The organism is Kitasatospora sp. NPDC085879 (assembly GCF_040686255.1).
Classification (GTDB): domain Bacteria; phylum Actinomycetota; class Actinomycetes; order Streptomycetales; family Streptomycetaceae; genus Kitasatospora.
Genome location: NZ_JBFBJZ010000017.1, coordinates 1 through 56,370 on the forward strand (window position 1 = coordinate 1; position 56,370 = coordinate 56,370).

Here is a 56,370-nt window from a genome sequence, read left to right on the forward strand (position 1 = left end):
TCCGGGGTGATCATGTTGAATTCCCGGTCGAGAATGGTGGAGTACGTCGAGTCCCCGAGCCTGCCCGCGGCCACCGCCGTACCGAAGTAGCGGCCGCTGCCGGCCGCTGCCGCGCCGAGGACGGTCGGCGTGCCGGCATTCGACGTGAATGCGGCCTGGGCGACCAGCGGTATGGCAGCACCCACGGCGGCGAGCACCACGGCGGCGGCGATCAGGCGGCGGGTCGCCGGACGGCGGCGATGAGAGCGGTTCTGATCTGGCAACGGCTTGTCCCTCTGGCGTAGTGGGCCTTGGTCTTGGCCACGGTTACCTGCCAGTTGCCGCCACGCACACAGAGGTTGCCGTGATCGGGAGAACTTTTTTTGTCGAGTCGGAGATCGGCGCGGCCCTCGTCCCGTCGGGGCGAAGCCGCCCCCGGACCGCGAGGGCGCCCGCGGCGTTCCCGGCCTCGGCGCGATGGGTGTCGTCCTTGGTTTTCCGTCAGACGCGGCGGGACCGCAGGCCGTTTGGCCTGCGGCCCCGCTCAGGGGGTCGGGATCAGGATGGGTCGCCGTACTGGAGGCCGCGTCCGTTGGTGCCGATGTAGACGCGGCCGAAGGTGTCGGGGTCGCCGGTGATGATGCCGAGGCTGCCGATGGCGCCCCACTGGTGGGCGTCGTCGTTGACGCGGAGCCAGGTGGCGCCCTTGTCGGTAGAGCGGAAGACTCCGGTGACGTCCTTGACGGTGCCGATCAGGTACAGGGCCTGGTAGTTGGCGCCGGGTGCGGCCTTGCCGAAGCCGAGGGCCGAGGCGGACTGCACCGAGCCGAGCGGGGTGAAGGTGCGGCCGCCGTCGGTGGAGTGCAGCAGCCCCTTGCCGCCGCCGGAGATCCACAGGTCCCCGGCGGTGCCGGGGACGGCCGTGAGCCGGCCGGAGGGCAGGTTGCCGGTCCGGGCGGTGAAGGTCGCGCCGCCGTCGGTGCTGGCGTAGAGGGTGCCGCCGGACAGGGAGTAGAAGGTGTTGCCGGAGGAGCGGTCGGCGACGACCTCGGCGTCGGTGCCCAGGCCGCTGACCTTCGACCAGCTCGAGCCCTTGTCGGTCGAGCGGTACGGGACCTGACCGTCCTCGGTCCAGACGATGGTGGAGCCGTCCGCCGCAAGCGCGACATGGCCCATCTGGGAGCTGCTGACCGGCTCTGACTTGAAGCCGTTCCAGCTGCTGCCGCCGTCGGTGGAGTAGGCGCCGTCCTGCGCGCCGCCACGGCCGACGCGGACCATCATCGAGGGGTTGGACTGAGCGAAATCGATGTCGGTGCTGCTGCTCATCAGCGGGTTCTTCAGCCGTCCGGCGGGCACCTCGGTCAGGGAGTCGTGGCGGAAGCCGCCCTGGTCGCCCATGGAGGTGATGACGGTGGCGCCGCCGGGAGGGGCGATCGCGTCCGCCAGCGAGGTCTCCTCCAGCCCGCGGGCCCCGGAGGCCCAGTGGCTGGTGCCGCCGCTGTCGGAGGCGTTGGCGTCCTTGCTGCGCCAGATGCCGTTGCCGGTGCCGTACAGCGCGTGCCCGGAGTCGAAGGGATCGATGGCCAGCGCGGTCATCCAGTGCCCGATGACGGTACCGACGTAAGGAGCGCCGGAGGCGTCGCGCTGCGACTTGTCGGCCAGTGCCTTCCAGGTCGTGCCGCCGTCGGTGGTCCGGTAGACCTCGTCCTCGGGCCACCAGCGGTCGAGGGTGGTGACCATCACCGTGGACGGTCTCTGCGGGTCGACGGCCAGACCGGAGAACCCGTAACCGCCCTGGGAGGGGGAGATGTTCTTCCACGCGCCGCCGGACGGCGTGTACTTCCACACCGAGCCCGCCGTCGCGTCCATGGGGCCGATGCTGTTGCTGTAGGACAGGTACAGCGAGCCGTCACCGGAGACCACGCCGTGCTGCGGCATCTGGCCGGTGGGCTGCCCGGAGACGGCCTGCCAGGTGTTGCCGCCGTCGGTGGAGCGGTACAGGGAGGTGGACCTGTCGTTGACGCCGACGTAGATCGTGTTGCTGCTGGCCCGGCCGTACGTCACGAAGGAGATGCCCGCGCCGCTGCTCGCCCCGTCCTTGACGGGGAACGAGGAGACCTGACTCCATGTCGCGCCGTAGTCGGTGCTGCGCCACAGGCCGTTCTTGCGGGTGCCCAGCAGTAGGGTGCCGTGGTTCGCGGGGTCGATCACGAGCCGTTCGCCCGCCCCGCGGCCGGGTTCGTTGCCGCCCAGCTTGAACGGCAGATCGGTGCGCTGGAAGGTGCGGCCCCGGTCGGTGGAGCGCAGGATCGCGCCGTTGCCGGCCCACTCGTTGGTGTAGGTGCCCGTCGCGAGGTAGAGCCGGTTGGGGTCGACGGGGTCGGTGGCCAGCGCATCTATGCCCAGCAGGTTCCAGTCCTTCTCGCCGATCCAGTCGGTCAGCGGTATCCACTGCTCGGCCCCGGTGTCCCAGCGGTACGCGCCGCCCATGTCGGTGCGCGCGTACAACAGGCCCTTCTCCTTCTGGTTGAAGACCAGGCCGGTCACGTAACCGCCGCCCGCCACCGGGGCGTTCTTCCACACGTACGATCCGGACCCGGTCTGCGCGCCGCCGCCGCTCTCCGCCACCTTCACCAGCTTCCACTGCTGGTTGGCGCCGCCCCAGCCGGGCCACTGGATGACCTGCGCGCCCCGGTCCGTGGAGCTTCCGGAGACGTCCAGGACCTGACCGCTCTTGCGGGAGGTGAAGGTGACGGCGTCGGAACCGCGCACATCGTCGATCCGCCACTGCTGGGACGCTGAGGACCTGTCCGTCTGCTGCTCGGCGGCAGCCGCCTGGCTGGTCGAGTCGCCCGCTATGCCCAGCACCTTGCCGCTGTTGCGGTTCACCAGCTCGTAGTAGCCGTCCCCGGTGGACTTCAGTTTCCACTGCTGGTTGGCGGTGTTCTGGTCGGTCCACTGCTGGATCCGGGTGCCGTCGGCGGTAGAGAAGGCGTTGACGTCCACCACCTGGCCGCTGCGTACCGAGACCAGCCTGTAGTAGGCACCGTTGTCGACCGTCGCGGCCTGGGAGTCCTCGGGTGTGAACATGAAGTACGAGACGCCGGCGAGGGGCACACCGAGCGCCAGAGCGGTGGCGCTGAAACGACGGCGGTGACGCCCGCGGCGCCCGCGGGTGGGGTTGCTCATGGGTAGACGCTCTCCTTGCGAACTGTGCACGAGGGGAAGGCGGATCGGGACACCGGAACTGGCCGGATCTACTTCCTTGTGGTCACAGGCTCCGCAAAGGGTTGCCGCGAGCCGGAAACTTCTTCCGGTCACCTCGTGGTGAGGTGGACGTTGATCAGCGTCCAGGGTGACGTCGGCGCCCTCGGCGTCGACGTTCCACACGCGCGTGGCCCAGAAGGGTCGGCGTCCTCACAAGCGGCCCAAGAACACGGCTGAGCAGGCATATCGGATGCGGTGGCGCTGAAGAGCACGGCCGCACACGTCGGCTGAACGGCTCCTGCCGACGCGCCACCGGCGCGGACCAGGCCGTCCAGCCATGCCCGGCGGCGGGTGAGCACGGACGGTTGGCGGTTCACTCGTCGTCCGCTTCTCCGCGCAGATACGCCTGATGTCACGCGCGACCGGCGCCGCACCACCCGAGTGCAGCGCGCCCTTGCCCCGAGACCCGGGCCGGGCGGAGCTCGAAGAGATTCGCCGGCTCTTCGACGGCCAGCTCGTCCACTGTGATGCCCTCGGCTGTGGCCTGCTCACGCAGACAGACCTCAACGCCGTCCGGCACCTGAATGGACATGCGGACACCGCGCGCCTGCGCAGGAGGGCCGGAGCTCGGCGGAGACAATCCGGCCGCCCGGTAGGCCTGTACAGCGAAGCGCCGTCCCGGAAAGCGAAAGTCGCTCGGGACGGCGCTCGTCTGTAGGTCAGTCAGCCAGCGGCAGGTAGACCCGGTTACCCTGGGCCGCGAACTCCTCCGACTTGGCCTTCATGCCCTCGACGGCCTCCGCGTCGTACTCGGGCTCGGGCGCACCGTCGCCGTACTTCTCTGTGATGGTTCGACTGATCTTCATCGAGCAGAACTTCGGGCCGCACATGGAGCAGAAGTGCGCGGTCTTGGCCGGTTCGGCGGGCAGCGTCTCGTCGTGGAAGTCGCGGGCGGTCTCCGGGTCGAGGGCCAGGTTGAACTGGTCCTCCCAGCGGAACTCGAAGCGCGCGTCGGAGAGTGCGTCGTCCCAGGCCTGGGCGCCGGGGTGGCCCTTGGCGAGGTCGGCGGCGTGGGCGGCGATCTTGTAGGTGATGACGCCGGTCTTGACGTCGTCCCGGTTGGGCAGGCCCAGGTGCTCCTTGGGCGTGACGTAGCAGAGCATGGCGGTGCCCCACCAGGCGATCATGGCGGCGCCGATGCCCGAGGTGATGTGGTCGTAGCCGGGTGCGACGTCGGTGGTGAGCGGGCCCAGGGTGTAGAACGGCGCCTCGTCGCAGATCTCCTTCTGGAGATCCATGTTCTCCTTGATCTTGTGCATCGGGACGTGGCCCGGGCCCTCGATCATCACCTGGACGTTGCGCTCGCGGGCGATCCGGCCGAGCTCGCCGAGCGTCTGCAGTTCGGCGAACTGGGCCTCGTCGTTGGCGTCGGCGATGGAGCCGGGCCGCAGGCCGTCGCCGAGCGAGAAGGTGACGTCGTACGTCGCCAGGATGTCGCAGAGCTCTTCGAAGTTGGTGTAGAGGAAGTTCTCCTTGTGGTGCGCCAGGCACCAGGCGGCCATGATCGAGCCGCCACGGGAGACGATGCCGGTCTTGCGGCGGGCGGTCAGCGGCACGTAGCGCAGCAGTACGCCGGCGTGCACGGTCATGTAGTCGACGCCCTGCTCGCACTGCTCGACGATGGTGTCGCGGTAGACGTCCCAGCTGAGGTCCTCGGCCCTGCCGTCGACCTTCTCCAGGGCCTGGTAGAGCGGCACGGTGCCGATCGGCACGGGGGAGTTGCGCAGGATCCACTCGCGGGTGGTGTGGATGTTGCGGCCGGTCGAGAGGTCCATGACGGTGTCGGCGCCCCAGCGGGTCGCCCAGGTCATCTTCTCGACCTCCTCCTCGATCGAGGAGGTGACGGCGGAGTTGCCGATGTTGGCGTTGATCTTCACCAGGAAGTTGGTGCCGATGATCGCCGGCTCGACCTCCGGGTGGTTCACGTTGACCGGGATGACGGCCCGGCCGCGGGCGACCTCGTCACGGACGAACTCCGGCGCCAGGCCCTCGCGGAGGGCGACGAACTCCATCTCGGGGGTGATCACGCCCTGCTTGGCGTAGGCGAGCTGGGTGACGGCGGCGCCGTCGCGGCCGCGCAGCGGGCGGCGCGGGCGGCCGGGGAAGACGGCGTCGAGGTTGCGCAGGTTCCCGCCGCGCGGCGAGGTGTGCTTGATGCCGTCGTCCTCGGGGCGGGCCTCGCGGCCGTCGTACTCCTCGACGTCGCCGCGCTGGCGGATCCAGGCGTCGCGCAGGGCGGGCAGGCCGCGCCGCACGTCCGGTTCGTAGGAGGAGTCGGTGTACGGGCCGGAGGTGTCGTACAGCGGGACGGTGCGGCCGTTGGTGAGGAGGACCTCGCGGTACGGGACGCGGAGGTCGGGGCGGCTGCCCTCGCGGTGGGCCTTGCGCCAGGCCGGGGTGGGGTAGCCGGTGGACGCGCTGCTGACGCCCCGGCCGGAGGCAGACTGCGGCTGTGCTTCAAAGGTGGTCATCAGACCCTCTACTCCCTACGCCGGCATTACCCGGTCAGGTTCCTGCGGTCGGCGCAGCGGTCGGTCCGTGTACCGCGGACCTTTCAGCGCCCTCTCAGCCCGGTGCTCCGAGCTCCCGTTGGTCGCAGGCGGATGCCTGCAACAAGACGTCAACACCGTAGCGGCCACATCGGGGCAGGTCCAGACGGGTTCCGGCCAGTGGACGGGCGCGGCAGACTGGCGGGCATGGTGGGCAACACAGGGCGGGTGACCGGCCGGACGGGGCCGGGGCTGGTGGGCGAGGTGATGGTGTTCGTCCCCGAACGGCGGGGGACGGAGGCCTTCCTGGCGTACCCGGCGGTGCCGGGCGAGGAGCTGGCGGTGGGCACTCCGGTGGTGGTCGTGGAGTACCAGCCGCCGCGCACGGTGTACGTGGCGGCGGTCCTTTGACGCAATCTTGACGCGTTCCTGGGCGAATTGTGGGCGCCGGGCCCTTCCGTGGCGATCTCGGCAGGCGCAGAATCTCCTGCTGCCGCCGGCTTCCGCGCCTTCCTGCACATCAGAGCGCAGCCACGGGACGCCGGCGTGCGCCGAAGGGGGAATCAGCCGATGCTCATCGGCATCGCGGGGGCCGTCGTGGCCTCCATCGTCGTCCTTGTCGTGCTCTTCAGGCTCATGTGGCGGGTCGCCGAGCCGAACGAGGCACTGATCATCTCCGGTTCCCGGCACCGCTCGGAGGGTGTCGCGGACGGACTCGGATTCCGGATCGTCACCGGGCGCGGCACGTTGGTGCTGCCCGGTGTGCAGGTGGTGCGCCGGCTCTCGCTGGACCTCAACGAGGCCGAGCTGGACGTCGAGTGTGTGACGTCGCAGGGCATCCCGGTGCACGTCAAGGGTGTGGTGATCTTCAAGGTGGGCGACGATCCGGTGTCGATCGCCAATGCCGCGCGCCGCTTCCTCGACCAGCAGAAGATGATGGGCCACCGGGTCCACAACGTCTTCGCCGGCCATCTGCGGTCCATCGTCGGCGGGTTGACGGTCGAGGACATGATCCGCGACCGCGAGCGGATGACCGGGGAGACCCGGGCGGCGTCCGGCAGCGAGATGGAGAAGCTGGGCCTGATCATCGACTCGCTGCAGATCCAGGAGATCCTCGACCCGACCGGCTACATCAAGAACCTCGCCGCCCCGCACGCCGCCGCTGTGCAGCGGGACGCCCGGATCGCCGCCGCCGAGGCGGACCGCCGGGCCACCGAGGCCGAGCAGGAGGCGTTCGCCCGCAAGTCCGAGGCCACTCGCAACTCCGGTATCCAGCAGGCCGGTTACCAGGCCGAGCTGGAGACGGCGCAGGCCCGGGCGCTGCAGGCAGGTCCGCTGGCGCAGGCCGCGGCCCGGCAGGAGGTCGTCGTCCAGGAGACCAAGGTCGCCGAGTTGGAGGCGCACCGCAAGGAGCAGCAGCTGCAGGCGGACGTCCGCAAGCCGGCCGACGCCCGGGCGTACGAGACCCGGACGAAGGCGCAGGCCGACCGTGACGCCCGGATCTCGGCGGCGGAGGCGCTGGCCCGGGAGACCGAGCTGAAGGCCGCGGCCGAGGCGAACCGGGTGAAGATCGCCGCCACCGCGGAGGCGGAGGCCACCAAGGCCCGCGGTCTGGCTTCGGCCGAGGCCACCCGGGCGACCGGCCAGGCCGAGGCGGCGGCCGCGGAGGCGAAGGGCCTGGCGACGGCCGAGGCGGCCCGGGCCCTCGGTCTGGCCGAGGCGGAGGCGATCAAGGCGCGGGCGGCGGCCCTGGCGGAGAACCAGGAGGCGGTCGTCGCCCAGCAGTTGGCGGAGAACTGGCCGGAGATCGTCCGGGCCGGTGCGGAGGCCTTCGGCAATGTGGAGCACATGGTGCTGCTGAACGGCGCCGAGGGCATGGGCGAGATGATGGCCAAGGCGCTGACCATGGGCGGGACGGGGCTGGGCCTGGCCCGGCAGTTGCTCTCCGCGATGGGCCAGCAGCAGCGTCCGGCCGAGCCGGTGGCCGCCGCCGAGCGTGCGGTGAGCCGGGCGATCCCCGTCCAGGAGGGCGCGGAGTCCTGAGCACGGCGGCAGCCCGCCCGGCCGCGGTGTGCGGCGGGGCGGGCTGCTGCGCGGGCGGAGCCGGTCAGGGCCGGTCAGGTCGGTAGGCCTCGGCGAGGGCGGTGAAGACGGCCTTCGGCCGGCGGGTGCCGTTCTCCAGGGCCACCACCCCGTAGGAGCCGAGGTCGAGGTCGTGGGCCGGGTCCTCGGGGCGGTGCGGGGCGCGGTAGCCGGCCCAGGTGAACCAGAAGGCGGCGTCCACGCCCTCCTCCTCGAACACCGGCAGCAGCTCCCGCAGGTGGCGGGCCTGTTCCTGCTTGTCGCGGACGAGCCCGGGGCGCACCGCGGGCGGTTCCACGGAGCGGTCGATGACGTCCCAGCCGAGGCCGCCGCGGTCGGCGGCGCCGGCGTAGGTGCAGCAGCCGAACTCGGTGACGGCGACGGGCTTGCCGTGGGCGAAGTGGGCGCGCAGCTCGTCCCGGTAGCGGGCGGCGTTGTGGGCGTCCCGGTAGGCGTCGACGGCGACCAGGTCGAAGGGTGTCCAGTCGATCCGCTCCCAGACGCCGGAGGCGTAGGTGATCCGGCCGCCGAACTCGGCGCGGCAGGCGGCGGCGGTGTCGGCGAGGAAGGCGTTGAGCCGGGCGAGCACGGCGGGCATGGTCTGCCAGGTCTCGGGGCGGAAGAGGGCGGCCATCCGGTCGCCGAGGCCGGCGCCGGGCAGCAGGCCGTCGGCGAAGAGGGTGAGTTCGCAGCCGAGCACCAGGACGACCTCGGCGCCGGCCGCCCGGAGCTGCTCGGCGCGGCGGGCGCTGTCCAGCAGGACGGGCCGCATGGCCTGCTCGTCCAGGCCGCAGGGAAAGGGCGCGAACCAGATCTCCAGGCCGTGCTCGGCGGCGTACTCGGCGGCGAGGGCGATCCGCTGCGGGTCGTCGCCGGTGATCCGGACGGCCGTGCAGTGCAGTTCCTCGGCGATGGTGCGCAGTTCGGCGCGGGCCTCGGCCGGGTCGAAGTGCGGCCGGGAGGACCCTCCCGCGGGGGTGAAGCCGGTGTCGTAGTTGATGCCCTTGGCGCGCATGGCGGTCGTTCCCCCGGGTGTGCGGTGCGGCGGTCGGTGGTCGGTGCGGCCGGGGTCACTCGGCGTCGGCGACGACCTGGTGGGCGATCCGCTCGGCGAAGACGTTGCCGGCGAGGATGCCGACGCCGATCGCGGCGACCAGGAAGACGGTGCCGAGCCAGGCCATGGTCTCGACCGGCACGGTGTAGGCGCCGACGACCCGGGCGATGCACTCGGCGACCAGGGCGGTGCCCCAGACGAGCGAGAAGTTGCGCTCCTGGCGGCGGAAGGCGGCCGAGCCGTCGGCCAGCCGGTCCCAGGCGGCGGCCCGGGCGGCGATGCCCTTGACGATGAAGGGCTTGAGGCCGGCGGTCATCAGCGGGCGGCGGCCGAAGGCCGAGACGATGATCGAGATGCCGATGACGCTGCTGATCGCGCCGTCCTTGGCGAGCATCAGCCGCGGGTCGCCGCTGAGGGCGGAGAGCGCGATGCCGGCGGTGTTGACCACCAGCATGAGCAGGGCGAGCGCGTTGAGGGTGCGCTCGCGGAGCAGTCCGACGGCGGTCCGGACGGCCGGGACGGCGCTGGAGAGGGCCAGCGAGGCGACCAGGCCGAGGCCGAGCGCGCTGTGGGCGGCGAAGTAGACGCCGAGCGGGACGGCGACGTCGACCGCGAGCGGCTTCAGCGCGTCGAGCTTCGTCGCGGCGGCCTCGCTCCGGCCGTTCCGGCCGGTCTGCCCGCTCTGCCCGGTCTGCTCGTCGATCGCCGCGGTGGTGGTGATGGTGGCCATGGTGTCCGCTCCCCTGTCGGTGGTGCCCGGTCTTCCCGATGCATCGAGAATCCCGCGGACGGGGGTTCGCCCGGCAGTGTCGGCCGCACCGGGATCCGCATGACGGATGTCACGGCCGGATCCCAGCAGGGAGGTTGGGGGTGATCGCCGGTCAGGCCTGAGTACGGGTACTCAGGCCGCGGGTGCCCGGGCACCGGGAGCATGGCGGGCATGGACCTTCGATTTCCGAGCGTGGGCATCACCGCGGTGGGCGCCGGCCTGCCGGCCCGGGTGCTGACGTCGCAACAGCTCCAGGACGAGGTGGTGGCCGGCAGCGGACTCCGGCTCCCCGACCGGATGTTCGAGAAGGCCACCGGCATCGTCACCCGGCGGTTCGCCGCCGACGACGAGTACGCCTCCACCCTGGCCCTGGCCGCCGCCCGGAACGCCCTCGACCGTGCCGGCCACCACCCGCTCGACATCGACCTGTTGGTGTACGCCTCCGCCACCCGGGACGTCTGCGAGCCCGCCACCGCCCACCTGGTGCAGGCCGAACTCGGATCCCGCGCACACGCCTTCGACGTCTCCAACGCCTGCAACAGCTTCCTCAACGGCATCGACGTGGCCCGCGCGATGATCCTCGCCGGGCGGGCCCGCCGCGCCCTGGTGGTCACCGGCGAGACGCCGAGCCGGGCGATGCGCCGCGACCCGTCCGGCCTCGCCGACTTCCGGGACGGCTTCGCCGGCTACACGTTCGGCGACGCCGGCGCGGCCGTGGTCGTCGAACCGGTCGAGCGCGGCGGCATCCTGGACGTGGAGACGGAGACCGCCTCCGAGCACTGGGCGGTCGGCGGCATACCCGGCGGCGGCTCGCGACACCCGCGCGGTGACGAGTACAGCTACTTCCGCGGCGGGGGCAAGGAGTTGCGCGGGGTCTTCGAGAAGATCGGCGGCGACATCCTGACCCGGGTGGCGGCCCGAACCGGCCTCGGCTGGGACGCCTACGCCCGGGTACTGGTCCACCAGGTGACCGTGCCCTACCTGGAGCGCTTCGTGGAACTGACCGGGGTGCCGGCCGAGAAGCTGGTGCTGACCGTGCCCGAGCTCGGCAATGTCGCCAGCGCCACCCTCGGCGTCCAACTCGACCGGATCCACGGCGGACTGGCCTCCGGCGACAAGGTGCTGATGGTCGGGCTCGGCGGCGGCGTCAGCCTGATGACGATGGTCTGGGAGGTGCCGTGACCGCGCTCTGGGTGGTCGTCCCCTCTTACCGCGAGGAGGCCAGGATCGGCGGCACCCTGCGCGCCCTGGCCGCGCAGCGGGACACCGACTTCACGCTGCTGGTGGTGGACAACGCCTCCGACGACCGGACGGTCGCGGTGGTCGAGGAGTTCGCCGCCGGGGCGCCGTTCCCGGTGCACGTCCTGGTGGAGCCGGAGAAGGGCGTCGGCTGCGCCGTCGACACCGGGTTCCGGCACGCCATCGCGCAGGGTGCCGAGCTGCTCGCCCGCACCGACGCCGACTGCCTGCCCGAACCCGGCTGGACGGCCGCCGCCCGCGCCGGGATGCTCGCCTCCCGCGGACTGGTCTGCGGCCACATCACCGCCCGCCGCGACGAGCACGGCCCGGTCGGCCGCCGGGTCTTCCGCGCCCTGGTGGTGACCGGCGCCTTCTTCGGCCGGATCCGCCCCGCACACCACCGCCGGCACGGCTACCTGGTGCCGTACCGGATGCACGCCGGCAACAACATGGCGGTCACCGCGGCGCTGTACGAGGCGGTCGGCGGCATGCCGCGCCGGCCCTCGCCCACCGACCGCACCTTCATCAACCGGGTCCGCCGGCACACCGGCGCGATCGTGCAGCGCCGCGACATGGTGGTGCAGAACTCCACCCGCCGGATCCGCGCCTACGGCGTCCTCGGCACCGCCCGCTGGTACCTGGAGCGGGGCAGCGGCGGCCGTTCCGTCGACCCTCGATGAAGGAGCCGGACGTGCTCGACCACCTCACCCGGGTACTGCGCGAGGGCGCCGACCGCCCGGCCGTCCTCGGCTGCACCCGCAGCGGCGCCGTCCGGGTGCGGGCCCGCTGCGGCGAGATCGCCGACCTCGCCGACCGGTACACCGCCGCGCTGCACCACGGCCACGGGCTGGCCGCCGGGGACACCCTCGGCGTCGCCGTCCGCCCGGGCCCGCGCGCCCTCGCGCTGATGCTCGCCGCCCACCGGCTCGGCCTGCGCGCCGCCGTCCTCGACCCCACCGCCGGCCCGGACGTACTGCTCGCCCGCCTCGAACTGGCCCGCCCGGCCCTGGTCGTCGCCGACGCCGCCGCGCAGGCCGTGGCCGGCTGGGCCCGCGGCCTCGCCCGCCGCGCCTCGCTGGAACTGCCCAGGCTCGACGCCCTCGGACCGGTCGCGACCGTCGGCCCGCGGCGCCCCGGCTGCGCGCCCGCCCTGCGCACCCCCGGCGGCCGCCCGCCCGCGCCGTACGACGGGGACGGCGACGCGGTGATCGTCTTCACCTCCGGCACCACCTCGGCCCCGCGCGCCGTGGTGCACACCCGGGCCTCGGTCGCCGCCGGGATGCGCGCCGTCACCTCACTCGTCCGCCCGCAGGCCGGGCAGGCCGTGCTCGGCGGCACCTTCTTCGTCCTGGTGCCCTCGCTGGCGGCCGGTGCCACCGTCGCCCTGCCCGCCCGCTCGCCCAAGGTGCTCGGCCGGCAGGTCCGCCGCCTCGCGCCCGCCGAGACCTATCTGACACCGCCCCAGCTGCGCGGCCTCGACCACCTCACCGGCCGGGTCTGGACGGGCTCCGCGCCCGCCTCCGCCGAGCTGCTGCGCCGCGCCAAGCAGGCCGGCGCGACCGAGGCCTGGGGCGTGTACGCGCTCACCGAGCTCTTCCCGGCCGCGGCCGTGGAGGAGACCGAGAAGTCCGCCTTCGACGGCGACGGCGACCTGCTCGGCCACCCGCTGCCCGGTGTCCGCACCCGGCTGGCCGACGGCGGCGAACTGCTCCTCGCGGGGGACGCCGCCCGCGACCGCTACCTCGGCGAACGCCCGGACGCGTGGGTGCGCACCGGCGACCGGGCCGGGCTCGACGCCGACGGCCGGATCGTCCTCGCCGGCCGCTGCAAGGACATGGTGCTGCGCCGCGCCGAGAACATCTACCCGGGCCTGTACGAGCCCGCGCTGCACCTGCCCGGCGTCGAACTCGCCCTGCTGGTGGGCGTCCCCGCCGGGGACGGCGACGAGCGGCTGGTCGCCCTCGTCCAGCCGCGCCGCGGCGCCGACCCGCGGCGGCTGCGCGCCGACCTGGAGCGGCCGCTCGCCCGGATGGGCAGCGCCCGCCCGGACGCCGTCCTGCTCGGCGAGGTGCCGCTGGCCGGCCGCTCCCGCAAGCCCGACCGGGCCGCCGCGGCCCGGTTCTGCGCCCGCGAGCTGGCCCGATGAGCCCTGCGGCACCGGTCCTGGCGCGCACCCACCGCACCGCCCGGCGACTGGACCGGCAGGTCTACCTGGCCTCGCACCCGGTGCTGTTCGCGCTGCTCGCCGCCACCCGCCGCCGCCCGGTGCTCCGCCTCGGCCGCACCGTGCTGGTGCACGGCCCGGAGGCGTACCGCGAGGTGCTCACCCGGGTACCGCTGGACCGCACCGCGGAGGGCACCACCGGCGGCGCGGCCGCCCGGCGCACCGACGGCGGGCTGCTCTTCGACCAGGACGGCGGCGAGCACCGCGCCGCCCGCCGCGACCTCACCGAGCTGCTCGGCACCCGGGGCACCGAGCGGCTCCGCCCGGTCTGGCAGGCGGTACTCGACCGCCGGCTCGCCGAACTCCACGGCACCGTCGACCTGGTGGACGTCGTCCGGGAGCTCGCCGGGGCGACCGCGGCCGCCGTCACCGGCTCCGCCGCCGAGCCGCTGCGGCTCGCCCTGGCCTGCGCCGAGGCGGCGGCCGAGGCCGCCCGGGAGCACCTGCCGGGCCTGCCCCGGCGCACCTCCACCACCGCCGCCGAGCACCTCAACTCCCTGCTGCCGCACGGCCGGGACGCCATGCTCGCGGTCGCCGCGGTCAACACCACGATCGCCGCGCTGCCCAGGGCCGCCGCCTGGTGCGCCCGGGCCGGCCTCTGGGACGAGGTCTCGCCCGAACTCGCCGTCGAACTGCTCCGGTTGACCGCCCCGTCGCCGCTCCTGCCCCGGGTCGCCGCGGCCGACGGGACGGCGGCCGGCTGCCCGATCGGCCGCGGCGACCGGCTGGTGCTGGTCGCCCGGCACGCCGCCGGCGCCCACCGCACCGGGCCGGCCGACGCGCAGGCCGCCCAGGCGGTGTTCGGCGCCGGCCCGCACGCCTGCCCCGGTGCCCGGCTGGCGAGGGCCCAACTCACCGACTTCCTGGCCGCCCTGGCCCCGCACCGGCCGGTCGTCGTCCGGGCCGCGGTCGACCGCCGAGCGGCCCTGCCCGGCTACTCCTCCCTGCTCGTACGGAAGGGCTGACCCGTGCTCCGTGTCGCGATCACCGGTGCGAGCGGCTTCTGCGGCTCGCACCTCGCCCGGACCGCCGCCGCGGCCGGGGCCGAGGTGCGCTGCCTGGGCCGCCGCCCGGGCCCGGTCGGCCGCCATGTCCGCTGGGACGCCGCCGCCGAGACCCCTGACCTGCGCGGCGCCGACCTGGTGGTGCACTGCGCCGCCGCGGTCGGCGACCACCCGCCGGGCTCGCCCGCGGAGGCCGAGCAGCACGCCGTCAACGTGGACGGCACCGCCCGGCTGCTGGAGGCCGCGGCCGGCCGGCCCGTGGTGTTCGTCTCCAGTGCCAGCGTCTACGACCCGCGTACCGACCGCAGCCTGGTCCGCGAGGACCACCCCACCGCCGGCGGCCACCGCAACGCCTACGGCCGCACCAAGGCCGCGGCCGACCGGCTCGCCCTGGCCTCCGGCGCCGTCGCGCTGCGGCCGCGCGCCGTGTACGGGCCCGGCGACCCGCATCTGATGCCCCGCCTGCTGGAGCGGGTCCGCCGCGGCCTCCTGCTGCTGCCCGGCCGGGACGTGCCGCTCAGCCTGACGGCCGTACAGAACCTGGCCGACGCCTGCCTGGCCGCCGCCACGTGGCAGCCGGGCGCGTACAACATCGCCGATGCGGCGCCGTACCGGCGCGACGCGGCGGTCCGGACGGTGCTCGCGGTGCACGGGGTCCGCGTTCGGATCGGCCATGTGCCGGTGGCCGCCACCGAGTTCGCGGCCCGCCGCGGCCTGCTGCCCGGCCTCACCCCGTACGCCGTCGACCAGTTGGCCCGGCCGGTCGTCCTGGACACCGCGAAGGCATTCGGTCAGGGCTACCGGCCACGCTGGGAGTTGGCCTCCGCACTGTCCGCCACAGATGATCACGGTCTCGCAACATCTGCGGAGATCACGTGACACTTCGCATGCCACCCGCCAGAATCCCCCTGCCCGTGCGTGAGCGGACCACCGCCCGCGGGCCGAAAACTCTTCTGGGGGACGAGAAACCAGCATGCGCATCCACCGTACGACCGCCCTGACCGTCGCCTGCATCACCGGCGTCCTCGGTCTGGCCGCCCCGGCCCACGCCGAGACGGCCGCCACGCTCTACGTCGACAACAGCACCGGCGTGCCCTGCTCGGACTCCGGCGAGGGCACCCAGGCACAGCCGTTCTGCTCGATCACCGCCGCGGCGGCGGCAGCCGTCGCCGGCCAGACGGTGGAGATCGCCCCCGGCCTGGGCTACACCGGACAGGTCGCGCTCACTCACTCCGGCGAACCCGGCAAGCCGATCGTCCTCCAGGGCAGCTCGACGAGCTCTGCCGTCCGGATCGACGCCGGGGCGTCCCCGGCGTTCGTGGTCGACGGGCTGCACGACGTCGAACTGCGCGGCCTCCAGGCCTACGGCGGTGTGTCGGTCACGAACTCGGACCGGATCACCCTCGACCGGCTGACGGCCGTCGCCCAGGGCACGACCTCCGGGGTCCGGATCGCCGGCGGCGGCCACGACATCACGCTCAGCCGGTCCGACGTCCGGGCCGCGCGCGGCACCGTCGCGGTCGTGATCGAGGGCGCGACCGGCACCCTCGTCAGCCGTGTGTCCACCAACGGCCTCGGACACAGCACGATGATCACCGTGACGGACGCGCCGAACACCAGCGTCCTCAACAACACCGGTATCGAGGGGTGCGGCTCCGGCGTGGTGCTGGGCGGCAGCTCGACGGGCGCCACCGTGGTCAACAACATCTTCACCAGCACGCCATCGGCGGTCTGCACCGCGGCGAACAAGGGGCCGCTGGTGTCCGTGGCCGCCACGGCTGCCGAGGGCACCCGCGTGGGGTACAACAACCTGCGGTCCCGATCGGGTGCCGCGCTCTACTCATGGGCGGGCACCGAGTACAACGACCCCAACGCGTTCCACGCCGCCACCGGCCAGGGCGAGAAGGACCTCGTGATCCCGGGGAGCCAGTTCCCGACCGGCGACCTCTCGCTCGCGATCGACTCCGCCGACGCCACGGTTCCCCGTGTTCAGGAGACGGGTGCCTCCGGCCTGGCCCCAGCCGACGATCCGCGGATCCCCAACACCGGCACCGGCTACGGATACCTGGACCGCGGCGCCCGCGAGGAGCAGGACAGCCTCACGGGGGTCGCCCTCACCGTCGACCAGACCTGGGCACCGTACGGCACCACCGTGACCGCCACCGCCAAGGCCACCCACACCTGGCCGGCAGCCCTCACCTACACCTTCGACTTCGGCGACGGCAGCCAGGTGACCACGAAGGAGACGACGGCCACCCACGTCTACAGCTCGCCCTGCTCCTGCAAGGCGAAGGTCACGGCCGTGACCGCGACCGAAGTGTCGAAGACCAGCAACCAGGTGGACGTCAAGGTCACCACCCCCGGCCCGATCGTGCCGCCGCTGTCGGCCACCCCGGCCCTCCCGCTCGGCAACGACCCGATCAGCCACATCCCGCCGCTCTCAGTCGCGGTCGACGCACCGGCCCCCGACTCGGCGTGGCCGATCGCCTCCTACTCCTACTCCTACGGCGACGGTTCCCCGACCGAGCCCTCCTCCTGGTCGAACGGGCGGCACACCTACGCCAAGCCCGGCGACTACCGGATCACCGTGACCGTCCGGGACATCAAGGGCAACGTCGGCACCGCCTCCACCACGTTCCGGGCCGAGTACGCGAAGGCGACCTACACGCCGGTGTCGCCGTTCCGGGTGATCGACACCCGGTCGTCTCCGTCCATCCTCCCGAGCGGCGGCTCGCTGACGCTGGACGTCTCCAACGGCTATCCGGGTGGCGACAAGCCGGTCACCTCGGGCAGTCCGGAGGCGGTCGTACTGAACGTCACCGCAACCAACGCCGCGGCCGACACCTACTTCACGCTGTACCCCAGCGGCCAGGAACGCCCGAACGCGTCCCACCTGAACGTGAAGGCCGGTCAGACCGTCGCCAACCTGGTCACCGTCCCCGTCGGCAAGGACGGCATGGTCGAACTCTTCAACTTCTCCGGACGGGCCGACGTCATCGTCGACTTCGTCGGCTACTACCAGCCCAACGCCGGCCAGGGCTTCACCGCCACCGGCCCGGCCCGTCTCTCCGACACCTCGATGGCCGGTGGCGCCACCAGCACGCTGAAGGTCGCGGGCACGGCCGGCGTCCCCGCCGACGCCACCGCCGTCGTGGTGAACCTCACCGTCGACAAGCCCACCGCCAACGGCTACCTCACCGCGTACCCGCACGGCACCGACCGGCCGACCGTCTCCAACCTCAACTTCCGCCCCGGGCAGACGATCGCCAACCAGGCCATCGTCCCCGTCGGCGCCGACGGCACCATCGACCTCTACAACTTCACCGGCACCACCCGCGTGGTCGTCGACGTCTTCGGCTACTACAGCCCCGGCAGCAAGGGCCTGTTCACCCCCACGGTCCCGGTCCGCCTGGCCGACACCCGCAGCGACAACACCAAGCAGCCGCTCGGCCCCGGCGCCCAGCTCAACCTGCCGGTCGCCGGCACCCACGGCGTCCCGGCGAACGCCACCGCGGCGGTCCTGAACGTCACCGCGACGCAGCCCAGCAACCCGGGCTACCTCACCGTCTGGCCCGACCTCACCGCACGCCCGGGCACCTCCAACCTCAACCTCGCCCCCGGCGTCACCACCCCCAACCACGTCACCACCCCGCTCGGCACCAACGGCCGCGCGAACATCTACAACTTCAGCGGCACCACCCACGTCATCGCCGACCTCGCCGGCTGGTTCACCGAGAACTAGCCGGTCCATGCGGAAGGGCCCCGCTCCCGGTGTGGGAGCGGGGCCCTTCGGCGGTGGGCGTCAGCTCTTGGCGGCCTTCTTGATGAGGATCACCACTGCCGCGCCGAGTCCGACGACCAGCAGGACCTTGATCAGGAATCCGATCAGCGAGCTGACCACGCCGACCACGAACCAGATGAGGTTCCACGCCAGGATCAGCACCAGGATCGGGACGACGATGTTGCGCACCCACGAGGGCAGCGACTTCCAGAGCTCGGCCATGTCCGTTCCTTCTCTCCCCTCGGGCCCGGCGCCGGTCTCTCCGCCGCTTCCCGTTCGTTTCGGTACTTCGATCGTAGGGCGCCGCCCGCACCGGAACGAGGGCCGGAGCCCCGGAGAGAACCCGGAGATCACCCCGAGACCCGACCCCGGGAACCCCCCTGAGGGTGTCCGAACCACCGGCTTCATACTTCTTTCACCAACGACTTGGGGGGACCACCGAGCCATGCGAGGAATCCGCATCGCCGGCCTCGCCACCGCGACCGTCGCGACCGTGCTGGGCCTGCCCGCTCCGGCCGCCTCCGCGGCCGCGACGGACCTGTACGTGGACAACACGGCGGCCTGCTCCGACAGCAACCCGGGCAGCCAGGCGCAGCCGTTCTGCACCGTCGGCGCGGCCGCCGCGGTGGTACGGCCGGGCTCCACAGTCCACCTGAGCGGCATCTTCCAGGAGAACGTACGCATCACCCGCTCCGGCGAGCCCGGCGCGCCGGTCACCTTCACCGGTGCCGGCTGGCTGCTCGGGGCCCGGGACGACACCTCCCCGGCCGTCACGGTCGGGGGCGTCCACGACGTGGTGTTCCGCCAGACCCTGCTCACCTCGGTGCTCGTCGAGAACTCGGACCGGGTCACGCTGGACCGCAACCGGAGCGAGACCGAGAGCGCGGACGTCCCCGTCATCGCCGTCTCCGGCGGCAGCGGCACCCGGGTCACCCGCAACGACCTGCAGGGCGGCCGCGGCAGCGTCGCGGTGTCCGGCGCCGCCGACACCGTGGTCAGCGGCAACATCGTCTCCGCCTACGGCACGGGCATCGCCGTGACCGGTTCGACCGGCACCGTCGTCACCGGCAACACCGTGCTCGACGGGTGCGGTCCCGGCATCGGCCTGTCCGGTGCCTCGACGGGCTTCCGGCTGTACAACAACATCGTCGCCGGCCACACCAACACGCTGCCCGACGCGCGAGCCACCTGCGGCGAGGGGCCACCGGCGACACCCATGTCGTCCTCGACCTGACCGGTTGGTTCTCACTGCCCTGACCTGCCGTCACCGAGGCCCCGCTCCCGAGGTCGGAAGCGGGGCCTCGGCTTTGCCGGCGGGCCGTCAGACCGGCCAGGTCTCGCCGCGCCAGGCGGCGTCCCAGAACATCCACTCGTAGCGCGAGGTGGTGGTGAAGTGCTGCACCATCCGGCGCCGTTCGGCGGGAGAAATCTCCTCGCCGAGCCGGTCGGTGAGGTCGAGCACCCGGCGGACGACGGACTGGAAGGCCTCGTCACCGTAGGTGGCGATCCACTTGGCGTAGAGCGGCTCGGGCGAGGACTTGGCGAGCAGTTCCTCGCCGACCCGGGCGTAGATCCAGTAGCAGGGCAGCACCGCGGCGACGGCCTCGGCGAAGGAGCCGCCGTGGACGGTGGCCAGCAGGTAGCTGGTGTAGGCGAGGGTGGTGGGCAGCACCGGTTCGGCGGCGGCCTGTTCGGCGCTCTCGCCGAAGGCGGTGAGGAACTCGGCGTGCATGCCCTGCTCGGCCGCGAGGGCGCCCACCGCGTCGTCGGCGAAGGCCCGGACGTCGGCCTCGTGCGGTGCCTTGGCGGCGCAGACGGCCAGGGCCCGGGCGTAGTCGCGCAGGTAGTGCGAGTCCTGCACCACGAAGTGGCGGAACGCCTGCCGGGGGAGGGTGCCGTCGGTGAGGCCGGCCAGGAAGGGGTGGGCCAGGATCTCGTCGTAGACCGGCTCGATCGCCGCCCAGAGTTCGTCGGTCAGGGCCACTGCTCTCGCTCCTCGTCTCCAGGTGGTCGCGCGGCCGACCCTACCCGGCGGCGGTCAGTCCTCGGGCGGCGAGAAGATCACCAGGACGCGCAGTTCCTCGGTGATGTGGTGGAAGCGGTGCGGCACTCCGGCGGGCACGTAGACGACGCTGCCACGGCCGACGGTGGCGGTCTCCCGGCCGACGGTGATCTCGGCGCGGCCGCTGATCACCTGGTAGATCTCGTCCTGGTCGTGCGGGCTCTGGGTGTCGGTGTCGCCGGGGCCGAGCGCGTACAGGCCGGCGGACATGTGGCGTTCCTTGAGGAACTGCAGGTAGGAGCCCTGGTGGGCGGCCCGTTCCGCGTCCAGTTCGTCCAGCCGGAAGATCTTCATCACGCTGCTCCTCTCCGGGTCGGGGACCATTCAACACCCGGCCCGGGAGCCGTCGGTGCGGGCCCGGGGGGAGAGGAAGGCGGACGACCTGCCGCCGGGAGCTTCCCAGCGGGCGGGCGGCCTGCCACCATCCGGTGCCATGAAGAGTTTCGTGATCAAAACGCTCATCAACGCGGTGGCCATCTGGGTCGCCGCCTGGATCGTCGACGGGATCACCCTGTCGGACGGCAGCTGGGGCCACCAGGCGCTGACCGTGATCGCCGTGGCGCTGGTCTTCGGCGTGGTCAACTTCCTGATCAAGCCGTTCGTGAAGCTGCTGTCGCTGCCGCTGTTCGTGCTCACGCTCGGCCTGATCACCTTCGTGATCAACGCGCTGATGCTGTGGCTGACGTCCTGGGCGTCCGACAAGCTCAGCCTGGACTTCCACGTCTCGGGCTTCTGGTCGGCGCTGCTCGGCGCCCTGATCATCAGCGTGGTCTCGTGGGGCCTCGACCTGGCCCTGGGCGACGACGACTGAGCCGCCGCCGTGCGCGGCGGTGCGGTCAGCCCGCGTTCTCGCAGCCGCCGCTGAGGATCAGGTCGAGCTGGGCCGCCAGCTCGACCTCGGTCTCCTCCTGGCCCATCGGCACGAGCCGGTCGGTGCGGGCGAGGAAGGCGATCAGCGGCGGCGCGGGGGCGTGCAGGGTGGCGTCGCCGTCGGGGGAGCGGAGGACGACGCCGATCTCGGTGAGGTCCTCGCCGATGGGGTGGATGTGGACGTCGCCCTCGCCGGCCGGCCGGCTGATCCCGTCGACCAGCAGCTCCCGCGCGAAGTACCACGTCACCGGGGTGTCCCCGGGGAGGTGGAAGGTGAAGCGGACGGCGTACGGGTCCTCGGTGTCATAGCCGAGATCGACGGCGATGCGAACCGAGAGCTCGTCGCCCGCCACGAGGTCCATCACCAGGTGGCCCTGGACTGTGCTGCTGTGCATGCGCGCGCTACCTCCGCGATCCGTTGGTGTCGCCTGCCCCGGCTGGCGGCCATTGCAGCACAGGGACCACCCCGCTTCAATGATTACAGCGGGTGAAGACGCCGATTGAGCTTTGATTCGAAGGCTTAAGTCTATTCATATCTTCGCGTTCGACCAGTCCCCCGGGGGTGGCCTTCGAATGGAAGATCCAATACCGTGACCGCCCGGACCTGCTCGAACACGCAGCGGCACGCCGAATCATCCGTTCGGCCCAACGTTTTCCCCCTGTTCGCCCATGTGTGCGAGTTTCATTCCGGCCCGAGCGCGGGAGAATCCCGCACAACTCCCGTGTCCCGGAGGTGGCCATGGCCGTCCCCGTCCGCCCCGTCGTCAAGCGCACCGCGCGGGCGATCCTGCTGGAGGACGACCCGGGCGATCCGCACGCCCCGGCCACCATCGTGCTGATCCGGCGCGTCCGGCCGGGTGCCGCGCACCCGTACTGGATCACGCCCGGCGGCGGGGTCGAGCCCGGGGACCGCTCGGTCGTCGACGCACTGCACCGCGAGGTGGACGAGGAACTCGGCGCCAAGGTCGTGGACGTGGTGCCCGCCTTCGTCGACACCGTCGCGCACGCCCACCACGACGACGGCACCCCCGCCCACCCGCACGGGGTGAAGGTCCAGCACTTCTTCGTCTGCCGGCTGGCGTCCATGGACCTCTCCCGCCGGCACGGACCCGAGCTCGAGGACCCGAACGGCGAGTACGAGGTCGTCCGGCTGCCCTTCACCCGGGAGGGCGTCACCTCGGTCAACGTGGTGCCGCCGAGCCTGCGGGCGTACCTGGCGGCCAACATCGAGGGCGTCCGCGCGCTGCTCGCCCGCGATCTGGCCTGACCGTTCGCTGAGCCGCACCCCCGACGACTCACCCGGCGGACTGCTCGGCGCCCAGGTCGTGATGGATGCGGTCCTTGGCGATCCCGGCCCGCAGCAGCACGCCGACCGCCCGGCGCACCATGGCCTCGGGGCCGCTCAGGAAGGCGTCGTGGCCGTGCCAGGGCGCGTAGCGGGACACCACCTCGGGCAGCAGGCCGACCACCGCCTCACCGGGCGCGGTGCCCGGCGACTCCACCACCGGGTGCACCTTGAGCCAGGGGTACCGCCGGTCGAGCCGCCGCAGTTCCTCCAGGGCGTACAGCTCCTGCGTGCGGCGGGCGCCGTAGAAGACCTCGACCGAGCGGCCGCCGGCGCCGTGCTCGGCGACCTCCTCGACCAGCGCCGTGATCGGGGCGATGCCGGTGCCGCCGCCGAGGCAGAGCAGGTCGGCGCCGCCGGCGTGGTCGACCACCATCCCGCCCGCCGCCGGGCCGAGCCGCAGCACGTCCCCGGGGGCCGCCCGGCCGACCAGTGCGGTGCTCACCCAGCCCGCCTGCACCGCCTTGACGTGGAAGGTCAGCAGCCCGTCCCGGCGGGGCGCCCCGGCCAGCGAGTAGGGCCGCCAGACCCGGGGCCACCAGGGCGTCTCCACCGCGGCGTACTGGCCGGCCCGGAAGGGGTAGGGCTGGTCCGGCCGGACGGTGAGCACCGCGACGTCCCCGTCCCGGCGCTCGTGCGAGACGACCTCGGCGTGCCACCAGGCGGGCGCGGTGCGGGCGGAGTCCTCGGCCGCCTCGATCATGATCCGGGAGACCAGGCCGTACACCCGGCGCCAGGCCAGCTCCGTCTCGGCGTCCCAGCGGTCGCCGGAGTACTTGGCGAGCGCGGCCACCAGGCACTCCCCCACCGGAACGTAGTGCGCGGTCTGCACGCCGTACTTGCGGTGGCCGCGGCCGAGGGCGGAGAGGTACTCGACGAGTTTCGCCGGTTCGCCGGCGCTGCGGGCGGCCGTGAGCAGTGCCCGGAACAGCCGGTCGCGCTGCACGTCCATGGCGGCCGGGAAGAGCGTACGGACCTCCGGGTGGTGCAGGAAGATCAGCGCGTAGAAGTGCGCGGTGGCCCGGTCGGCGACGGGTTCGACGGCCGCCAGGCTGTCCCGGATCAGGGCGAGGTCGCGCGGGGTGGGCGGCTGCTCCGCCTCCGGGGGTGCGAGCTGCGGCATCGGTGCGGGCGGCGGCGTGCCGATCGGCGTGCCCTCCGTCCAGGCGTGGCTCCAGCGGTCGCCGGGGCCCGACCAGTTGAGGGCGGGCGCGTCGGTGAACCGCGGTGCGGACGGCGACGGGAGCGGGGCGGCCGGGCCGGCGTTCGGGCGGCCGGGAGCCGGGATGCGCGGGGGCACGGTGGGCGGCGCCGGGGCGGCCGGCAGCGCGGGCCGGGGCGTCCGGTCGGATCCGGCGGCGCCGGTCGACGGGCCGGACGGGGCCCGGTCGACCGGGGCCGCCGAGAGCGCCGGGAGCGCCGCCGGGACGGCGGGCGCGGGCGCCGCGGGGGCGGCCGGGGTGTCGGGAGCGGCGGGCTCGGCCGGGGACAGCCCCGGAACGGTGGACGGGCCGGTGGAGCCGGAGCCGGCTCTGACCCGCAACGGACGTGCCTTCAATGCGACATGACGAGTACCCAAGAGAATCGTTTCGCTTCCGGTCGCCCTGCAGCCACACGGCTGGCTTGCTCTCTGCTGACGCCCTCAGCAGAGTGGCACGGCCGGGGTGCTCGTCCCACGAATCAACGGAACCCCGGACACACGACAGGCGGACGCGCTAGTCTCGCGCAACCCGCGCCCCTCGGCCCCCGTCGCACGCCCGGGCGCCCGTGCCCGGGCGTCCACCACCACCCGAGCGCCCGGCCGGTGCCGTGCGCCGGTGTCACGGGTCCGGACAACGCCGAAGGGCCGGGCTCCCGAGGAAGCCCGGCCCGGTGCGGTCCGGTCGCTGTCCGGTCCGGTCCGCTGCGGTGCGGTGCGGTGCTACAGCGTGCGCAGCAGCAGGCCCGGCTGTTCGACGCAGTCCGCGACGAAGCGCAGGAAGCCGCCGGCCGTGCCGCCGTCGCAGACCCGGTGGTCGAAGGTGAACGACAGCTGGGTGACCTGCCGGACGGCGAGTTCGCCCTCGTGCACCCACGGCTTCGGCGTGATCCGGCCGACGCCGAGCATCGCCGCCTCCGGGTGGTTGAGGATCGGCGTGGAGCCGTCCACCCCGAAGACCCCGTAGTTGTTGAGGGTGAAGGTGCCGCCGGTGAGTTCGGCCGGGGTGAGCGCGCCGGCCCGGGCGGACTCGGTGAGCCGGGCGAGCTCGGTGGTGAGCCTCTCGGTGCCGAGCAGCTGGGCGTCGCGGACCACTGGGACGACCAGGCCGCGCTCGCTCTGCGCGGCGAAGCCGAGGTGCACCGCCCGGTGCCGGATGATCTGCGAACCGTCCGGGGAGACGCTGGAGTTGAGCTCCGGGAAGCGCTCCAGGGCGGCGGTGCAGATCCTGGCGAGCAGCGCCAGCACACTGACCTTGGGGCCCGGCGCCCGGTTCAACTGGGCGCGCAGTGCCATCAGTTCGGTGGCGTCGGCGTCCACCCAGCAGGTGGCGGCGGGGATCTCGCGGTGGCTGCGGCCGAGCTTCTCCGCGATGGTGCGGCGCAGCCCGCGCAGCGGGATCACCTCGGCGCCGGGTGCGGTCGCCGGGGCGGCCGCGGCCGGAGCCGGCGCCGCGGCGGCGTCCACCGCGCGCCGGACGTCGGCACGCATGATGAGGCCGTCCGGGCCGCTGCCGGCCAGCCGGGCCAGGTCGATGCCGTGCTCCTTGGCCATTCGGCGGACCAGCGGCGAGATGACCGGCACCACGGCCGGGGCGACCGCAACCGGGGCGGGGGCGGGCGCCGGTGCGGCGGCGGGTACGGGAGCGGGCGCCGGGGCGGGGGCGGCCGCGGCGGCCCGGACCCGGGCCCGGCGGCTGCCGCGCGACTCGGCGACGCCGTAGCCGACCAGCGGGCGCTCCACCGGCGCGCCGGGGCCGTCCGCGGCTGCGTCGGAGCCGCCGGGGGCGGAGACGGCGACGGTGATCAGCGGGGCGCCGACCGGCACCTCCTCGCCGACCTCGCCGTACAGCGCGGTGACCACCCCGCCGTACGGGCAGGGCACCTCCACCACGGCCTTGGCGGTCTCCACCTCGACCACCGGCTGGTCGACGGCGATGACCTCACCGACCTCGACCATCCACCGCACGACCTCGGCGCCGGTGAGGCCCTCGCCGAGGTCGGGCAGGGTGAACTCGCGGACGACGGGCATCACGTCACTCCTCCCACTGCAGCCGGGCGACCGCGTCCAGGATCCGGTCCACCCCGGGGAGGTGGTGGTGCTCCAGCATCGGCGCCGGGTAGGGGATGTCGAAGCCGGTGACCCGCAGCACGGGGGCGGCCAGGTGGTGGAAGCACTTCTCGGTGAGCCGGGCGGCGATCTCCGCGCCGGGGCCGGCGAAGCCGGTGGCCTCGTGGACGACGACCGCGCGGCCGACCGAGCGGACGACCTCGCAGGCGGTCTCCTCGTCGAAGGGGACGAGCGAGCGCAGGTCGAGCACCGCGAGGTCCCAGCCCTCGGCCTTGGCGGCCTCGGCGGCCTCCAGGCAGACCGGCAGCGAGGGGCCGTAGGTGATCAGTGCGGCGGAGCGGCCGGTGCGGCGGAGCACGGCCTTGCCGATCGGCTCGACCGGCGCGGTCGGGTCCCACTCGGCCTTGCCCCAGTAGAGGCGCTTGGGCTCCAGGAAGACCACCGGGTCGTCCGAGGCGATGGCCTCGCGGAGCAGGCCGTAGGCGTCCTGGACGGTGGCCGGGGCGACGACGTGCAGGCCGGGGGTCTGCGCGTAGTAGGCCTCGGAGGAGTCGCTGTGGTGCTCGACGCCGCCGATGCCGCCGCCGTAGGGGACACGGACGGTGATCGGCAGCGGCAGCTTGCCGGCGGTGCGGTTGCGCATCTTGGCGACGTGCGAGAACAACTGCTCCAGCGCCGGGTAGGCGAAGGCGTCGAACTGCATCTCGACGACCGGGCGCAGGCCGTACATGGCCATGCCGACGGCGGTGCCGAGGATGCCGGCCTCGGCGAGCGGGGTGTCCAGGCAGCGGTCGGGGCCGAACTCGGCGGTCAGGCCGTCGGTGATCCGGAAGACGCCGCCGAGCCGGCCGACGTCCTCGCCCATGACGTGCACGGTCGGGTCGGCCTGCATGGCGTCGCGCAGCGCCGCGTTGAGTGCCTGCGCCATGGTGCTGGTGCGGGCGGAGACAACCGTTGTCATCAGTGGTGCACCTCGGCCTCGGCGGCCAGTTCGGCGGCGAGCTGGGCGGCCTGCTCGCGCAGCTGCTGCGTGGGCTCGGCGTAGACGTGGGCGAAGAGCGACATCGGGTCGAGCTGCGGGTCCTCGTGGAACTCGGCGCGCATCCGGGCGGCGAGCGCCTCGGCCTCGTCGGCGGCCTCCTGGACGAGGGTGTCGTCGAGGATGCCGAGCGGGCGCAGGTGGCGCTCCATCAGCAGGATCGGGTCGTGCTCGCGCCAGGCGGCGACCTCGTCGTCCGTGCGGTACCGGGTCGCGTCGTCGGCGTTGGTGTGCGCCTCGACGCGGTAGGTGAGCGCCTCGACGAGGGTGGGGCCGCCGCCGCTGCGGGCCCGCTCGAAGGCCTCGGTGAGGACGGCGTGCACGGCGGGGGCGTCGTTGCCGTCGACCAGCCGGCCGGGCATGCCGTAGCCGACCGCCTTGTGGGCCAGGGTCGGCGCGGCGGACTGCTGGGTGAGCGGCACGGAGATCGCGTAGCCGTTGTTCTGGACGAGGAAGACGACCGGGGCGTGCAGCACCGCGGCGAAGTTCAGCGCCTCGTGGAAGTCGCCCTCGCTGGTGCCGCCGTCGCCGAGCATGGCGAGGGCGACGACGGGGTCGCCGGCCAGCCGGGCGGCGTGCGCGAGGCCCACCGCGTGCGGGGCCTGGGTGGCGAGCGGGGTGCTGAGCGGGGCAGTGCGGGTGGCGCGCGGGTCGTAGCCGGTGTGTGCGTTGCCGCGCAGCAGGGTGAGGGCCTCGAGCGGGTCGACGCCGCGGGCGACGACGGCGAGGGTGTCGCGGTAGCTGGGGAACAGCCAGTCGCGGTCCTGCAGGGCCATCGCGGCGGCGACCTCGCAGGCCTCCTGGCCGGTGGTGGCCGGGTAGACGGCGAGGCGGCCCTGCTTGGTGAGGGTGGTGGCCTGCTGGTTGTAGCGGCGTCCGACGACCAGCCGGCGGTACAGCTCGCGGAGCAGCGCCGGGTCGGTCTTGTCCAGGGCCGGGGTGCCCAGGACGCGGAAGGGGGAGTCGTCCGGCAGCAGCGGGGCGGGGTCGGTCCGCGGGGCAGTGGCGCCGGGCATCCAGCCGGGTACCGCGGCCGCCTGGTGTCGGTGGTCGAGAACGGTCATCTCGGGGCACCTCCGGGGTGATGGGGGCTCCCTACCGATTGTTCGGTTGTCTGTTCATCTTGACCAGATGTGCGACAGGGTGGTGGACAATCGGCCATATCGGGGGTCGACTGGAGGCAGCGTGTCCAATCAGGGAGGGTGGGGGGCCATGTCGGCTGAACAGACGTCCAGGCTCGACCGTGTCGACCGTGCGATCCTGCGGCTGCTGCAGCAGGACGGCCGCGCTTCGATCCGCTCGGTGGCCGAGCGGGTGCACGTCTCCCGGGCCAACGCGTACGCCCGGATCTCCAGGATGGTCGAGGAGGGCGTGATCCGCGGGTTCACCGCGCGGGTGGACCACGAGAAGTCCGGCCAGGGCGCCGCCGCGTACATCACGCTGAAGATCGTCCAGAACTCCTGGCGGTCGATCCGCGAGCAGTTGCTGGAGCTGCCGGGGGTGGCGCACATCGCGCTGGTCGGCGGCGAGTACGACGTGCTGATGCTGGTGCACACGGCGGACAACCGGGCGCTGCGGGAGCTCGTGCTCAACCGCATCCAGGCGATCCCGGACGTGCTGGGTACCCAGACGATGCTGGTGTTCGAGGAGACCGACCAGGTGCCGCCGGACGCGTGAGCCCGGCGGGCGCAGTGGTCCGGGGGCGACCACTCAGGGGCGCGGGGAACTGCGCAGCCGTCGGCCGGGAGGTGGCCCCCGGTGCCCCTGATGCACTGCCCTCAGAGCCGCGTTCAGCGGGCCCGCAGGCCGTCGAAGGCGAGGTGGGCGACGGCGTCGGCGACGCCGTCCGCGCCGCGGGTGCCGGGGCGGTACCACTCCGCAATGGAGTTGATCATGCCGAAGAGCAGCCGGGTGGCCAGCCGGGGCTCGACGTCCGACCGCAGCTCGCCGGCGGTGACGGCGGCCCGGAGCAGTTCGGCGACCCTGTGGTCGAAGTCGCGGCGGCGCTCCAGCGCCCACTCCTCGGTGACGGTGTTGCCGCGGACCCGCAGCAGCAGGGTCACGTAGGGGAGTTCGGCGAGCAGCACCTCGGCGGTGCGGCGCACCACGTGCTCCAGTTGGTCCACCGGCCGGCCCGTCACGGCGGCCGGCTCCTCCAGGATGGCGAAGAGGGCGTCCAGGGCGCGCCCGACGGCCAGCCGCAGCAGTTCCTCCTTGCCGCGGACGTGGTGGTAGATCGAGGACTTGGAGATCCCGGCCGCCCGGGAGAGGTCCTCCATCGAGGTGCCGTCGTACCCGCGCTCGTTGAAGACCCGGACCGTCACGGCGAGCAGCGAGTCGACGGTGTAGGCGGTGCGGGGGGTGTTCTCGGCCATGGGCACGAGTATCCCCGCCGGCCCGGGGCCGCCTCAGCCCGGGGTGGCCGCGGCGGGCCGCGCGGGCAACCGCGGAATCACGCTCCGCCCGGGGTTCTCCAGGCTGGCCGAAATTCCTGTGTTCCACCCCTACCGGGCCGCCTAGTGTCCATTTCTCGGGGGGACGTGAACGAACCGGAAATCCGGAACGGGTCCTTCTGCATTTCCTTTGACCCATCACCGGAAAGGTCCTTTCATGACGAACTGGATGCGGCGTGCCGCCACCCTCTCGGTCGGCCTGGTGCTCGCCGGCGGCGCCGCCCTGGCGACCGCCCCGACCGCCTCCGCCCTGGTCGCCGGCCCGCTGCACCCCGCCAACTCCGGCAAGTGCCTCGGCGTCTACGGGGGATCCACCGACAACGGCACGGACGCCGTGCAGTGGGACTGCAACGGCAACGCCGACCAGCGCTGGAGCTACTCCGGTGTCGGCGGCGGCTACTACACCATCACCAACGCGAATTCCGGCAAGTGTCTCGGCATCTACGGCATGGACACGAAGAACGGCGCCGTGGCGGTCCAGTGGGACTGCAACGGCAACGCCGACCAGCAGTGGTACATCGACTCGGTGGGCAACGGCGCCGCCCACCTGATCAACCGCAACTCCGGCAAGTGCCTCGGCATCTACGGGGCGAGCACGGCCAACGGCACGCTCGCCGTGCAGTGGGACTGCAACGGGAACAGCGACCAGCGCTGGTACTCCTGACGCCCCGCCCGCGGACGGCCCGGGGTGCCCCGATCGGCCGTCCGCGGGCCTTCGGGCCGCTCAGGGGCGGCCGGTAGACTCCGTCGCGCCACCCGCATGCGGCGGTGTGACCGGCGACGGAGGACCGACGTCCATGAGCGCGATACCTGACACCGCGGTGCCCCGGCAGCGGCCCGCCGCCGACCCGGTACCCGCCGGCCTCGACGACGCCGCCGGCGCCCTGCGGCCGCCCGAGCCGCGGCGCGGGGCGCTCCGCTCGGCGGCGGCGCGGTTCGGGCCGGCGCTGGGGCTGTACGGCGCGGTCAAGCTGATCGGCTTCGCGGTCTTCATGATGCTGCTGGAGTCCTCCGGCAAGTACCGCGGCCAGTCGCCGCGCTTCGGCGGCGGGGCGCACCCCTGGGACGTGGTCGGCTCCTGGGACGGCTGGTGGTACCGGCAGATCGCCGAGCGCGGCTACGACCCCAAGCTGGTCCCCGACCCGGGCGGCTTCTTCCCGATCCACCAGGACTCCTCGGCGTTCTTCCCGCTGTACCCGGGCCTCGTCCGGCTGGTGTCGGACACCACCGGCCTCGGCCTGTACGGCGCCGGGATGCTCGTCTCGGTGGTCTCCTCCTTCGTGGCCGCGGCCGGTATCTACGCGGTCGCGGCCCACCTCGGCGGCAACCGGGTCGGTGTGATCGCGGCGGCGGTCTGGGGCGCCTTCCCCGGCGCAGGCGTCGAGTGGGCGGTGTACACCGAGTCGCTGTTCGTGGCGCTGGCCGCGTGGACCTGCTACTTCACGATCACCCGGCAGTGGTCGCAGGCCGCCCTGGTGGCCTTCGTCGCCGGGTTGAGCCGGCCGACGTCGATGACCCTGATCGCCGGTGTGGCGCTGGCCGCCGCGGTGGCGCTGTACCGCCGCCGGGACGGCGTCGCCGGGCCGCTGACCGCGATCCTGCTGCCCCCGCTGAGCTTCCTCGGCTACATCGGCTGGGTGGGCTGGCGGATGGGCCACCTCGACGGCTACCTGACGCTGCAGCGGTACGGCTGGCTGCACTTCTTCGACTGGGGCGCCTACACGACCAAGGCCGTCTCCAACATCCTGATCGGCGAGACGGCCTATCTCTTCCCGTACCCGACCGAGGACCTGGTCGCCGTCCTGGTGCTGTTCGCGCTGCCCTGCCTGCTGGTGCCGTTCCTCTCCCGGCGCCCGCCGCTGGTGCTGGTGGTCTACACACTGGGGACGCTGGTGCTGGCGCTCGGCAGCCAGCAGATGTTCGGCACGCTCTCGCGCTTCGTGGTGCCGGTGTTCCCGCTGACGATCCCGGTGGCACTCGCACTGCGCCGGCTCAACCCGGTCTCGCTGGCGACCGTGCTGGGCGTGGCCGGCGCCGCGTCCGGCTGGTACGCCGGCTACGTGATCTTCGAGCTTGGCATTCCGTAACAGCCGGGCTTTCCGCACCGACGACCGGTGTCCGGGCGGCGGACCGTCGCGCCCTCTTGTCCCGACCGATCGTTCGGTTACTCTTTGGGGTGTCCCGCCCGCCCCTGTGAGGAGCGCACCATGGCTGCTGCGACCCCCGACCCCAAGGTCGCCGACCTGATCGAACGCCACCAGGACACCCTCGACCGCGCGCTCACCGCGATGGCCGAGCGCGACTACTGGTCGCCGTACCCCGAGTTCCCCAAGGCGTACGGCGAGACCGGCGCCGAGGACGGCAAGGCGGCCTTCGACGCCCTGCTCGGCAGCGTTTTCACGGTCGAGGGCCAGCCCACCGACGGCGACCTCGTCGGCGGGGAGACCTCCCCGTACGGCATCGAGCTCGGCGTCAGCTACCCGCACACCGAGCCCGGCGCGCTGATCGAGGCCCTGGAGGCCGCCCGCCCGGCGTGGGCGGCGGCCGGCCCGGCGGCCCGGGCGGCCGTCTGCCTGGAGATCCTGGCCCGGATCAACGCCCGCTCGCACGAGTTCGCGCACACGGTGATGCACACCACCGGCCAGGCCTTCGGCATGGCCTTCCAGGCCGGCGGCCCGCACGCCCAGGACCGCGGCCTGGAGGCCGTCGCGTACGCCTACGCCGAGCAGACCCGGCTGCCGCAGAGCGCCGGCTGGACGAAGCCGCAGGGCAAGCGCGAGCCGCTGCAGATGGTCAAGGAGTTCACCGTGGTGCCGCGCGGCACCGCGCTGCTGATCGGCTGCAACACCTTCCCGACCTGGAACGGCTTCCCCGGCTTCTTCGCCTCGCTGGCCACCGGCAACGCGGTGCTGGTCAAGCCGCACCCGCGGGCCGTCCTGCCGCTGGCGCTGACCGTCCGGATCGCCCGTGAGGTGCTCGCCGAGGCCGGCTTCGACCCCAACCTGGTCTGCCTGGCCGCCGAGCACGAGGGCGGCACCGCCGCCCAGGTGCTGGCCGTCCGCCCCGAGGTCAAGGTCATCGACTACACCGGGTCGACCTCCTTCGGCGACTGGCTGGAGGACAACGCCCGCCAGGCCCTCGTCTACACCGAGAAGGCCGGCGTCAACACCGTGCTGGTCGACTCCACCGACGACTACCGCGGCATGCTCAACAACCTGGCCTTCTCGCTCTCGCTGTACAGCGGCCAGATGTGCACCACCCCGCAGAACCTGCTGATCCCGCGCACCGGCATCAGCACCGACCAGGGCGACAAGTCCTACGACGACGTGGTCGCCGACCTGGCCGCCGCGATCAACGGGCTGCTCTCGGACGACGCCCGCGCGGCCGCCATCCTCGGCGCCGTGGTCAACCCGGGCGTGCTGCAGCGCACCGCGCAGGCGGCCGGCGGCGAGTTCGGCGAACTCGCGCTCGCCCCGCGGCAGGTGGAGTCCGCCGAGTTCCCCGGCGCGACCATCCGCACGCCCGCCCTGGTCAAGGCCGACGCGGACAAGCCGGACGACCGGGCGTCCTTCCTCGGCGAGCAGTTCGGCCCGATCTCCTTCACCGTCGCGGTGGAGAACACCGAGGCCGGCATCGAGCTGCTCCGCCGCAGCGTCCGTGAGCAGGGCGCGATGACCGTGGGCGCCTACACCACCTCCCCCGTGGTGGAGCAGGCCCTCGTCCAGGCCTGCCTGGACACCGGCGTCTCGCTCTCGCTCAACCTCACCGGCGGGGTGTACGTCAACCAGACCGCCGCCTTCTCCGACCTGCACGGCACGGGCGCCAACCCGGCCGCCAACTCGGCCTACTGCGACGGCGCGTTCGTCGCCGGCCGGTTCCGCACGGTGGAGGTCCGCCGGCACGCCTGATCCGGCGTCCGGCACGGCACGACGGCCCGCCCCCGCACCGTGGGGGCGGGCCGTCCGCCGTTCCGGGTCCGCCTCACCGGCGGGCCCGCCGCGGGTTGAACACCCACACCCGCAGCAGCAGGAAGCGCACCAGGGTGGCCAGCGCGTTGGCGGCGACCAGCGCGGCCAGCTCGGCCGAGTGCCCGGCGTCCGGGGCGGCCGCCCCGAGCAGCGCGATCGCCCCGCTGCTGAGCACCAGCCCGATGACGAAGGCGATGCCGCCCTCGATCTGGTGCTTCAGAGCATCCCGACGGCCCGTCACCCCGAAGGTGAAGCGGCGGTTCGCGGCGGTGTTGAAGACCGCGGTGACGGCCAGCGCGAGGAAGTTGGCGGCCAGCGCCGGCACCAGCTGACGCAGCCCCAGGTAGAGCAGCACATAGGCGAGCGTGGACAGCGTGCCGACCACGGCGAAGCTGGCCAACTGCCAGCCGAGGCCGGGCGGCAGCCGGTCCTGCCCGGGCCGCCGCGGCGCCGGCACGGCGCCGCCGCCGGAGAGCGAGCGGCGGGCGACCCTGGCCATGCCCCGGAGGTCGTCGAGCGCGGTGCGCACGATGTCCACCCGGCTGTCCGGGTCGTCGACCCAGTCGACCGGCACCTCGTGGATCCGCATCCCGGACCGCTCGGCGAGCAGCAGCAGCTCGGTGTCGAAGAACCAGGCGTTGTCCTCGACCTCGCCCAGCAACTGCTTCACCACCGCGGTGCGGCCCGCCTTGAAGCCGCACTGGGCGTCGGAGAACTTCGCCGCCATGGTCGCCCGCAGCAGCAGGTTGTAGGTCCGCGAGATGAACTCCCGCTTGGGCCCGCGGACGACCGCCGAGCCGCGGTGCAGCCGGCTGCCGATGGCGAGGTCGCTGTGGCCGGAGAGCAGCGGTGCGACCAGCGGGAGGAAGGCCTCCAGTCCGGTCGAGAGGTCGACGTCCATGTAGGCGACGACGTCGGCGTCGCTGTCGCCCCAGACCTGGCGCAGCGCGCGGCCGCGGCCCTTGAGGTCCAGGTGGACGGCGGTGACCTGGGGGATCTCCTCGGCGAGCGCGGTGGCGACCTGCCAGGTGGCATCGGTGGAGGCGTTGTCGGCGACGGTGATCCGGTAGGGGTAGGGGAAGGTCTCCGCGAGGTAGGCGTGCAGCCGCCGGACACACCGCTCCAGGGTGTGCTCCTCGTTGTAGACCGGGACGACCACCTCGACCAGGCTCGTCCGTACCTTGTCCCCGCCCGGAGGGTTGTCGGCCAGGATCGTTGCGGGCTCTGTCATGGCAAAGAGGCTCACAGCGGCGGATGGGCCCGGGATGATGGGAGCCTGAGAGCGGACTGAGAACCGCGCGGGCCGCTCGCCGTACCACCAACGGGAGATGACACATGGCTGACAGGCAGCTCGACTCCGATGTCGTGGTCGTCGGCGCAGGGCCCACCGGGCTGCTGCTGGCCGGCGACCTGGCGGCGGCGGGGGTCCGGGTGACGGTGCTGGAGAAGCGCGGCGCCGAGTCCAACCTCACCCGGGCGTTCGCGGTGCACGCCCGGACCCTGGAGCAGCTGGACGCCCGGGGGCTGGCCGACGACCTGATCGCGACCGGCGCGGCACTGTCCTCGCTGCGGCTGTTCGGCCGGCTGCGGGTGGACCTGGGCGACCTGCCGAGCCGCTTCCCGTTCGTGCTGATCACCCCGCAGTCGAACACCGAGCGGCTGCTGCAGGAGCGGGCGCTGAAGGCCGGCGCGGTGATCCGGCGGGGCGCCGAGGTGGTGGGGCTGCGGCAGGACGCCGCCGGGGTGCGCCTGGACGTCCGCGAGGACGACGGGACGGCCCCGCACCGGGCGGCCTACGCGGTCGGCACGGACGGCGTGCACAGCACCGTCCGCGACCTGCTGGGCCTGCCCTTCCCCGGCACCTCGGTGGTGGACTCGGTGATGCTGGCGGACGCCCGGCTGGAGAAGGCACCGGAGGAGGTGCTCACGGTCGGCGCTGACGAGGCCGGCTTCGCCTTCGTCGCGCCGTTCGGCGACGGCTGGTACCGCGTGATCGCCTGGGAACGGCACCGCAGCCTGCCCGACGCCGCCCCGGTCGACCCCGCCGAGCTCACCGGGCTGCTGCGCGCGGTGCTGGGCACGGACTTCGGCCTGCACGACATCCGCTGGTCCTCGCGGTTCCACAGCGACGAGCGCCAGGTGCCGACCTACCGCTCCGGCCGGGTGTTCCTGGCCGGCGACGCGGCGCACTGCCACTCGCCGGCCGGCGGGCAGGGCATGAACACCGGCCTGCAGGACGCCGCCAACCTGGGCTGGAAGCTGGCGGCCGCGGTGCAGGGCTGGGCCCCGGACGCGCTGCTGGACACGTACCAGACGGAGCGTCACCCGGTCGGGAAGGCCGTGCTGCGCAGCTCGGGCGCGCTGATCCGGGTGGCCCTGGCACAGTCCCTGCCGGCCCGGGTGGCGGGCGGCGTGCTGACCGCTGCGGCGGACCGGCTCGGCCCGATCACCCGGCTCGGCGCGCGGACGGTCTCCGGCCTGGCGGTGGCGTACCCGCCGGCGGGGGAGGCGCACCCGCTGGCCGGCCGGCGGATCCCGGACCTGCGGCTGGCGGTGGACGAGCCGGGCGGCGCGCCGCGGCTGTACGAGGCGCTGCGCGGCGGCCGGGCGGTGCTGGTCTCCAACGACGAGCAGCCGGCGGCCGAGCAGTGGGCCGGGCGGGTGGTCACGGCGGCGCCGGCCGATCCGCACGGCAAGCTGCGGGACACCGTGCTGCTGGTCCGGCCGGACGGCTACGCGGCCTGGGCGGCGGTCGACCCGAGCCGGTCCGAGGTCCGCGCGGCGCTGACCCAGTGGCTGGGCAAGCCCTCCCGTCCGTAGCGGTGGTGAGCGCTGAGGGCCGCCCGCCCGGGCGGCCCTCAGCGTGCGGCGGATTCCGCCCGGGTGGTCCGCTCGTAATGGCGGGCGGCTTTCGAGCGGTTTCCACAGACCGCCATGGAGCACCAGCGGCGGCGCCCGTTCTGTGATGTGTCGAAAAAGTGCAGAATGCACGCGGGGTGTGCGCAGCGCTTGATGCGGTGGGCGCCGCGGCGCAGCAGTGAGAGGTAGTCGTCGGCGGCGAGCCAGGCGGCCAGCTGCTGCGGGGTGTCGGTCTCCGCGGTCTCGGCGGGGCCGTCCGCGGTGAGGCTGTGGCGGAGGGCGCCGTGCGCGAGGACGGCGTTGAGCGCGGCGGTGCCCGCGGCGGAGCCGGGGTCGTCGACCAGCAGGTCGAGGGCATCGCGGGCGGCCCGGACGGCGGCCAGCGAGGCCTCGTCGGCGGGGCAGCGGTCGGCGAGGCCGGCCGAGGAGAGCCAGATGCGGTAGCCGTCGAGGTCGGCCAGGAGGTCTTGCTGCCCGGCGTCGCGCCAGCGGGTGTTCAGCAGATCGAGGGCGAGGGGTTCGCCGATCAGCGGTCGCGGGTCGCGAGGGTCAGCCATGCCGCCGAGTGTAGTGCGCGGCCACCCGGAGCCATTCACTGTATGAATTCACATCCATTCTGTTGATGGATTCCGATTCCACACTTGACTGTTTTTTAGCAAGCGATTGCTGCCGCATGGGCCCTTTTCTGGGCGCTTTCTGAGAACTTCGTGCAAGCGTTTTCGAACCCGGAACGCCCCACACCTTCCGGAGGACCCCGTGCGACCCCGCTCGCTCGCTCTTTCCGCGGCCATAGCCGTCCTGCCCCTGACCGTGGCCTCGCTGGGCGTCTCCACCGCCCAGGCCGCACCGACCCCGCAGGCCGCCTCCCGGGTGGCCCTGCCGAACACCGTGACCCCGGCGGTGGCCCGCTCGCAGAAGCAGGGCGACCTGCCCGCCGACCGGGCGCTGTCCGTGTCGGTCAACCTGAAGCTGCGCAACACCGCCGACCTCGACCGCTTCCTGAAGGCGGTCGGTACGCCCGGAACGCCGGAGTACGGCCACTACCTGACGCCGGCGCAGTTCACCGCGCTGTACGGGCCGACCGAGGCGGACGTGGCGAAGGTCCGCGCCTTCCTCACCGGCCAGGGCCTGACGGTCGACTCGGTGAGCGCCAACCGCCAGGTGGTGAACGTGCGCGGCACCGCGGCGCAGATCGCCAAGGCCTTCGGCACCCACGAGAGCTCGTACCGCGACCCGCAGCAGGGCGGGCGCACCTTCTACGCCAACGACGCCGCGGCCACCGTCCCGGCCGAGCTGGCCGGCACCGTCGAGGGCGTCTCCGGCCTCGACAACCACACCGTGCGCACCTCGCGGGCGGTCAAGCCGAGTGCGGCGGCTCCGCACGCGGCGCCGAGCGGACTCTCCCCGGCGCAGTACGACGGCGCGTACCGGCTGGACAAGGTCGGCGCCGACGGCACCGGAGTGACGGTGGCGCTCTGGGAGTTCGACGGCTACAGCTCGTCCAACCTCCGCACCTACGACAGCCAGTACGGCCTGAGCGGCCCGGCGGTGTCGACCGTCTCGGTGGACGGCGCCAACTACGACTCCGCGCCGGGCGACGGCCAGGGCGAGGTCGAGCTGGACAGCGAGATCGTCCGCGGTGTCGCCCCCAAGGCGACCCAGCTGGTCTACGAGGCCCCGAACAGCGACCAGGGCGAGATCGACATGGCCGCCAAGATCGTGGCGGACAACCGGGTGTCGGTCATCTCGATCTCCTGGGGCTCCTGCGAGCCGGACACCACCGCGTCCTCGATGACGGCGGTGAACAACTCCTTCAAGCAGGCCGCCGCCCAGGGCATCTCGATCTTCTCGGCCTCCGGCGACGACGGCTCCCGCGACTGCACCCGCTCGACCAGCGGCTCCTCCGTCAAGGCGGTCGACTTCCCGGCGTCCAGCCCGTACAACACCGGTGTCGGCGGCACCAACCTCAAGGTGAGCGGCACCGCGTACTCCTCGGAGAGCGCGTGGAGCACCGCGGGCGGCGGCGTCTCGACCCAGTTCGCCAAGCCGAGCTGGCAGACCGGCACCGGTGTCACCGGCACCATGCGCACCGTGCCGGACATCGCCTCCAACGCCGACCCGGCGAGCGGCTTCGCGATCTACACCACCGGCGGCTGGCAGGTCTACGGCGGCACCTCCGCCGCGGCGCCGCTGTGGTCCGGCTACACCGCGCTGTACAACCAGAAGGCCAAGGCGGCCGGCCAGGCGGTGCTCGGCGAGGCCAACCCCAAGCTCTACTCGCTGGCGAACTCGAGCAGCTACGGCAGCGTGCTGCACGACGTCACCACCGGCAAGAACCAGGACTTCTCCACCAAGGCCGGCTACGACCAGGTCACCGGCTGGGGCACCCCGATCGCCGACTCGCTGACCACCTCGCTGCTCGGCGGCGGCACCACCCCGCCGCCCACCGGCGGCTGCACCTCGGCCCAGCTGCTCGGCAACGCCGGCTTCGAGACGGGCACCGCCTCGCCGTGGACGGCCTCCTCGGGCGTCGTCGACAACAGCGCCTCCGAGGCCGCGCACTCCGGCTCCTGGAAGGCGTGGATGAACGGCTACGGCTCCGCCCACACCGACTCGCTCTCGCAGACGGTGTCCGTCCCGGCGGGCTGCAAGGCGACCTTCACCTTCTGGCTGCACGTGGACACCGCCGAGACCGGCAGCACCGCGTACGACAAGCTGACCGTCACGGCCGGCTCCACCACGCTGGCGACCTACTCCAACGCCAACGCCGCGAGCGGCTTCGTGCAGAAGTCCTTCGACCTGTCGGCCTTCGCCGGGCAGACCGTGACGCTGAAGTTCAGCGGCACCGAGGACTCCTCGCTGCAGACCAGCTTCGTCGTGGACGACACCGCGCTCGCCGTCTCCTGACCTGCTGAGACCCGGCCGGCGCGGACCCTTCCGGTCCGCGCCGGCCGCACTGTTGCGGCTGTGTTTCTATCCGCCGTGAACCGGGACTTTCTTGTCGTGACCACTGTCATATGTCCTACTTGATGACGTAGCCTCTCGACGGTGCGTAGGGTGTGCCCCCAGCTCGGTGTGGCAGCCCGCTCACGGAACGCTGGGCCGACGCCGCCGAACTCGCCTGGTGGGGGAGGTTTCCGGATGAGTTCTCAGCAACCGCAGCACGCGGGACGTCTCAGGCTGGTCGGTGAGCGTGACGCGGGGCCGGCGTACGGCCGTCCGCGGCCGGCCGGCGAACGGGCCGCGGCGCCCGCGCCCGCCCGCACGCCCGTGCCGCCGCAGGCCCCGGCCCAGGTCCCGCCCCAACCGGCACCGCAGGCCCCGGCCGCCGGCAGCCTCGGCTTCGCCGAGGTGCTGAACGCGGCGATCGAGGCCAGCGGCCTCAGTCTGGACCGGATCAGGGCCGCACTCGCCCACCAGGGCGTCAGGATCAGTGTCACGACGCTCAGTTACTGGCGCCGCGGCCGCAGCCAGCCCGAGCGGGCCGCCTCGCTGCGCGCGGTGCACCTGCTGGAGGAGCTGCTGACGCTACGCCGCGGCACGCTCTCCTCGCTGCTCGGCCCGCCCCGCCCGCGCGGCCGCTGGATCGCCCCGACCACCCACGACGCGCTCCGGGTGGACCAGGTCTGGCCGGGCGAGCAGGAGATCGCCGAGGTCTTCGAGGAGCTGGACGCGCCGCCCACCGGCGACCTGGAGCGCCTCTCCATCCACGACTCGTACTTCGTCGACGCGAACCGCCGCGGCCACCTGCTGAGGATGCGCCAGGTGGTGCGGGCGACGATCGGCGGGGTCGCCCGCTGCGTGGTGGTGCACAAGGCGGACGAGGGCGCCGCCGGCTGCCCGGAGATCACCTCCGTCCGGCACGCCCGGCTGGGCCGGGTCCGCCGCCGCCCGGAGAGCGGTCTGCTCGTCGCCGAGCTGCTGCTGGACCGCCCGCTCGCGCTCGGCGACTCCACCGTCTTCGAGTACGAGGTGGACATCCCCGACACCGGCCCGACCACCGACTACGGCCGCTTCTTCGCGGTGCCGGTCCGCGAGTACGTGCTGCAGGTGCACTTCGACCCGCACGCGGTGCCCGCGCACTGCGAGCGCTTCGAGCGCGAGCCCTGCGCCGAGGTCGACCGCAAGCGCGAGCAGCTGTGGATCGGCGCCTCGGCCAGTGCGCACGTGCTGGCGCCGGACCAGCCCCCGGGGCAGGTCGGCATCCGCTGGCAGTGGGAGTAGCGGATTATCTAACCGTCATACGACCCCACACCGGTTTGCGCCCCGATCGTCTAACCCGTACTCTCCGGAAGTACCGGTTAGACGACCGGGCCGTCCCCTCTTCCAGAGTGATGCGTCGTGTCCACCGCCGCCCTTGCCCCGCGCACCCTGCAGACCGGCCACGTCGGGCTCAACGTCACCGACCTGGACCGCTCGGTCGCCTTCTACCGACGCCTGCTCGGCCTCGACGTGGCCGCCGAGAGCGGCGAGGAAGGCCGCCGCTACGCCCTGCTCGGCCGGGACGGCACCCTGGTACTCACCCTCTGGGAGCAGAGCACCGGCAGCTTCGCCCCCGGCTCCCCCGGCCTGCACCACCTCTCCTTCCGGGTGGACACCGTCGAGGAGGTCCGGGCCGCCGAGGCCGTCCTCAAGGAACTCGGCGCCGCGTTCGCCCACGAGGGGGTCGTGCCGCACGGCGAGGGCGCCGACTCGGGCGGCGTCTTCTTCACCGACCCGGACGGCATCCGGCTGGAGATCTTCACCCTCACCGGGGTGGCCGAAACCGATGCCACCACCCCCGATGCCACCGCCCCCACCTGCGGATTCTTCTAGGACACGCCATGTGGCACGCGGGCGAGCGCGCCGTGCAGCGGCGCACCGGGCAGCAGGAGCGGGCCGACCACACCGGCCGGTCGATCGGCCGCACCGTCCCGCCGGTGGCCGCCCGCTTCCTGACCGAGCGGCGGACGATCGTGGTCGCCGCCGCCGACCCGGCGGGCCGGCTCTGGGCCACCCAGCTCGCCGGCCCGCCCGGCTTCGTCCGCGCCGACGGCGACCACGCCGTCCTGGTGGCCGCCCGCCCGGTGCCCGGGGACCCGCTCGCCGAGGTGCTGGCCGGGCCGGCCGAGGTCGGCACCATCGCGCTGGACGCGGCCGGGCGGCGCCGGATGCGGCTCAACGGCCGCTCCGTCCCGCACGGCCCGGACGGCCTGCGGATCACGGCCGAGCAGGTGTACGCCAACTGCCCCAAGTACATCCAGCGGCGCAGCCCCCGCGAGCTCCCGGCGGCCGCGCCGGCCGCCGTCGCCGGCGACCGGCTGGCCCTGGCCCAGCAGCTCGCCGTGGCCAGTGCCGACACCTTCTTCCTGGCCACCGCCGGCCCGGACGGCCGGGTGGACGCCTCGCACCGCGGCGGCTTCCCCGGCTTCGTGGAGGTGCTGGGTCCGGACCGGCTGCGCTGGGCCGAGTACACGGGCAACAGCATGTTCATGAGCCTCGGCAACCTGGAGCTCGACCCGGCGGCCGGGCTGCTGCTGCCCGACTGGGACACCGGCGGCGCCCTGCTGCTGACCGGCCGCGCCGAGGTCGACTGGTCGGATCCGGCCGCCCCGGCGGTCGACTACACCGTCCACCGGACCGTCGAGCTCGCGCACGCCACCCCCTTCGCGTGGACCCCGCCGGAGTTCTCCCCCCGCGCTGCCCCTCCCGCGCCGCTGACGAACCCGGGCCCTCCTCCACCCTCGCGGCCCAACACTTCACCGACTTGTCATATTTTGTTACCTATCAGGTGATATTCCGTCGGCTGACGGTGGAACACATCCCTCTCCCGCATCAGGAGAAAGGGATCCACCGTGCTGATGGAGTTCACCGAGGTCGAGCCGGACGGCGGCTGCGACTGCCCCGGTTGCGGCGCCCGCCACCTCGCGCGGCTGCACGCCGCCCGCACCCCGGCCGCCCGGCCGGCCGCCCGCGGCGCCCGCCGCGCCGCCGTCCTGGTCGCAGCGGTCGGCACCGCCCTCGGCGGCGCCACCGGCGCGATAGCCGCCGCCCCGCGGGCCGCCGCCACGGACAGCCCGGCCCCGACCACCCCGCAGGGCGAGATCACCGGCCCGTTCGGCGGCGAGGCCGAGCAGCCGCGCGCCATGGCCGTGCTGCCCACCACCACCAGCGAGGAGATCGTCGCCCGCGCCCAGGGCTGGGTGGACCAGAAGGTGCCGTACTCGATGAGCCGGTACTGGTCCGACGGCTACCGCCAGGACTGCTCCGGCTTCATCTCCATGGCCTGGGGCCTGGGCAGCAGTCAGACGACCTGGACGCTGCCGAACTTCGCCGACCGGATCGGCAAGGACGACCTGCAGCCGGGCGACGCGCTGATCTACAACGACTCGGCCAACCCGCAGGGCGGCTCGCACGCCGTGCTCTTCGGCGGCTGGACGGACTCGTCGCACACCAAGTACACCGCGTACGAGCAGACCAGCCCGAACACGATCAAGCGGGCCACCCCGTACGCCTACTGGAGCCACTCCGGCCAGTACCTGCCGTACCGCTACCGCGGCATCTCCACCGGGACGGACGAGGAGGCCTTCCCCGGACTCACGTGGTTCGGCCGCGGGCAGAGCAACCCGTACGTCAAGCGGCTGGGCGAGCTGCTGGTGAAGCGCGGCGCCGGACGCTTCTACACCGAGGCGCCGGACTCCGTCTGGAGCGACGCGGACCGCCGGGCGACCGAGGCGTTCCAGCAGGCCCAGGGCTGGACGGGCGCGGAGGCGGACGGCGCCCCCGGCAAGGACACCTGGGCGCTGCTGGTCGCAGGCCGCGGCCGGGACGTCCCGCCGGAGGCGCCGCTGCCGCCGCCCCCGACCGTACCCACGGTGCCGCCGGTGCCGCGGATCCCGGGGGCGCCGGCCCCCGCCTTCCCCGGCACGGCCGACTTCGGCCCCGGCCGGGTCGACGCCGCCGTGCAGCTGCTCGGCAGGCAGCTGGTCGGCAAGGGGTTCGGCACCTGGTACACCGTCGGGCCGAGCCCGGAGTGGACCGAGAGCGACCGGCGCAACGTCGAGGCGTTCCAACTGGCCCAGGGTTGGAAGGGCGCCGAGGCGGACGGCTACCCCGGGCCGCACACCTGGCGGCTGCTGTTCGGCTAGCGGCTCTCGCTCAGGGGCGGCCGACCGCCGCGCCGTGCGTCCTGACCCAGGAGTGCATGGCGATGGCGGCGGCCGCCCCGGCGTTGATCGACCGGGTGGAGCCGAACTGGGCGATCGAGCAGACCGCGGAGGCGTGCTCCCAGGCCTCCGGGGTCAGCCCGGGGCCCTCCTGCCCGAAGAGCAGCACGCAGCGCTCCGGCAGCTCGTAGGTCTCCAGCGGGACGGCCCCGGGCAGGTTGTCGACGCCGATCACCGGCAGCCCCTCGGCCGCGGCGAAGGCGGCCAGCGAGGCGACCGAGTCGTGGTGACGGACGTGCTGGTAGCGGTCGGTCACCATGGCGCCGCGCCGGTTCCAGCGACGCCGGCCGACGATGTGCACCTGGGCGGCCAGGAAGGCGTTGGCGGTGCGCACCACGGAGCCGATGTTGAAGTCGTGCTGCCAGTTCTCCACGGCGACGTGGAAGCCGTGCCGCCGGGTGTCGAGGTCGGCGACGATCGCCTCGCGGGTCCAGTACCGGTAGCGGTCCACCACGTTGCGGCGGTCGCCGGCGGCCAGCAGCTCGTGGTCCCAGTGGCCGCCCTCGGGCCACGGCGCGGGGTGCGGGCCGACGCCGATCTCGCGGTCGTCGGCGGTCACGAAGGCGTCGTCGTACTGCTCGCCCGCGTGGGGCACTCCGGTGTCGCTCACGTCCCCGAGGGTACGCGGCGCGGCCGGACGGCCTTCTCCAGGTCGCCGAGCGCCTGCAGCATCATCTTGGCCCCCGCGCGGGCGACCGCGGTGCGGTCCTCGTACCCGGGGATGGCCGACCCCACCGGATAACCGTCCCAGCGGGCGTAGGCCTCGCGCAGCCCGGAGAAGTCGACCGTCTCGCCGATCAGCACACCGGCCGCGGCGATCGCGGTGGCGTACTTGAGCTCCTCGGCGAAGTCGGCGGCGCCGGGGACGCGCGGGCTGTCGCGGCCCGGCAGGTGGGCCTCCAGCAGGACCGCGCTGCGGGCGAGGAGTCCGACCGCGGTGCGGGCCTTGTCGAGCTGCTTGCGGCTGATCTCGGGCAGCCGGTCGGCGTGCTTCACGGGCTCGGCGTCGGCCCGTTCGATCGCCTCCAGCAGCTCGGCGCGGGCCTCCCGGGAGTCGAGCAGGGCGTCCCGCACCCCTCGGTCGTCGCGGCCCGCCGGGTCGCCGTACGCCTCGAGCACGGCCGCCCCGTAGCGGCCGGCCGCGGCGATCCACTCGGCGAGCCGTTCGGCGAGCCGCGCGGTCTGCCAGGTCGGGAAGAGCGCGTAGGCGCCGAGGGCGATGGCGCCGCCGAGCAGGGTGAGCAGGACGCGCTCCACCGCGGTCTCCAGTGGGTCGGCCTGCAGGCCGAGCAGGAACACCACGTAGGAGGAGACGCAGGCGGTGGTGAACGCGTAGCCGGTGCGGATGGTCAGGTAGGCGCCGCAGATGCACACCACGGCGAGGGCGGTGGAGAGCCAGGCGCCCGGGTGCAGCAGCTGGACGACCGCGGTGGTGACGACCACCCCGGCGACGGTGCCGGCGAGCCGGGCCACCCCGCGGCTGAAGGTCTGCGCGAAGTCTGGGCGCATCACCATGGCGGCGGTCAGCGGCGCCCAGTAGCCGTGGTGCAGCCCCAGCGGGCGGGCCGCCAGGTAGGAGAGGGTGACCACGCCGGACATCCGGACGGCGTGCTGGAAGACCGCGGAGCGCGGCTGCAGCTGCCGCCGGACGGTCTGGAAGCCGACCGGCACGATCTTCACCAGCGAGGGGCGGCGCAGCTGCGGGGCGGTCTGGACGACGGAGCGGTCCTGCCGGTCGAGCGCGCCGGCCGCCTTGGAGAGCTGGGAGGCGAGCCGTTTGGCGGCGCGGCGGGCGGCACCGGTCAGCTCGGGGCTCTCGGCGGCCTCGGCGAGGGTGAGCGCGGGGGTGGTGCTCGGCGGCCGGACGGCCTCGCCGGCCCGGACGGCGGCGGCGACGGCGTCCAGGAACTCGGCCGCGGCGGCGAGGATCTCACGGGCCAGGTCGCGTCCGGGCCCGTCGGCGGGGGCGCCGACCGCCGGGTCGGCGAGGGCGGCGAGGGTGGGCCTGATGTGCTCGGCGACGGCCCGCAGGCCGCGCATCTCGGGCGGGCGGTGCCGGGCCTGCCAGTTCGTCAGCGCGCCGGCCCGGCGGGCGGTCATGAAGGGCTCGGGGTCGATGCCGGCGACCGGGTCGTAGCGCAGCCGGCGGGCGTAGTCGCCGAGTTCGGCGTAGGTGTCGGCGAGGGCGTCGCGGTGGCCGCGCCAGCGGTCGACCGGCCAGAGCAGGGTGACCAGGGCCTGGACGGCGCCGCCGAGCGCGCAGAGCAGGCCGTGGCCGAGCGCGGTGATCAGGCTGACGGGCAGTTGGACGACGACCAGCATCACGGAGATGGTGGTGGCGGCGACGGTGCCGCCGGTCGGGCCGACGGCCCAGATCATCCCGGCGGCGAAGGACCAGACGGCGAGCAGCACCGGGAAGGCACCGGGGACGCCGACGGCGGCGTAGCCGAGGAAGGTGCTGATGCCGAGGCCGAGGCCGGCGCCGACGGCGATCGAGGCGCGCGGGCGGAAGGTCCGCTGGAAGGTCGCGGTACCGGCGATGAAGCCGCCCATCGCGGCGGACGTGGCCGGGCCGGTACCGGCCACCGCCAGGACCGGGAAGACGACCAGGGCGACGGCGAGTGCCCCGCGCACGGCCCGCCGCGGGTCCGAGAGTTCACGGGCCGGTACCAGTCCGGCCTTCGCGGTCTCCCGAAGTGCGACGGACCAGGGCATACCGGGCAGTCTAGGGCGCCGGCGGCCGCGCGGCCGGGAGGCGTACGTCGGCCCGGAGCCGCCCGGCACCCCGGCGGGCGAGGGCGCCCAGCCGCAGCAGGAAGCCGGTGGGCAGGAAGACCGCGTCGGCGGCGATCATCGCCAGTGAGAAGAACGGCAGGCCCAGCACGAGCGCGATCGCGGAGTGCTCTGCGATCATCAGCGCCAGCAGGACGTTCTTCAGGCGCCGGTTGAACAGCGTGAACGGGAAGGCGACCTGGACGATCACCGTGCCGTAGCTGAGCGCGAAGGTGATCAGCAGGCTGGAGCCGAGCAGCGCCGACAGCTCCGGCCACGGGGTGAAGTAGTCGAGGCGGAGCGGGTAGTGCAGGGCGGTGCCGTCCTGCCAGCGGGAGCCCTGCACCTTGTACCAGCCGGCGGTGGCGTAGATCAGCACCACCTGGACGGCGATGATCAGCATGCCGCAGTTGTGCAGCATGGTGACGAGCGCGTCGCGGACGGCCCGGAGTTCCCCGGTGGGGGCCGCGGCGGGCCGGCCGGCCCTGCGCCGGGCGTCCAGCGACCACACCAGCCCGGAGCGGACGAGCACCAGGTACATCGCCATCAGGTGCACCACGTTGTCGCCGCCGTCGCCGACCAGCACGTTGCGGTTCTGCAGGGAGAGCACGGTGACGGCGAACAGCACGGCGCTCGCCCGGGTGCGCCAGCCGAGCACCATCAGCACGGCGGCGGCGATCGCCAGGTGGTAGACGGTCTCGAACCACAGCCGGCCGTCCGACCAGGAGAGCACGGTGAAGGCGTGGGTGGCGGAGAGCAGCGAGTCGGAGAGCCCGGCGGACCACGGGGAGCGGTCGCCGTACAGCACCCGCCGGTTCGGCCACTCGCGGAGCAGGAAGCCGAGCCAGGCGAGACCGAAGCCGATCCGGACCACCGCCGCCTGGTGGCGGCCGAACACGGTGCCGGTGAAGGCGTCGAAGAACCGCTCGAAGCGGCCGGGCGGCGGCGCGGGCTCGGTGCGCGCCGCGCCGTCGTCCACCGGGAGGGTGGTGTCGGTCCCGCTCACAGCAGCCCCCGGTAGTCGTCCTCGTCCACCGGCCACCAGGGCAGTTCCTTGTACGGGGTGGACTCGGCGGGTTCCTCGGTGCTCCATGCGGGCGGCGGCACGGCCTTCGCGGCCGAGCGGAACTGGATCTGCAGGACGCGCTCGCCGGCGGCGGTGCGGCCGATCCGCTGCAGGGCTATCCGCTTGAGGTACTCCTCGGCGAGTTTGCCGCGCTGCCCCGGCGCGGCGCCGTCCTCCGCGGGGTGGGTGGACTCGTAGAAGTCCCAGGCGCGGCGGAGCATGTTCTGGTCGACGTGGCTGGGGGCCGGGTTGTGGCGTATCGCCGCGGCGTCCTGGGCGGTCAGGCCGATCCAGCCCTGCGTGTGCACCTCGCCGTCGTCGGCGATGGTCTGCACCCGGGCGTCGACGGTGATGTTCTGCTGCAGCGGGTTCGGCGCGAACAGCTTCCAGTTCTGCTCGAACTCGGGGTAGACGATCCCGTCCAGCTGCTGCCGGTACTCCTGGGAGAGCGCGTTGGGCGGGGCGTTGTGCAGGAACAGCACCCCGAGCAGGATCGCCGTGCCGCCGAGCATTCCCGCCCCGGAGAGGCAGAGCACGGTGAGGGCGGGGGTGGACCAGGTGCGCACGCGGTGTCCTCCCCTACGGCTGCTGCGGCACGGTTCGCCGGTCATCCTGCCGTACCGGGGCACCCGGGGGACAGGCCGGCGGCGCACCGGTACGGAACGGCGAAGGGCCCGCCGAAGCGGGCCCCGGTGCCGGGCGCGGGTACGGCAGGACGACCCGCGGTCCGGTCAGAGGACGAACGCGTCCCGGCCGTCGGTGCCGACCATCGGGCGGCCCGCGGCCTCCCAGGCGAACATGCCGCCGTCCACGTTCACCGCGTCGCGGCCCTGCGCGACGAGGTACTGGACGACCTGGGCGGAGCGGCCGCCGACCCGGCAGAGCACGTACAGCTTCCCGTCGGGCAGCTCGTCGAGCCGGGCGATCACCTGGCCGATCGGGATGTGCAGCGCGCCGGACACGTGGCCGGCGTCCCACTCGTCCTGCTCACGGACGTCGAGCAGTGCGGCGTCGGCCGGGACGGACGCGGCGTCGGTGGTGGGCAGCGCTTGCGCGAACATCGTCGGGGTCTCCTGGGAGTCGGTGCCGGGGCTGTGCGGCGAGGGGTCCTCCCCTCCATTGTGCCGACCGGCCGGCGCCGGCCCCGGCACGACGTCGTCGCCGAGCAGCCGCTCCAGCTCGGTCCGCCGGTCGGAGGCCCGGGCGAGGAGCTGCTCGGCGAGCTCCTCCAGCAGCCGCTCCGGCTCCTGCGGGGCGAGCAGCAGCAGCTCGCCCATCGGGGTCCGCTCCAGCCTGACCTGCTCGGTGGCCAGCTGGCCGATCCGCGCGGTCAGCCACTCCAGGCGGCGCAGCAGCCAGTCGGGCCGGTCGGGGGAGTCCGGGTCGGGCGCGGTCTCCGGGGCGGTCGACCACTCGTCGGCCAGCTCCTCCAGCGCACCGGCGTCGCCCTGCGCGTACGCCTCGTTGACCCGGGCGATGAAGGCGGAGCGGCGCTCCTGCTCGGCCGGGTCGGTGGTCAGGTCGGGGTGGGCGCGGCGGGCGAGGTCGCGGTAGATCCGCTGGGCCTCGCGGTCCGGCCGGACCTTCGCGGCGGCCGGCGGCTCGGGGGCCAGGCCGGCGGCGGCCGGGTCGTCCGGCTCGGCGACCCGGCTGCGGGCCTCGGCGGCACGGCGCAGCGCCTCCGGGTCGCCGGTACGGACGGCGACCGCCTCGGCGATCAGCGCGTCCAGCTCGTCGAGGCGGGCGTAGAGCGGGCCGAGCAGCTGGTGGTGGACCAGCGCGAAGTTGTCGATCTCCACCCGGAGGGTGGCGACGTCGACGTCGAGGGTCAGCCAGGCCAGCTCGGCGGCGGCCACCCGTTCCTCCAGCAGCAGCCGCTCCTGCTCGCTCCACTGGACGGGGCTCTCCGCGCTCACCAGTCCGCCTCCGCATGCACCCGGTCTCCGAGCCTGCCACCCTACCGGGGGTCCGGCACCGGCCGCCGGGCCGTCGTCCGGGTACCCCGTCCGATTGAACTCGCAGCGCACACGGGCGCTCACCCAGTGACACGCAACTGATACCGAGGAATCTCCGCGATTCGCTGTCGGAGCCGGCCCCGCACGTGCTTCATTGGACGGAACATCCGTGCTGCACCGCACGTGCGCCTGAGTGCCGCGGGGATGCCGGCGTACAAAGGACGGGACACACAGGAGCGGCCGGAGACAAGGAGCCCGTTGCGCCGCGCCGACACAGCGGCCGCTCCCGAACAGGGCGGCCAGGCGGGAGCAGACCGAATCGATGGTGGACGAGCCGAATTCCGCAGCGGCCTCGCGAGACGGCACGGGTGACCCTCCCTCCGGAGTGGTCGCCCTGCTGCGCGTCGCCGCGGTGATGGTCGACCCGGACGGCCGGATCGCCCTGTGGAACCGCGCCGCCGAGGAGCTCTTCGGCCACCGCGCCGAGGTGGCCTGCGGCCGCACCGCCTCCGGTCTGCTGCCCGCCGTCGAGCCCCGGCCGGAGACGGGTTCGCCGCGCCCGGGCGCACCGCCGCGCCGCTGTGACGCGCTGGACACCCTGGACGACCTGACCCAGCTGGACGCGGCCTGGGCCGGCGCGATGGCCGTCGTGGACCGCGAGGAGCGGCTGCGGGACGTCATCTGGTGGGCCTATCCGCTGATCGAGCCGACCGGCCGCAGCCTGCTGGCGCTGGCCGCCGACGCCCGGCCGCTGCGGGCCGGCGGCCCGCGGATAGCCCTCGGCGAGCGGCTGCTGGCGTACGCTGCGGCCCCGGCCGCCACCGGCGCCTTCCACCGGGTCTCCCCCGCCTTCGCCCCGGCCGGGCCGGGCGGCGCCGCCGCGCTGGACGGCCTGCTGCCGCGCGGCTCCGAGGACCGCCGCCGCCGGCTGCTCGGGCAGATCGCGGCGGCCGGCGTGCCCGCGCTCTGGGTCGACGCGGCGACCAGACTGCCCGTCCTCCCCTACGAGTCGGCCGGACGCGGCGCGGCCCGGATCGCCGCCGGGCTGGTGCGCCGCTACCCGACGCCGCAGCAGCGCGCCGACCGGCCGCGGGCGACCCGCCGCCCGGCCGATCCGGCACCCGGCGGGCGCCGGGCGATCGGACTGCAGGTCCTGCCCGCCGGGGCGCCACGCGGCGCCGACGACGGACGGGCGATCGGCACCACCGTGCCCGGGCAGCGCGAGTCCGGGGCGGCCACCGCGAACGGCCAGAGCCAGGGAGGCCCAGCCATCGAGTCCACCGCCAACGGCACCGCGCCCGCCCGGGCCGCCGTCGGGTCCGCTCCGCCGCAGGGCCGATCGGACGGGCCGGACGGACCACCCGCCGACACCCCCGGTGTCCCGGCCCCGCCCGCACCGCCGTCCGTGGAGGTGCTGACCGTCAGCCAGGCCGGCGAGCAGCTGGCCCTGCTGAGCGAGGTCGGCAACCGGGTCGGCACCACCCTGGACCTCGACACGACCGCCCGCGAGCTGTGCGAGGTGCTCGTCCCGCGGGTCGCCGACTTCGCCTGCGTGGACCTCCTCGACGGGCTGATCTCCGACTCGGAGCTGCCCGAGGAGCGCCCGGACGACCGCACGATGCTGCGCCGGGTGGCCCGCGCGGTGAACAGCTCCCCCGGCCACTGGGACCACGTCCTGGACGAGGGCGCGCTGCTGGCGATGCCCCGCTCGACCCCGCCGGGCCTCGCCCTGCAGGAGAACCAGCCGGTGCTGGTGCCGGTGATAGACCCGGACGTGGCGGTGGACTACGCGGCCTCGCTGGGCGGCGGCCCGGACCTCGTCCCGGTGGTGGTCGGCCGCTCGATGCTGGTGCTGCCGCTGTCCGCCCGGGGCACGGTGCTGGGCATCCTCAAGCTGCTGCGGCTGCCGGACCGGGCGCCCTTCGACAAGTCCGACGCCGCCACGCTCAAGGAGCTGGCGGCCCGGGCCGCGCTGTCGCTGGACAACGCCCGGCTGCACCGGGCGGAGTCCCGGGTGGCGACCACCCTGCAGCGCTCGATGATCCCGACCCGGCCGCCGCGGATCCCCGGGGTGCAGATCGCCCACCGCTACCTGCCGGGCGACTCGCGGGCCGAGGTCGGCGGCGACTGGTTCGACGCGATCCAGCTGCCCGGCAGCCGGGTCGCCCTGGTGGTCGGCGACGTGATGGGCCACGGCCTGCACTCGGCGGCCGCGATGGGCCGGTTCCGCACCGCCATGCAGACCCTCGCCGCGCTGGACCTGCCGCCCGGCCAGCTGCTGCGGCACCTGGACAACCTGGCCCACAAGCTGGGCGACGACCACCTGGCGACCTGCCTGTACGCGGTCTACGACCCGATCAACCGCACCTGCGAGCTGGCCAGCGCCGGGCACGTCCCGCCGGTGCTGGTGCACCCCGACGGCCGGGGCGAGCTGCTGGAGATCCCGGAGGGCGCACCGATCGGCGTCGGCGGGGTGCCGTTCGTGGCGAAGCGGATCGACGTCTCGGACGGCTCGATGCTGGTGATGTGCACCGACGGCCTGGTCGAGGTGCGCGGGGGCGACATAGGAGAGGGCCTGGCCGCGCTGTGCGGCAATCTGATCGACCCCAAGCAGACCCCGGACGAGGCCTGCGACACCGTGCTGGAGCGGCTGCACTCGGACGACCGGGCGGACGACGTCGCGCTGCTGGTCGCCCGCTTCGACGGCGTCCCGCCGAGCGAGGTGGCCACCTGGGAGCTCGCCGTCTCGGAGGACGAGGTCCGGCGGGCCCGCTCGCTGGTGCGCGGCCAGCTCGCCGCCTGGGGCCTGGACGCGCTCGACGACACGGTGGAGCTGCTGGTCAGCGAGCTGGTGACGAACGCCGTCCGGGTCGCCCGGGACCACGTGCAGCTGCAGCTGATCCGGGTCGACAAGCTGCTGGTCGAGGTCAGCGACGACAACCACAACCTGCCCTCGCTGGAGCCGGCCGGCTCGATGGACGAGCACGGCCGGGGCCTGCAGCTGGTCAGCAAGCTCGCCGAGCGCTGGGGCACCGCCCGCAAGGCGGTCGGCAAGGTCGTCTGGTTCGAGCTGCCCCTGCCCCGGAGCTGACGCACCACCGTTGAACGCCGTCGGCGGTGCTTCGGTCAGCGCACCGCTGGCAGCGCCGTCCTCGGGCCGGCCTCGGCCGCCACCGAGGCCGCCGCGCCGACGCCGGCCAGCACCCGCGGCCAGAACTGCCCGAAGACCTCCAGCGAGGCGGCGATCAGCCCGGCCGTCAGGACGGCCACGACATGCTCCAGCCCGGCGAGGTTCGGCAGCAGAACGGCCTCGACGACCATCGCCAGCACCACCGCACCGCCCGTCCACCAGGCGCGGCAGCGGATCGCCACGCAGACCGCGAGCGCCACCACGGCCGCGGACGGGCCGGTGTCCCGGACGTGCGCCACCCAGCCGGGGAAGCCGAAGAGGTGGTCGGGGCCGAGCTCCACGCCGATCCGGGCGAACAGCGTGCCGGCCAGGGTGCAGGCGTAGGCGACCGCCAGGGTGAGCCGCCGCCCGAGGACGATCTCGGCGATCCCGAAGACCAGGAAGACCTGGACGAGAGCCCCCCACACCGGCAGGTCCAGCGCGGGCACGTACAGCGAGAGCGGTGTCCGCAGCAGCGAGACCCCGAGCGGCAGTGCGGCCCGTACGACGCCGAGCTGGGTGACCAGCCGTTCCCCGCCCGGCAGGTGCTGGACGACGGAGAAGGCCAGCACCAGCACGGTGGCCGCGGTGGCCAGGGGCACGGAGGCGAACCGGTGCAGGCGCAGGTGCCCGCGGACGATTCCGACCAGCGTGCCCCATTCCGCCGCCGCGACCCGGACCGCCACCGGTCCGAGGCCTCGGCGCACGCCCCCCGCGCCAACCGTCCGCTCCACCGCTGAATCTCCCCGTCCGTCTTCCGGCCGGGCACCCCCGCGCCCCACCGAGCAATTCCCGGGACATTTCCCGGACGGCCAGGGTTTCTCCTGCCGATACATCCACGGTAGGCAATGGATAAACAGGGGTCGTCAGCTTGCGAGGCGAATCGCGGATCATCCTCAGGTCGGAGGGGGGCAACCGCCCGACGGCAGTCGCACCCCCCGATCGGCGGTGGCCCTCCGCCCCCCGGCGGAGGGACTACCCCTACCCGTCCCGCTCCGCCGCCGACCCCCCGCCGGGCAGCGCCTGCGCGGCGGCCCGGACATGACGGCGACGGAACAGGACGGGGAGACTCGGCACCGTGATGAAACCCTCGGCGCGCGCACTGGCGATACCGATCCGCGGAATCTCGCTGCTCTTCTCGAAGAGCAGATAGCGCGGCTCCCAGATCGGCCGGTATTTCGCATTTGCCCGGTACAGCGATTCGATCTGCCACCAGCGGGAGAAGAATCCCAGGACGGAACGCCACAGCCGCAGGATCGGTCCGGCACCCAGCTTCGATCCGCGCTCGAACACCGAGCGGAACATCGCGAAGTTCAGCGAGACCCGCTCCAGCGCGACCTCGTCGGCCCGCTGCAGCAGCTCGATCACCATGAACTCCATCAGGCCGTTCTCGCTGTCGCGGTCCCGGCGCATCAGGTCCAGCGAGAGGCCGTTGCGGCCCCACGGCACGAAGCTCAGCAGCGCCCGCAGCTCGCCGTCACCGTCGTGGCACTCGAGCATCACGCAGCGGCCGTCGTCCGGGTCGCCGAGCCGGCCGAGCGCCATCGAGAAGCCCCGCTCGGTCTGGCCGTCCCGCCAGTGGTCGGCCCTGTCCAGCAGCTCGGCCATCTCCGGGTCCGGGATGTCCTCGTGCCGCCGGATCCGCACGGTGTACCCGGCCCGCTTGACCCGGTTGTACGCCTGCCGGACGACCCGCATCGCCCGCCCGTCCAGCGAGAACTCGTCGACCTCGACGATCGCCTCGTCGCCGAGCTCCAGCGCGTCCAGGCCGTGCCGGGCGTAGATCACACCGGCCTCCTCGGAGGCGCCCATCACGGCCGGCACCCAGGCGTGCTCCCGGGCCTCCTCCAGCCAGGCGTCGATCGCCCCCGGCCAGGCCTCCGGATCGCCGATCGGATCGCCCGAGGCCAGCGAGACACCGCCCAGCACCCGGTAGGCGACCGCCGCCTTGCCGGACGGCGAGAAGATCACCGCCTTGTCCCGGCGCAGCGCGAAGTAGCCGAGCGAGTCCCGCTCGCCCTGCCGCTCCAGCAGCTCGCGCAGCCGGACCTCGTCCTCCACGGTCAGCAGCTCCTGGCCGCGCGGGCTGCGGAAGGCCAGGTACAGCACCAGCAGGAAGAGCACCGCCCCCATGGCGTTGATGAAGGCGTTGACCCAGGTCGGTACGGCGATCTCGTCCGCCAGCCGGCCGGACGGGGTGATCGTCACCATCCGGGCCACGGCGTAGCCGAACCGGGTGCCGAACTCCGCGCCGCCGTGCACCGTGTTGGTGAACTGCACCAGCGTCGCGCCGACGATCCCGCCGAACAGCAGGCCGCCGATGAAGGTCGCCACCCCGGTCTTGGGGTTGGAGCGGTCTCCCTTGGAGGTGAACTCGCGGCGGCCGAGCAGCAGCGCGAGGAAGAAGCCCACCGTCAGCACGGTGGAGAACCAGTTGATCGGGTGGTCGGCGAAGCGGCTGTCCGGCACCAGCATCAGCAGCAGGTACAGCACCGAGAAGAGCCCGGACACCACCGCGTTGAAGATCCACGCGGCCCGCTTGCGCCGCCGCATCGCGACCGCGAGGAACAGCGACAGCAGCACCGTCGTCAGACCGGCCGTCAGCAGGTACGGGGTGAAGTACTCGCCCTCGTTGTGCTCCTGCACCTGGTCCCGGAACGGCACGGCGAGCACCGCGACCAGGTTCAGCAGGGCCAGCAGCCGCAGGTACCAGACCGTCGCCGCGGCGGCGCGCGGCCGCCAGCGGGCGAGCAGCCCGGCCAAGGCTCCGAAATGCGCGGGAACGGCGGTGGGCGCCGGCTTCACAGTGGACACAGCTCCAATTCCAGACGATCAACGTAGGGGACGCATCCGTACGACACCCGGGGAGGGACGGAGCGGCCCGCACACCCGGTCTCCGAGCGGCCAGGGCCCACAGGGGGCTCCGTGTTCCATGGTTCCCCACCCCGGATGAGAATTGCGTGAATCCGGTAGCGGATTCCGACCCCCGCCGAACGGCGGGGGTGCCCACCCCGCCGGTGGACCGGATCACGGCCCGCCGACCCCTAGGCTCGAAGACGAGCCGCGCACGCCCGAGGAGAGCCATGCCACCGATCCGCGTCCTGATCGTGGACGACGAGGTCCTCGTCCGCTCGGGCCTCGGCCTGATCGTGGGTTCCGCCCCCGACCTGGAGGTGGTCGGCGGCTGCTCCGGCGGCCAGGCCGAGCAGCAGGCCGTGGAGCTGCGCCCGCAGGTCGTCCTGCTCGACATCCGGATGCCCGACCTGGACGGCATCAGCGTGCTGCGCCGGCTGCGCGCGCTGCCCGACCCGCCGGCCGTGGCCATGCTCACCACCTTCGACACCGACGAGTACATCGGCACCGCCCTGCGGGCCGGCGCCGCGGGCTTCCTGCTGAAGGACACCGCGCCCGAGCAACTGGTGCACGCCGTGCGGGTGCTGGCCGCGGGCGGCAGCATGCTGTCGCCCACCGTCGCGCGCACCGTCATCAACGGCTACGTCGAGGGCGGCGGCCCCGACGCGGACGCCACCGCGCTCGCCCGCCAGCTCACCACCCGCGAGCTCGACGTGCTCGCCCTGCTCGGCGAGGGCCTCTCCAACGCGGAGATCGCCGACCGCCTCTACCTGGGCACCGGCACCGTCAAGGACCACATCAGCGCGATCCTCGCCAAGCTCGGCGCGGCCAACCGCGTCCAGGCCGCCGTGGTCGCGCACCGCGCCGGCCTGGTCCGCGCCCAGGGGAACCCGGGCGCATGACCGGCCACAGAGCACTGCCCGCCTGGTGCACCGCGACCTGGCTGATGCTGCTGCTGCCGGTGCTGGTCTCGCTCGTCGACGCCGCCCTGGTCTCCAAGGGCGCCCACTGGTGGGAGGCCGCGCTCTCGGTGCTCGCCGCACTCGCCCTGCTGCTGCGCCGCCGCCTCCCGGTGACGGTGCTGCTGCTGACCCTGCCCGGCGCGTTCGTCAACTACATCTGGCTGGCACCGATGACCGCCGTGTACTCGGTCGCCGCGCAGCGGGCGGCGCTCCGGGTCACCGCGGCCTGCGCCACCGCCTTCGCCCTCGTCGAGTTCTTCCACTGGCCGCTCGCCGACCACCCGCTCGCCCTGGACCGGGACAACGCGCTGTACGCGATCCAGTGCGTGATGCTCGCCGCCGGGCCCGCCGCACTCGGCCTGCTCGCCCGTACCCGGCGCGAACTCGCCCACCGGCTCGACGAACTCACCCGCGGCCAGCAGCGCGAGAGCCGGCTTCTCGCCGAGCGGGTGCTGGCCACCGAGCGGGCCCGGCTGGCCCGGGAGATGCACGACGTGGTCTCCCACCAGGTCAGCCTGATCTCCATCCAGGCCGGGGCGCTCCAGGTGTCCACGGGCGACCCGGCCGCCAAGGACACCGCCTCGACGATTCGCGAGCTGGCCGTCCGCACCCTGCAGGAGCTCCGTCAGATGGTCG

General features: G+C 73.5%; 47 protein-coding genes, 1 pseudogene and 1 riboswitch (1 of these 49 only partly in view). Of the genes and pseudogenes, 24 read left to right on the forward strand and 24 right to left on the reverse strand.

Annotated elements, in window-relative coordinates; translation table 11 throughout:
* The 4 genes and pseudogenes from AB0P35_RS15360 to thiC form a co-directional block, all read right to left on the reverse strand.
* A pseudogene (locus tag AB0P35_RS15360) lies at positions 1-185 on the reverse strand (1,4-beta-xylanase); the annotation flags it as partial.
* A gap of 352 nt (positions 186-537) precedes the next feature.
* Entirely contained in the window at positions 538-3,168 is a 2,631-nt protein-coding gene (locus AB0P35_RS15365) for an RICIN domain-containing protein (protein WP_363510847.1), read from the reverse strand.
* Between the two features lie 430 nt (positions 3,169-3,598).
* A complete protein-coding gene (locus AB0P35_RS15370; protein ID WP_363510850.1) occupies positions 3,599-3,778 on the reverse strand; it encodes a hypothetical protein in 180 nt (59 codons plus the stop codon).
* Positions 3,779-3,905: 127 nt separating this feature from the next.
* The gene (gene thiC, locus AB0P35_RS15375; RefSeq protein WP_363510853.1) at positions 3,906-5,717 is read right to left on the reverse strand and encodes a phosphomethylpyrimidine synthase ThiC; all 1,812 of its coding nucleotides are present in this window, start codon (positions 5,715-5,717) and stop codon (positions 3,906-3,908) included.
* Positions 5,713-5,844, reverse strand: a riboswitch (TPP riboswitch). It overlaps the preceding gene by 5 nt.
* 98 nt (positions 5,845-5,942) lie before the next feature.
* On the opposite strand from thiC, the gene AB0P35_RS15380 reads away from it, so the two are divergent.
* Positions 5,943-6,146: a hypothetical protein gene (locus tag AB0P35_RS15380; RefSeq protein WP_363510856.1), complete on the forward strand. Its 204-nt coding sequence runs from the start codon at positions 5,943-5,945 to the stop codon at positions 6,144-6,146.
* Positions 6,147-6,305: 159 nt separating this feature from the next.
* The gene (locus AB0P35_RS15385; RefSeq protein ID WP_095873788.1) at positions 6,306-7,778 is read left to right on the forward strand and encodes a flotillin family protein; all 1,473 of its coding nucleotides are present in this window, start codon (positions 6,306-6,308) and stop codon (positions 7,776-7,778) included.
* Between the two features lie 64 nt (positions 7,779-7,842).
* Here AB0P35_RS15385 and AB0P35_RS15390 read toward each other — a convergent pair whose 3' ends face one another.
* Complete coding sequence (locus AB0P35_RS15390; protein ID WP_363510859.1) at positions 7,843-8,832, reverse strand: hypothetical protein; 990 nt, start codon at positions 8,830-8,832, stop codon at positions 7,843-7,845.
* A gap of 55 nt (positions 8,833-8,887) precedes the next feature.
* A complete protein-coding gene (locus AB0P35_RS15395) occupies positions 8,888-9,601 on the reverse strand; it encodes a VC0807 family protein (protein ID WP_363510862.1) in 714 nt (237 codons plus the stop codon).
* Between the two features lie 210 nt (positions 9,602-9,811).
* Between AB0P35_RS15395 and AB0P35_RS15400 the strand changes: the two genes are divergently transcribed.
* The 6 genes from AB0P35_RS15400 to AB0P35_RS15425 all read left to right on the forward strand — a co-directional run bounded on the left by AB0P35_RS15400 (position 9,812) and on the right by AB0P35_RS15425 (position 17,849).
* The gene (locus tag AB0P35_RS15400; protein WP_363510865.1) at positions 9,812-10,822 is read left to right on the forward strand and encodes a ketoacyl-ACP synthase III; all 1,011 of its coding nucleotides are present in this window, start codon (positions 9,812-9,814) and stop codon (positions 10,820-10,822) included.
* On the forward strand, positions 10,819-11,559 hold the full coding sequence (locus tag AB0P35_RS15405; protein WP_363510868.1) for a glycosyltransferase family A protein: 741 nt from the start codon (positions 10,819-10,821) through the stop codon (positions 11,557-11,559). The genes AB0P35_RS15400 and AB0P35_RS15405 overlap by 4 nt, the downstream gene beginning before the upstream one ends.
* 11 nt (positions 11,560-11,570) lie before the next feature.
* Positions 11,571-13,025, forward strand: coding sequence for a class I adenylate-forming enzyme family protein (locus tag AB0P35_RS15410; RefSeq protein ID WP_363510871.1), 1,455 nt, complete (start codon positions 11,571-11,573; stop codon positions 13,023-13,025).
* Positions 13,022-14,068: a cytochrome P450 gene (locus AB0P35_RS15415; RefSeq protein ID WP_363510874.1), complete on the forward strand. Its 1,047-nt coding sequence runs from the start codon at positions 13,022-13,024 to the stop codon at positions 14,066-14,068. Before AB0P35_RS15410 ends, AB0P35_RS15415 begins: the two co-directional genes overlap by 4 nt.
* 3 nt (positions 14,069-14,071) lie before the next feature.
* Positions 14,072-14,986, forward strand: coding sequence for an NAD(P)-dependent oxidoreductase (locus AB0P35_RS15420; RefSeq protein WP_363510877.1), 915 nt, complete (start codon positions 14,072-14,074; stop codon positions 14,984-14,986).
* Between the two features lie 94 nt (positions 14,987-15,080).
* A complete protein-coding gene (locus tag AB0P35_RS15425; protein ID WP_363510880.1) occupies positions 15,081-17,849 on the forward strand; it encodes a PKD domain-containing protein in 2,769 nt (922 codons plus the stop codon).
* 60 nt (positions 17,850-17,909) lie between these two features.
* Here the strand turns inward: AB0P35_RS15425 and AB0P35_RS15430 are convergent, their stop codons facing one another.
* A complete protein-coding gene (locus AB0P35_RS15430; RefSeq protein ID WP_363510883.1) occupies positions 17,910-18,110 on the reverse strand; it encodes a DUF5326 family protein in 201 nt (66 codons plus the stop codon).
* A gap of 223 nt (positions 18,111-18,333) precedes the next feature.
* Here AB0P35_RS15430 and AB0P35_RS15435 point away from each other — a divergent pair, with 223 nt between their 5' ends.
* Positions 18,334-19,122 carry a NosD domain-containing protein gene (locus AB0P35_RS15435; RefSeq protein ID WP_363510886.1) on the forward strand — a complete coding sequence of 263 codons (789 nt, stop codon included), beginning with the start codon at positions 18,334-18,336 and terminating at the stop codon, positions 19,120-19,122.
* Positions 19,123-19,209: 87 nt separating this feature from the next.
* Here the strand turns inward: AB0P35_RS15435 and tenA are convergent, their stop codons facing one another.
* Positions 19,210-19,872, reverse strand: a complete 663-nt coding sequence (gene tenA / locus AB0P35_RS15440) for a thiaminase II (protein WP_363510889.1) — start codon at positions 19,870-19,872, stop codon at positions 19,210-19,212.
* A 54-nt stretch (positions 19,873-19,926) separates the two neighbouring features.
* On the reverse strand, positions 19,927-20,244 hold the full coding sequence (locus tag AB0P35_RS15445) for a cupin domain-containing protein (protein WP_363510892.1): 318 nt from the start codon (positions 20,242-20,244) through the stop codon (positions 19,927-19,929).
* A gap of 139 nt (positions 20,245-20,383) precedes the next feature.
* Here AB0P35_RS15445 and AB0P35_RS15450 point away from each other — a divergent pair, with 139 nt between their 5' ends.
* On the forward strand, positions 20,384-20,761 hold the full coding sequence (locus tag AB0P35_RS15450; RefSeq protein WP_095873797.1) for a phage holin family protein: 378 nt from the start codon (positions 20,384-20,386) through the stop codon (positions 20,759-20,761).
* Positions 20,762-20,786: 25 nt separating this feature from the next.
* Here the strand turns inward: AB0P35_RS15450 and AB0P35_RS15455 are convergent, their stop codons facing one another.
* Positions 20,787-21,215, reverse strand: a complete 429-nt coding sequence (locus AB0P35_RS15455) for an SsgA family sporulation/cell division regulator (protein WP_095873798.1) — start codon at positions 21,213-21,215, stop codon at positions 20,787-20,789.
* Between the two features lie 344 nt (positions 21,216-21,559).
* Here AB0P35_RS15455 and AB0P35_RS15460 point away from each other — a divergent pair, with 344 nt between their 5' ends.
* Positions 21,560-22,087, forward strand: a complete 528-nt coding sequence (locus tag AB0P35_RS15460) for an NUDIX domain-containing protein (RefSeq protein WP_363510896.1) — start codon at positions 21,560-21,562, stop codon at positions 22,085-22,087.
* Positions 22,088-22,115: 28 nt separating this feature from the next.
* Here AB0P35_RS15460 and AB0P35_RS15465 read toward each other — a convergent pair whose 3' ends face one another.
* From AB0P35_RS15465 to pdhA, 4 genes are all read right to left on the reverse strand, one after another.
* Positions 22,116-23,708: a globin domain-containing protein gene (locus tag AB0P35_RS15465; RefSeq protein WP_363510899.1), complete on the reverse strand. Its 1,593-nt coding sequence runs from the start codon at positions 23,706-23,708 to the stop codon at positions 22,116-22,118.
* 378 nt (positions 23,709-24,086) lie between these two features.
* A complete protein-coding gene (locus AB0P35_RS15470) occupies positions 24,087-25,394 on the reverse strand; it encodes a dihydrolipoamide acetyltransferase family protein (RefSeq protein ID WP_363510902.1) in 1,308 nt (435 codons plus the stop codon).
* Positions 25,395-25,398: 4 nt separating this feature from the next.
* Positions 25,399-26,394 carry an alpha-ketoacid dehydrogenase subunit beta gene (locus AB0P35_RS15475; RefSeq protein ID WP_363510905.1) on the reverse strand — a complete coding sequence of 332 codons (996 nt, stop codon included), beginning with the start codon at positions 26,392-26,394 and terminating at the stop codon, positions 25,399-25,401.
* On the reverse strand, positions 26,394-27,488 hold the full coding sequence (pdhA, locus tag AB0P35_RS15480) for a pyruvate dehydrogenase (acetyl-transferring) E1 component subunit alpha (protein ID WP_095875534.1): 1,095 nt from the start codon (positions 27,486-27,488) through the stop codon (positions 26,394-26,396). The genes AB0P35_RS15475 and pdhA overlap by 1 nt, the downstream gene beginning before the upstream one ends.
* A gap of 196 nt (positions 27,489-27,684) precedes the next feature.
* On the opposite strand from pdhA, the gene AB0P35_RS15485 reads away from it, so the two are divergent.
* The gene (locus AB0P35_RS15485) at positions 27,685-28,149 is read left to right on the forward strand and encodes an Lrp/AsnC family transcriptional regulator (RefSeq protein ID WP_095873801.1); all 465 of its coding nucleotides are present in this window, start codon (positions 27,685-27,687) and stop codon (positions 28,147-28,149) included.
* 113 nt (positions 28,150-28,262) lie between these two features.
* On the opposite strand, the gene AB0P35_RS15490 is transcribed toward AB0P35_RS15485, so the two are convergent.
* On the reverse strand, positions 28,263-28,847 hold the full coding sequence (locus tag AB0P35_RS15490; protein ID WP_363510908.1) for a TetR/AcrR family transcriptional regulator: 585 nt from the start codon (positions 28,845-28,847) through the stop codon (positions 28,263-28,265).
* A 235-nt stretch (positions 28,848-29,082) separates the two neighbouring features.
* Here AB0P35_RS15490 and AB0P35_RS15495 point away from each other — a divergent pair, with 235 nt between their 5' ends.
* The 3 genes from AB0P35_RS15495 to paaN all read left to right on the forward strand — a co-directional run bounded on the left by AB0P35_RS15495 (position 29,083) and on the right by paaN (position 32,833).
* Positions 29,083-29,589 (forward strand): RICIN domain-containing protein, encoded by a 507-nt coding sequence (locus AB0P35_RS15495; protein WP_095873802.1) that lies wholly within the window; start codon positions 29,083-29,085, stop codon positions 29,587-29,589.
* 133 nt (positions 29,590-29,722) lie between these two features.
* A complete protein-coding gene (locus AB0P35_RS15500) occupies positions 29,723-31,012 on the forward strand; it encodes a hypothetical protein (protein ID WP_363510911.1) in 1,290 nt (429 codons plus the stop codon).
* Between the two features lie 120 nt (positions 31,013-31,132).
* Positions 31,133-32,833: a phenylacetic acid degradation protein PaaN gene (paaN, locus tag AB0P35_RS15505; protein WP_363510914.1), complete on the forward strand. Its 1,701-nt coding sequence runs from the start codon at positions 31,133-31,135 to the stop codon at positions 32,831-32,833.
* A 73-nt stretch (positions 32,834-32,906) separates the two neighbouring features.
* On the opposite strand, the gene AB0P35_RS15510 is transcribed toward paaN, so the two are convergent.
* Positions 32,907-34,124 carry a dolichyl-phosphate beta-glucosyltransferase gene (locus AB0P35_RS15510; protein WP_363510916.1) on the reverse strand — a complete coding sequence of 406 codons (1,218 nt, stop codon included), beginning with the start codon at positions 34,122-34,124 and terminating at the stop codon, positions 32,907-32,909.
* A 104-nt stretch (positions 34,125-34,228) separates the two neighbouring features.
* Between AB0P35_RS15510 and AB0P35_RS15515 the strand changes: the two genes are divergently transcribed.
* Positions 34,229-35,713, forward strand: coding sequence for an FAD-dependent monooxygenase (locus AB0P35_RS15515; RefSeq protein WP_363510919.1), 1,485 nt, complete (start codon positions 34,229-34,231; stop codon positions 35,711-35,713).
* A gap of 38 nt (positions 35,714-35,751) precedes the next feature.
* Here the strand turns inward: AB0P35_RS15515 and AB0P35_RS15520 are convergent, their stop codons facing one another.
* Positions 35,752-36,309 carry a CGNR zinc finger domain-containing protein gene (locus tag AB0P35_RS15520; protein ID WP_363510922.1) on the reverse strand — a complete coding sequence of 186 codons (558 nt, stop codon included), beginning with the start codon at positions 36,307-36,309 and terminating at the stop codon, positions 35,752-35,754.
* A 199-nt stretch (positions 36,310-36,508) separates the two neighbouring features.
* Between AB0P35_RS15520 and AB0P35_RS15525 the strand changes: the two genes are divergently transcribed.
* From AB0P35_RS15525 to AB0P35_RS15545, 5 genes are all read left to right on the forward strand, one after another.
* Positions 36,509-38,659: a protease pro-enzyme activation domain-containing protein gene (locus AB0P35_RS15525; RefSeq protein ID WP_363510925.1), complete on the forward strand. Its 2,151-nt coding sequence runs from the start codon at positions 36,509-36,511 to the stop codon at positions 38,657-38,659.
* Positions 38,660-38,893: 234 nt separating this feature from the next.
* Positions 38,894-39,976, forward strand: a complete 1,083-nt coding sequence (locus AB0P35_RS15530; protein ID WP_363510928.1) for an XRE family transcriptional regulator — start codon at positions 38,894-38,896, stop codon at positions 39,974-39,976.
* 117 nt (positions 39,977-40,093) lie between these two features.
* On the forward strand, positions 40,094-40,567 hold the full coding sequence (locus AB0P35_RS15535; protein ID WP_095873810.1) for a VOC family protein: 474 nt from the start codon (positions 40,094-40,096) through the stop codon (positions 40,565-40,567).
* 8 nt (positions 40,568-40,575) lie between these two features.
* Positions 40,576-41,526: a pyridoxamine 5'-phosphate oxidase family protein gene (locus AB0P35_RS15540; RefSeq protein ID WP_363510932.1), complete on the forward strand. Its 951-nt coding sequence runs from the start codon at positions 40,576-40,578 to the stop codon at positions 41,524-41,526.
* 66 nt (positions 41,527-41,592) lie between these two features.
* Positions 41,593-42,879, forward strand: a complete 1,287-nt coding sequence (locus AB0P35_RS15545; RefSeq protein ID WP_363510935.1) for a peptidoglycan-binding protein — start codon at positions 41,593-41,595, stop codon at positions 42,877-42,879.
* A gap of 10 nt (positions 42,880-42,889) precedes the next feature.
* Here AB0P35_RS15545 and AB0P35_RS15550 read toward each other — a convergent pair whose 3' ends face one another.
* From AB0P35_RS15550 to AB0P35_RS15570, 5 genes are all read right to left on the reverse strand, one after another.
* Positions 42,890-43,552 carry a TrmH family RNA methyltransferase gene (locus AB0P35_RS15550; RefSeq protein ID WP_363511047.1) on the reverse strand — a complete coding sequence of 221 codons (663 nt, stop codon included), beginning with the start codon at positions 43,550-43,552 and terminating at the stop codon, positions 42,890-42,892.
* Between the two features lie 11 nt (positions 43,553-43,563).
* Positions 43,564-45,672 carry an FUSC family protein gene (locus AB0P35_RS15555; RefSeq protein WP_363510938.1) on the reverse strand — a complete coding sequence of 703 codons (2,109 nt, stop codon included), beginning with the start codon at positions 45,670-45,672 and terminating at the stop codon, positions 43,564-43,566.
* A 10-nt stretch (positions 45,673-45,682) separates the two neighbouring features.
* Positions 45,683-46,627, reverse strand: coding sequence for an HTTM domain-containing protein (locus AB0P35_RS15560; protein WP_257019293.1), 945 nt, complete (start codon positions 46,625-46,627; stop codon positions 45,683-45,685).
* A gap of 104 nt (positions 46,628-46,731) precedes the next feature.
* Positions 46,732-47,361 (reverse strand): DUF5819 family protein, encoded by a 630-nt coding sequence (locus AB0P35_RS15565; protein WP_363510941.1) that lies wholly within the window; start codon positions 47,359-47,361, stop codon positions 46,732-46,734.
* 165 nt (positions 47,362-47,526) lie between these two features.
* The gene (locus tag AB0P35_RS15570) at positions 47,527-48,711 is read right to left on the reverse strand and encodes a rhodanese-like domain-containing protein (RefSeq protein ID WP_179419418.1); all 1,185 of its coding nucleotides are present in this window, start codon (positions 48,709-48,711) and stop codon (positions 47,527-47,529) included.
* A 424-nt stretch (positions 48,712-49,135) separates the two neighbouring features.
* Here AB0P35_RS15570 and AB0P35_RS15575 point away from each other — a divergent pair, with 424 nt between their 5' ends.
* Positions 49,136-51,841, forward strand: a complete 2,706-nt coding sequence (locus AB0P35_RS15575; protein WP_363510944.1) for a SpoIIE family protein phosphatase — start codon at positions 49,136-49,138, stop codon at positions 51,839-51,841.
* 35 nt (positions 51,842-51,876) lie between these two features.
* Here AB0P35_RS15575 and AB0P35_RS15580 read toward each other — a convergent pair whose 3' ends face one another.
* Both AB0P35_RS15580 and AB0P35_RS15585 read right to left on the reverse strand, forming a co-directional pair.
* Positions 51,877-52,653: a hypothetical protein gene (locus tag AB0P35_RS15580; RefSeq protein WP_179419419.1), complete on the reverse strand. Its 777-nt coding sequence runs from the start codon at positions 52,651-52,653 to the stop codon at positions 51,877-51,879.
* A gap of 247 nt (positions 52,654-52,900) precedes the next feature.
* Positions 52,901-54,682 (reverse strand): phosphatidylglycerol lysyltransferase domain-containing protein, encoded by a 1,782-nt coding sequence (locus AB0P35_RS15585; RefSeq protein WP_363511049.1) that lies wholly within the window; start codon positions 54,680-54,682, stop codon positions 52,901-52,903.
* Between the two features lie 320 nt (positions 54,683-55,002).
* Here AB0P35_RS15585 and AB0P35_RS15590 point away from each other — a divergent pair, with 320 nt between their 5' ends.
* Positions 55,003-55,674, forward strand: a complete 672-nt coding sequence (locus AB0P35_RS15590) for a response regulator transcription factor (protein WP_095873820.1) — start codon at positions 55,003-55,005, stop codon at positions 55,672-55,674.
* Positions 55,671-56,370, forward strand: the 5' portion of a protein-coding gene (locus tag AB0P35_RS15595) for a histidine kinase (protein WP_363510949.1). The gene runs 437 nt beyond the window's last position; 700 of the gene's 1,137 nt are visible here — the first part of the coding sequence; it begins with the start codon at positions 55,671-55,673; its stop codon lies off the right edge, out of view. Before AB0P35_RS15590 ends, AB0P35_RS15595 begins: the two co-directional genes overlap by 4 nt.

What these genes read in the sequence shown, in the direction of transcription:
- AB0P35_RS15500 (WP_363510911.1), top strand. Translation starts at nt 29,723, where the DNA reads ATGAGCGCGATACCTGACACCGCGGTGCCCCGGCAGCGGCCCGCCGCC.
- AB0P35_RS15515 (WP_363510919.1), top strand. Translation starts at nt 34,229, where the DNA reads ATGGCTGACAGGCAGCTCGACTCCGATGTCGTGGTCGTCGGCGCAGGG.
- AB0P35_RS15380 (WP_363510856.1), top strand. Translation starts at nt 5,943, where the DNA reads ATGGTGGGCAACACAGGGCGGGTGACCGGCCGGACGGGGCCGGGGCTG.
- AB0P35_RS15495 (WP_095873802.1), top strand. Translation starts at nt 29,083, where the DNA reads ATGACGAACTGGATGCGGCGTGCCGCCACCCTCTCGGTCGGCCTGGTG.
- AB0P35_RS15555 (WP_363510938.1), bottom strand. Translation starts at nt 45,672, where the DNA reads ATGCCCTGGTCCGTCGCACTTCGGGAGACCGCGAAGGCCGGACTGGTA.
- AB0P35_RS15455 (WP_095873798.1), bottom strand. Translation starts at nt 21,215, where the DNA reads ATGCACAGCAGCACAGTCCAGGGCCACCTGGTGATGGACCTCGTGGCG.
- AB0P35_RS15490 (WP_363510908.1), bottom strand. Translation starts at nt 28,847, where the DNA reads ATGGCCGAGAACACCCCCCGCACCGCCTACACCGTCGACTCGCTGCTC.
- AB0P35_RS15385 (WP_095873788.1), top strand. Translation starts at nt 6,306, where the DNA reads ATGCTCATCGGCATCGCGGGGGCCGTCGTGGCCTCCATCGTCGTCCTT.
- AB0P35_RS15460 (WP_363510896.1), top strand. Translation starts at nt 21,560, where the DNA reads ATGGCCGTCCCCGTCCGCCCCGTCGTCAAGCGCACCGCGCGGGCGATC.
- AB0P35_RS15400 (WP_363510865.1), top strand. Translation starts at nt 9,812, where the DNA reads ATGGACCTTCGATTTCCGAGCGTGGGCATCACCGCGGTGGGCGCCGGC.
- AB0P35_RS15390 (WP_363510859.1), bottom strand. Translation starts at nt 8,832, where the DNA reads ATGCGCGCCAAGGGCATCAACTACGACACCGGCTTCACCCCCGCGGGA.
- thiC (WP_363510853.1), bottom strand. Translation starts at nt 5,717, where the DNA reads ATGACCACCTTTGAAGCACAGCCGCAGTCTGCCTCCGGCCGGGGCGTC.
- AB0P35_RS15470 (WP_363510902.1), bottom strand. Translation starts at nt 25,394, where the DNA reads ATGCCCGTCGTCCGCGAGTTCACCCTGCCCGACCTCGGCGAGGGCCTC.
- AB0P35_RS15485 (WP_095873801.1), top strand. Translation starts at nt 27,685, where the DNA reads ATGTCGGCTGAACAGACGTCCAGGCTCGACCGTGTCGACCGTGCGATC.
- pdhA (WP_095875534.1), bottom strand. Translation starts at nt 27,488, where the DNA reads ATGCCCGGCGCCACTGCCCCGCGGACCGACCCCGCCCCGCTGCTGCCG.
- AB0P35_RS15370 (WP_363510850.1), bottom strand. Translation starts at nt 3,778, where the DNA reads ATGTCCATTCAGGTGCCGGACGGCGTTGAGGTCTGTCTGCGTGAGCAG.
- AB0P35_RS15510 (WP_363510916.1), bottom strand. Translation starts at nt 34,124, where the DNA reads ATGACAGAGCCCGCAACGATCCTGGCCGACAACCCTCCGGGCGGGGAC.
- AB0P35_RS15425 (WP_363510880.1), top strand. Translation starts at nt 15,081, where the DNA reads ATGCGCATCCACCGTACGACCGCCCTGACCGTCGCCTGCATCACCGGC.
- AB0P35_RS15450 (WP_095873797.1), top strand. Translation starts at nt 20,384, where the DNA reads ATGAAGAGTTTCGTGATCAAAACGCTCATCAACGCGGTGGCCATCTGG.
- AB0P35_RS15445 (WP_363510892.1), bottom strand. Translation starts at nt 20,244, where the DNA reads ATGAAGATCTTCCGGCTGGACGAACTGGACGCGGAACGGGCCGCCCAC.
- AB0P35_RS15415 (WP_363510874.1), top strand. Translation starts at nt 13,022, where the DNA reads ATGAGCCCTGCGGCACCGGTCCTGGCGCGCACCCACCGCACCGCCCGG.
- AB0P35_RS15530 (WP_363510928.1), top strand. Translation starts at nt 38,894, where the DNA reads ATGAGTTCTCAGCAACCGCAGCACGCGGGACGTCTCAGGCTGGTCGGT.
- paaN (WP_363510914.1), top strand. Translation starts at nt 31,133, where the DNA reads ATGGCTGCTGCGACCCCCGACCCCAAGGTCGCCGACCTGATCGAACGC.
- AB0P35_RS15430 (WP_363510883.1), bottom strand. Translation starts at nt 18,110, where the DNA reads ATGGCCGAGCTCTGGAAGTCGCTGCCCTCGTGGGTGCGCAACATCGTC.
- AB0P35_RS15365 (WP_363510847.1), bottom strand. Translation starts at nt 3,168, where the DNA reads ATGAGCAACCCCACCCGCGGGCGCCGCGGGCGTCACCGCCGTCGTTTC.
- AB0P35_RS15590 (WP_095873820.1), top strand. Translation starts at nt 55,003, where the DNA reads ATGCCACCGATCCGCGTCCTGATCGTGGACGACGAGGTCCTCGTCCGC.
- AB0P35_RS15395 (WP_363510862.1), bottom strand. Translation starts at nt 9,601, where the DNA reads ATGGCCACCATCACCACCACCGCGGCGATCGACGAGCAGACCGGGCAG.
- AB0P35_RS15475 (WP_363510905.1), bottom strand. Translation starts at nt 26,394, where the DNA reads ATGACAACGGTTGTCTCCGCCCGCACCAGCACCATGGCGCAGGCACTC.
- AB0P35_RS15540 (WP_363510932.1), top strand. Translation starts at nt 40,576, where the DNA reads ATGTGGCACGCGGGCGAGCGCGCCGTGCAGCGGCGCACCGGGCAGCAG.
- AB0P35_RS15545 (WP_363510935.1), top strand. Translation starts at nt 41,593, where the DNA reads ATGGAGTTCACCGAGGTCGAGCCGGACGGCGGCTGCGACTGCCCCGGT.
- AB0P35_RS15520 (WP_363510922.1), bottom strand. Translation starts at nt 36,309, where the DNA reads ATGGCTGACCCTCGCGACCCGCGACCGCTGATCGGCGAACCCCTCGCC.
- AB0P35_RS15435 (WP_363510886.1), top strand. Translation starts at nt 18,334, where the DNA reads ATGCGAGGAATCCGCATCGCCGGCCTCGCCACCGCGACCGTCGCGACC.